Origin of the sequence: Pseudomonas sp. RIT357, from assembly GCF_000632245.1 — a bacterium.
In the GTDB taxonomy this organism is placed as follows: Bacteria; Pseudomonadota; Gammaproteobacteria; order Pseudomonadales; family Pseudomonadaceae; genus Aquipseudomonas; species Aquipseudomonas sivasensis.
In genome coordinates, this window is sequence record NZ_JFYX01000022.1 from 1 (window position 1) to 54,654 (window position 54,654).

47 protein-coding genes and 1 pseudogene are annotated in these 54,654 nt (G+C 58.4%); 27 read left to right on the forward strand and 21 right to left on the reverse strand.

The genetic code is table 11. The annotated features are described in order from the left end of the window. On the reverse strand, positions 1-559 hold a 559-nt coding region (locus tag BW43_RS0127530), incomplete at its 3' end, for a Bcr/CflA family efflux MFS transporter (RefSeq protein ID WP_032887402.1). Positions 560-705: 146 nt separating this feature from the next. On the opposite strand from BW43_RS0127530, the pseudogene BW43_RS29595 reads away from it, so the two are divergent. Further along, positions 706-1,461, forward strand: a pseudogene (locus BW43_RS29595) (MCP four helix bundle domain-containing protein); the annotation flags it as partial. A 132-nt stretch (positions 1,462-1,593) separates the two neighbouring features. Continuing rightward, positions 1,594-2,319, forward strand: coding sequence for a methyl-accepting chemotaxis protein (locus BW43_RS29600; protein ID WP_371260729.1), 726 nt, complete (start codon positions 1,594-1,596; stop codon positions 2,317-2,319). A 70-nt stretch (positions 2,320-2,389) separates the two neighbouring features. Here BW43_RS29600 and BW43_RS12820 read toward each other — a convergent pair whose 3' ends face one another. After that, a complete protein-coding gene (locus tag BW43_RS12820; RefSeq protein ID WP_050442839.1) occupies positions 2,390-3,421 on the reverse strand; it encodes a hypothetical protein in 1,032 nt (343 codons plus the stop codon). Positions 3,422-4,362: 941 nt separating this feature from the next. Between BW43_RS12820 and BW43_RS12815 the strand changes: the two genes are divergently transcribed. The 7 genes from BW43_RS12815 to BW43_RS12790 all read left to right on the forward strand — a co-directional run bounded on the left by BW43_RS12815 (position 4,363) and on the right by BW43_RS12790 (position 9,404). Then, on the forward strand, positions 4,363-5,178 hold the full coding sequence (locus BW43_RS12815) for a DUF1206 domain-containing protein (RefSeq protein ID WP_032887308.1): 816 nt from the start codon (positions 4,363-4,365) through the stop codon (positions 5,176-5,178). A 108-nt stretch (positions 5,179-5,286) separates the two neighbouring features. After that, positions 5,287-5,418 (forward strand): DUF2256 domain-containing protein, encoded by a 132-nt coding sequence (locus tag BW43_RS28375; RefSeq protein WP_081797726.1) that lies wholly within the window; start codon positions 5,287-5,289, stop codon positions 5,416-5,418. A 243-nt stretch (positions 5,419-5,661) separates the two neighbouring features. Continuing rightward, on the forward strand, positions 5,662-6,126 hold the full coding sequence (locus BW43_RS12810; RefSeq protein WP_032887311.1) for a thiol-disulfide oxidoreductase DCC family protein: 465 nt from the start codon (positions 5,662-5,664) through the stop codon (positions 6,124-6,126). 159 nt (positions 6,127-6,285) lie between these two features. Beyond that, the gene (folE, locus tag BW43_RS12805) at positions 6,286-6,846 is read left to right on the forward strand and encodes a GTP cyclohydrolase I FolE (RefSeq protein ID WP_032887313.1); all 561 of its coding nucleotides are present in this window, start codon (positions 6,286-6,288) and stop codon (positions 6,844-6,846) included. A gap of 36 nt (positions 6,847-6,882) precedes the next feature. After that, on the forward strand, positions 6,883-7,593 hold the full coding sequence (locus BW43_RS12800; protein ID WP_032887316.1) for an SDR family oxidoreductase: 711 nt from the start codon (positions 6,883-6,885) through the stop codon (positions 7,591-7,593). A gap of 469 nt (positions 7,594-8,062) precedes the next feature. Continuing rightward, positions 8,063-8,581, forward strand: coding sequence for a cysteine hydrolase family protein (locus BW43_RS12795; RefSeq protein ID WP_032887319.1), 519 nt, complete (start codon positions 8,063-8,065; stop codon positions 8,579-8,581). A gap of 100 nt (positions 8,582-8,681) precedes the next feature. Next, positions 8,682-9,404: a hypothetical protein gene (locus BW43_RS12790; protein WP_032887322.1), complete on the forward strand. Its 723-nt coding sequence runs from the start codon at positions 8,682-8,684 to the stop codon at positions 9,402-9,404. Between the two features lie 100 nt (positions 9,405-9,504). On the opposite strand, the gene BW43_RS12785 is transcribed toward BW43_RS12790, so the two are convergent. Next, complete coding sequence (locus BW43_RS12785; RefSeq protein ID WP_032887324.1) at positions 9,505-10,047, reverse strand: cytochrome b; 543 nt, start codon at positions 10,045-10,047, stop codon at positions 9,505-9,507. 201 nt (positions 10,048-10,248) lie between these two features. Here BW43_RS12785 and BW43_RS12780 point away from each other — a divergent pair, with 201 nt between their 5' ends. Genes BW43_RS12780 through BW43_RS12750 form a run of 7 tightly spaced genes read left to right on the forward strand, consistent with a single transcriptional unit; the run spans position 10,249 to position 16,543 of the window. After that, positions 10,249-10,926: a thermostable hemolysin gene (locus tag BW43_RS12780; protein WP_032887326.1), complete on the forward strand. Its 678-nt coding sequence runs from the start codon at positions 10,249-10,251 to the stop codon at positions 10,924-10,926. After that, positions 10,916-12,397 (forward strand): AMP-binding protein, encoded by a 1,482-nt coding sequence (locus BW43_RS12775; protein WP_032887328.1) that lies wholly within the window; start codon positions 10,916-10,918, stop codon positions 12,395-12,397. The genes BW43_RS12780 and BW43_RS12775 overlap by 11 nt, the downstream gene beginning before the upstream one ends. Next, complete coding sequence (locus BW43_RS12770) at positions 12,394-13,068, forward strand: TenA family transcriptional regulator (RefSeq protein ID WP_032887331.1); 675 nt, start codon at positions 12,394-12,396, stop codon at positions 13,066-13,068. The genes BW43_RS12775 and BW43_RS12770 overlap by 4 nt, the downstream gene beginning before the upstream one ends. Beyond that, a complete protein-coding gene (locus tag BW43_RS12765; RefSeq protein ID WP_032887333.1) occupies positions 13,055-13,864 on the forward strand; it encodes an SDR family oxidoreductase in 810 nt (269 codons plus the stop codon). Before BW43_RS12770 ends, BW43_RS12765 begins: the two co-directional genes overlap by 14 nt. After that, complete coding sequence (locus BW43_RS12760; RefSeq protein WP_032887335.1) at positions 13,861-14,505, forward strand: tetratricopeptide repeat protein; 645 nt, start codon at positions 13,861-13,863, stop codon at positions 14,503-14,505. The genes BW43_RS12765 and BW43_RS12760 overlap by 4 nt, the downstream gene beginning before the upstream one ends. 11 nt (positions 14,506-14,516) lie before the next feature. After that, positions 14,517-15,179, forward strand: coding sequence for a response regulator (locus tag BW43_RS12755; RefSeq protein WP_032887337.1), 663 nt, complete (start codon positions 14,517-14,519; stop codon positions 15,177-15,179). Beyond that, entirely contained in the window at positions 15,176-16,543 is a 1,368-nt protein-coding gene (locus BW43_RS12750) for an ATP-binding protein (RefSeq protein WP_032887339.1), read from the forward strand. Before BW43_RS12755 ends, BW43_RS12750 begins: the two co-directional genes overlap by 4 nt. A 105-nt stretch (positions 16,544-16,648) precedes the next feature. On the opposite strand, the gene BW43_RS12745 is transcribed toward BW43_RS12750, so the two are convergent. The 3 genes from BW43_RS12745 to BW43_RS12735 are packed head-to-tail and all read right to left on the reverse strand — an operon-like array spanning position 16,649 to position 19,657. Next, complete coding sequence (locus tag BW43_RS12745) at positions 16,649-17,287, reverse strand: dTMP kinase (RefSeq protein ID WP_032887341.1); 639 nt, start codon at positions 17,285-17,287, stop codon at positions 16,649-16,651. A 10-nt stretch (positions 17,288-17,297) separates the two neighbouring features. Beyond that, positions 17,298-18,677, reverse strand: coding sequence for an LLM class flavin-dependent oxidoreductase (locus BW43_RS12740; protein ID WP_050442840.1), 1,380 nt, complete (start codon positions 18,675-18,677; stop codon positions 17,298-17,300). Between the two features lie 23 nt (positions 18,678-18,700). Beyond that, the gene (locus BW43_RS12735) at positions 18,701-19,657 is read right to left on the reverse strand and encodes an ABC transporter substrate-binding protein (protein ID WP_032887343.1); all 957 of its coding nucleotides are present in this window, start codon (positions 19,655-19,657) and stop codon (positions 18,701-18,703) included. Positions 19,658-19,956: 299 nt separating this feature from the next. Here BW43_RS12735 and BW43_RS12730 point away from each other — a divergent pair, with 299 nt between their 5' ends. Further along, positions 19,957-20,826 (forward strand): oxaloacetate decarboxylase, encoded by an 870-nt coding sequence (locus BW43_RS12730; RefSeq protein WP_032887345.1) that lies wholly within the window; start codon positions 19,957-19,959, stop codon positions 20,824-20,826. Positions 20,827-20,836: 10 nt separating this feature from the next. Here the strand turns inward: BW43_RS12730 and BW43_RS12725 are convergent, their stop codons facing one another. Together BW43_RS12725 and BW43_RS12720 are read right to left on the reverse strand one after the other, a co-directional pair. Next, complete coding sequence (locus BW43_RS12725) at positions 20,837-21,940, reverse strand: aryl-sulfate sulfotransferase (RefSeq protein WP_032887348.1); 1,104 nt, start codon at positions 21,938-21,940, stop codon at positions 20,837-20,839. A gap of 63 nt (positions 21,941-22,003) precedes the next feature. Beyond that, a complete protein-coding gene (locus BW43_RS12720; RefSeq protein ID WP_032887350.1) occupies positions 22,004-22,978 on the reverse strand; it encodes an ABC transporter substrate-binding protein in 975 nt (324 codons plus the stop codon). A gap of 32 nt (positions 22,979-23,010) precedes the next feature. Here BW43_RS12720 and BW43_RS12715 point away from each other — a divergent pair, with 32 nt between their 5' ends. Then, on the forward strand, positions 23,011-24,120 hold the full coding sequence (locus BW43_RS12715; protein WP_032887353.1) for a GlxA family transcriptional regulator: 1,110 nt from the start codon (positions 23,011-23,013) through the stop codon (positions 24,118-24,120). Positions 24,121-24,303: 183 nt separating this feature from the next. Here BW43_RS12715 and BW43_RS29455 read toward each other — a convergent pair whose 3' ends face one another. Further along, positions 24,304-25,659: a PAS domain-containing methyl-accepting chemotaxis protein gene (locus BW43_RS29455; protein ID WP_032887356.1), complete on the reverse strand. Its 1,356-nt coding sequence runs from the start codon at positions 25,657-25,659 to the stop codon at positions 24,304-24,306. Between the two features lie 180 nt (positions 25,660-25,839). Here BW43_RS29455 and BW43_RS12705 point away from each other — a divergent pair, with 180 nt between their 5' ends. Beyond that, positions 25,840-26,220 (forward strand): RidA family protein, encoded by a 381-nt coding sequence (locus BW43_RS12705; protein ID WP_032887358.1) that lies wholly within the window; start codon positions 25,840-25,842, stop codon positions 26,218-26,220. Positions 26,221-26,290: 70 nt separating this feature from the next. Next, complete coding sequence (locus BW43_RS12700) at positions 26,291-28,270, forward strand: U32 family peptidase (RefSeq protein ID WP_032887361.1); 1,980 nt, start codon at positions 26,291-26,293, stop codon at positions 28,268-28,270. On the opposite strand, the gene BW43_RS12695 is transcribed toward BW43_RS12700, so the two are convergent. Further along, positions 28,248-29,153 carry a DMT family transporter gene (locus tag BW43_RS12695; protein ID WP_032887365.1) on the reverse strand — a complete coding sequence of 302 codons (906 nt, stop codon included), beginning with the start codon at positions 29,151-29,153 and terminating at the stop codon, positions 28,248-28,250. The genes BW43_RS12700 and BW43_RS12695 overlap by 23 nt on opposite strands. A 109-nt stretch (positions 29,154-29,262) precedes the next feature. Here BW43_RS12695 and BW43_RS12690 point away from each other — a divergent pair, with 109 nt between their 5' ends. Further along, a complete protein-coding gene (locus tag BW43_RS12690) occupies positions 29,263-29,697 on the forward strand; it encodes an Lrp/AsnC family transcriptional regulator (RefSeq protein WP_032887368.1) in 435 nt (144 codons plus the stop codon). Here the strand turns inward: BW43_RS12690 and BW43_RS12685 are convergent. From BW43_RS12685 to BW43_RS12660, 6 genes are all read right to left on the reverse strand, one after another. Further along, positions 29,694-34,277: a hypothetical protein gene (locus BW43_RS12685; protein WP_032887369.1), complete on the reverse strand. Its 4,584-nt coding sequence runs from the start codon at positions 34,275-34,277 to the stop codon at positions 29,694-29,696. The genes BW43_RS12690 and BW43_RS12685 overlap by 4 nt on opposite strands. A gap of 147 nt (positions 34,278-34,424) precedes the next feature. Further along, entirely contained in the window at positions 34,425-35,885 is a 1,461-nt protein-coding gene (gene xylB, locus BW43_RS12680; RefSeq protein WP_032887372.1) for a xylulokinase, read from the reverse strand. Positions 35,886-35,901: 16 nt separating this feature from the next. After that, positions 35,902-36,894 carry a LacI family DNA-binding transcriptional regulator gene (locus BW43_RS12675; RefSeq protein ID WP_032887374.1) on the reverse strand — a complete coding sequence of 331 codons (993 nt, stop codon included), beginning with the start codon at positions 36,892-36,894 and terminating at the stop codon, positions 35,902-35,904. A gap of 21 nt (positions 36,895-36,915) precedes the next feature. Then, a complete protein-coding gene (locus tag BW43_RS12670; RefSeq protein WP_032887376.1) occupies positions 36,916-37,848 on the reverse strand; it encodes an ABC transporter substrate-binding protein in 933 nt (310 codons plus the stop codon). 34 nt (positions 37,849-37,882) lie between these two features. Beyond that, the gene (locus tag BW43_RS12665) at positions 37,883-38,860 is read right to left on the reverse strand and encodes a ribose ABC transporter permease (RefSeq protein WP_032887379.1); all 978 of its coding nucleotides are present in this window, start codon (positions 38,858-38,860) and stop codon (positions 37,883-37,885) included. Continuing rightward, positions 38,853-40,385 carry a sugar ABC transporter ATP-binding protein gene (locus tag BW43_RS12660; protein ID WP_032887381.1) on the reverse strand — a complete coding sequence of 511 codons (1,533 nt, stop codon included), beginning with the start codon at positions 40,383-40,385 and terminating at the stop codon, positions 38,853-38,855. Before BW43_RS12660 ends, BW43_RS12665 begins: the two co-directional genes overlap by 8 nt. Positions 40,386-40,633: 248 nt before the next feature. Between BW43_RS12660 and BW43_RS12655 the strand changes: the two genes are divergently transcribed. The 4 genes from BW43_RS12655 to BW43_RS12640 all read left to right on the forward strand — a co-directional run bounded on the left by BW43_RS12655 (position 40,634) and on the right by BW43_RS12640 (position 44,475). Next, a complete protein-coding gene (locus BW43_RS12655) occupies positions 40,634-41,242 on the forward strand; it encodes a hypothetical protein (RefSeq protein WP_256226449.1) in 609 nt (202 codons plus the stop codon). A 249-nt stretch (positions 41,243-41,491) separates the two neighbouring features. Then, positions 41,492-42,850, forward strand: coding sequence for a HAMP domain-containing sensor histidine kinase (locus BW43_RS12650; protein ID WP_032887384.1), 1,359 nt, complete (start codon positions 41,492-41,494; stop codon positions 42,848-42,850). Continuing rightward, on the forward strand, positions 42,835-43,218 hold the full coding sequence (locus BW43_RS12645; RefSeq protein WP_032887385.1) for a response regulator: 384 nt from the start codon (positions 42,835-42,837) through the stop codon (positions 43,216-43,218). Before BW43_RS12650 ends, BW43_RS12645 begins: the two co-directional genes overlap by 16 nt. 9 nt (positions 43,219-43,227) lie before the next feature. Further along, positions 43,228-44,475, forward strand: coding sequence for an EAL domain-containing response regulator (locus tag BW43_RS12640; RefSeq protein WP_032887387.1), 1,248 nt, complete (start codon positions 43,228-43,230; stop codon positions 44,473-44,475). 5 nt (positions 44,476-44,480) lie between these two features. Here the strand turns inward: BW43_RS12640 and BW43_RS29290 are convergent, their stop codons facing one another. The 3 genes from BW43_RS29290 to BW43_RS12630 form a co-directional block, all read right to left on the reverse strand. Beyond that, positions 44,481-44,615, reverse strand: coding sequence for a hypothetical protein (locus BW43_RS29290; protein ID WP_256226451.1), 135 nt, complete (start codon positions 44,613-44,615; stop codon positions 44,481-44,483). An 11-nt stretch (positions 44,616-44,626) separates the two neighbouring features. After that, on the reverse strand, positions 44,627-44,839 hold the full coding sequence (locus tag BW43_RS12635; protein ID WP_032887388.1) for a hypothetical protein: 213 nt from the start codon (positions 44,837-44,839) through the stop codon (positions 44,627-44,629). 68 nt (positions 44,840-44,907) lie between these two features. Beyond that, positions 44,908-45,453 carry a hypothetical protein gene (locus BW43_RS12630; RefSeq protein ID WP_032887390.1) on the reverse strand — a complete coding sequence of 182 codons (546 nt, stop codon included), beginning with the start codon at positions 45,451-45,453 and terminating at the stop codon, positions 44,908-44,910. Between the two features lie 432 nt (positions 45,454-45,885). On the opposite strand from BW43_RS12630, the gene BW43_RS12625 reads away from it, so the two are divergent. Together BW43_RS12625 and BW43_RS12620 are read left to right on the forward strand one after the other, a co-directional pair. Continuing rightward, entirely contained in the window at positions 45,886-47,295 is a 1,410-nt protein-coding gene (locus BW43_RS12625) for a circularly permuted type 2 ATP-grasp protein (protein WP_032887392.1), read from the forward strand. Between the two features lie 3 nt (positions 47,296-47,298). Next, on the forward strand, positions 47,299-48,249 hold the full coding sequence (locus BW43_RS12620) for an alpha-E domain-containing protein (protein ID WP_032887395.1): 951 nt from the start codon (positions 47,299-47,301) through the stop codon (positions 48,247-48,249). A gap of 221 nt (positions 48,250-48,470) precedes the next feature. On the opposite strand, the gene BW43_RS12615 is transcribed toward BW43_RS12620, so the two are convergent. Beyond that, entirely contained in the window at positions 48,471-51,428 is a 2,958-nt protein-coding gene (locus BW43_RS12615; RefSeq protein WP_155989968.1) for a hypothetical protein, read from the reverse strand. Between the two features lie 387 nt (positions 51,429-51,815). Then, positions 51,816-54,654, reverse strand: a 2,839-nt coding sequence (locus tag BW43_RS28970; protein WP_177326441.1) for a hypothetical protein, incomplete at its 5' end; no start/stop codon positions are given.

The window sequence follows — 54,654 nt, forward strand, 5'->3', positions numbered from 1 at the left end:
GGTGGGTTTCGGGCAATTGCACGGCCGTCATCACCAGGCACAACACGGCCACCACCGCCAGCACGGCGAACACTTCGCGCCAACTCCAGAGCGCAATCACCACACTGCCAGCCAGCGGGGCAAGAATTGGCGAGACACTCATCACCAGCATCAGCAATGACATCAGCCGCGCGGCTTCATGGCCGGTGTACAGATCGCGAACGATAGCCCGAGGGATCACCATGCCGGCGCACGCACCAAATGCTTGCAGGGCACGAAATCCAATCAGCACTTCAATGGTCGGCGCCAGGGCGCAGCCGATACTGCCTATGGCAAAAATCAGCAGTCCGGCATAAATCGGCGGTTTGCGTCCGAATACATCGCTGATGGGGCCGTAGAACAGCTGGCATACCCCCACGATCACAAAGAACACGGTCAGGCTCATCTGTACGGCGGCCGGCGAGGCGTGCAGGCTCGCGCCAAGGGTTGGCAGCGCAGGCAGGTAGATGTCGATGGCGAACGGGCCAACGGCCGTGATCAACCCCAGGAGCAGGGCCAAGTGGGCAATACTTCGAGACATGGGCATTTCCGGGCGGAGCAAAGGATGGTCAGCTTAAGGGATCCTCGCAGATCCGCAAACTTAGGCTTCACTAACCAGTGACTGCTGCCGATAACGTTAATAGAGGTTGGGTTCCCAACCCGCGGCCAAGGTATGGGGATACCCGCATGACGATCAAACTACGCTTGATGCTGTTGATAGCGACCGGGTTGCTTACCGCCCTGGTCATGAGCCTGGCCAGTTACCTGGGCAACACGCGGATGGGCGAGGCTGTGCAGGCCAATGAGGTCGCCATGACGGTACTGCGCAACCACATGGAAGCCGACATGATGCACGACGCCCTGCGCGCCGACGTGTTGTCGGCCATGTTGGTGGGCTTGGGGAAAAGCGCCAGTACCAAGGCCGAGGTGACGAGTTCGATCAAGGAACATTCAGAGCACTTCCGGGAGGTGCTGGGGGACAATCTCAAGTTGCCCCTGGATGACAGCCTTAAAGCCAGTCTGGAAAAAATCAAACCCAGCCTCGATACCTATATAAGCGCCGGCGAACGTATCGTCGCGCTGGCGTTGGAAAATCCCGAAGCCGCTCGCGCAGAACTGGAGAGTTTCAACACTGCGTTCAGCCGTCTGGAAGACCAAATGGCGGCGCTGAGTGAGCTGATCGAAACCAATACCCAGCAGACCGGCGCTAGCACTCAGCACGCAATCAGTAATGCGAACTTCACACTGGGCACGGTTTTGATTGCCAGCGTATTGCTGCTGTTGGCTCAGGGCCGCTGGGTCATCCTGAGCATCATGGGGCCGCTGCAGACCGCCAGCCGCATTGCGGCGAGTATCGCCAGGGGCAACTTGAGCGAGCCGATTGTCGAACCTAAGCGCAATGATGAAGCAGGCGCGCTGATTCTTAGCCTTGCCACCATGCAGCGCGACTTGCGCGGCATGATCGAAGTGGTGCGCAGCAACGCTCATGGCGTCAATGGCATGAGCGAGCAACTGAGCCACGGCTGCCATGAAGTCGCCGGCAGCAGCCAGCAGCAAAGCGCGGCCGCCAGCACCATGGCCGCTGCTGCGAGTGAAATGACGGCGAGCATCGAAGAAATCACCCGGCACGCCGGCCGCGCCCTGGACATGGCCAATCAGGCTGAAGCCTTGGCCAAGGACGGCGGTCGCGTCATTCACCAAGTGGTCAAGGACATGGACGGTATTGCCCGTTCAGCCCAGCAATCGGCTCAGGTGATCCGCACGCTGGACAAGGAGTCCGAGGCGATTTTCAGCATTATCCAAGTCATCAAAGGCATCGCCGACCAGACCAACTTATTGGCCCTCAACGCCGCGATTGAGGCTGCCCGCGCGGGAGAACAAGGCAGGGGATTTGCGGTGGTCGCCGATGAAGTGCGCAGCCTGGCGGGTCGCACCAGCGCTTCGACCCAGGAAATTGCCAGCATGGTCGGACGCATCCAGCAAAATACTCGGGAAGCGGTGACCAGCATGGAGGAGGGCGTCACTCAAGTGGATAAAGGCATGGCGGTGACCGCAGAAGTAGAACGGGCAATCCGCGAGATTCTGCAGGCCACGTTGAACACCACGGAGTTGGTGAACGACATTTCGCGCACCATCGGGGAACAAAGCCTGGCCAGCAATGAAATCTCCCATCAGGTGGAGATGATCGCTGGCATGTCGGAAAACAACAGCCGCGTGATCGGGCAAACTGCCTCAACTACGGATGAACTGGCCAATCTAGCAGGCAAACTGTCGCAATCTGTGGACCGTTTTCAGCTCTAACAGGGGTAGCGTTGGAATGATTCATATATAACTCAACTAAATAGATGTTTAGTTGAGTTATTATTTTTGGTTATTTACAGAGGAGGGGATCTGTTTCAGGAGTATATGGAATATTGACCCAAAGACGACCATCATCCATCGGCTCTATCAACAATCCAGCTCGTTCCACCAGCTCATCAACTATGTCTGCAATGAGCGTGAAGCTGTCCTTGTTTTCCCACTGGCCATAGCTCTTCGCAATTTCGATACAGGCATCGTTTAAACGCTCAAAATATGGCAAAAACCAATGATCCTTGAGAATTGACGCCGTTTTTTGCGAGTCCTGCCAGCGAACTCCCAAGCCATCGAGGTTGCCTAGGTGGTAAGCAGCGAATTTTAGGAGGTCGCCGTAGCAGCCGTATATCTCACCTAGAATTCGATCGACTGAGCCATGCTCTTGGTAATTCAAGAGAAGTCTGTTGGAGCGGTCGTCAGCTTGAGCTAAATCATTGATAAACGTATTTTCGTACGACTCAGTCTGGCTTTCTCCAATACCAGCTGAAATTGACGTGACTGCAAATTCGTCCCATACCGCAAGGATCACTTGCCACTGAATCTGTTCCTGTATTGACCCATAGCTAGGCCTTAGGAGAACGTTTGGGAAGCATTGGTCGAAAGCATTTGTGACTTGGACATGCCCGCATTCATGGGCCAAAACATGAATCGCATGATCGCGACCTTCAGCATCGTCAGGATCAAGAAGAGGTGCAATGTGAGCTGCGTTTAGAACGATATGCGACTTTAAACTCCCATCTCTTAAAACGCTGGGAGTCATTGCAACGCCGATCACGTGCGAGTTAGTAGGCTTCAGCTTGTAGTTCGTTTCGTACCCTCGATCTAGGTCCAGCAAAGCCTGATTGTAATCTACAGCCAGCGTTATTCCGTCCAGCCCCCTCAGGTCGAATTTATGAGCTATTGCGCGTATGACCTCGCCAACGATTTTTCCCAGGCGTGTCGCCGTTTCTACGTCGGTAAATCCGCGACTTTGGATACTGAACTGATCAGGCATCCTTGCTTTAGGTTTTTCGGTGCTTTCAGCTGAAGTATCTTGCTTGTCGTCCATGATGATTATTCTCTAGGAATGGTAGAAGCGTTGGCATCGCCGAACCATTATCGTCAAGAGAGCTGCGTAGTGTCGAGGCGATGATCGTTGGTCAAGTAGGCTTCAAATCTAACCACCAGAGCCCCCCAGGCCCGTATATGACGGTTCGCATAATGTATATTATGTTAAACAGGATATTACGTAGAGATGCTCATCGGCCATATATCCCTCAACGTCTACTGTCCCTTTCCCAATTGTTGAATGGCGTCCATCAGGCATCAGTCAATTTCCAAATAATGCTGATGTGATCGCCAAGCTGCAGGCTGTCACCGCTTCCAGCCGTCCATTTGTCAGCGTCTGGTACTGCCAACGATATTTTGCCTGGTTGGCACGTAGCTAGAATCTTGAGCAAAGCTTCTGGGGCTTGCTACGTCAAAACCACACACCTCGGGCGCCTTCTAAACTCACCAGGGTATTCGGCGTTCTGAACTGGGCACACGTACAAGGAACCAGAAAGTCAGGGCTGTCGGCCAACAGTTGATCAAAGCGCCGTAAGTGCTCGGTTTTTTTCATTCTGCAACTGACGCTTGGGCTCTTGTATCAATGGGGCAACGGCCATGCGATTTCGAAGAATCCCGGCCATGCGCAACAAGGTAGCCTGGCCGATGGACGCTGCCGCCAATGGCGTGCAGGAAAACCGATCGAAGCACCCTTCCCATCCCTTGCCCCAGCTTTCGTTGAGGGATGCACATTGCCGGAAGTCAACAGCAAATGCCGGACGTATGTATTCCTTACAGTGAGTGACTCTCAAAACTGTAGGCCCAAAAGACCCGCGTGGGCGAGGCAATCTCGACTGCGGCCGGCGTTGGGGATTTTTAAATCACTTCACCCTTCGACTTGGTAATAGAACCCCACCCAGCGATAGGGGTCTGCTCTTGTATCAGATCTCAGGAATACATCGAATGTCCGCGCAACATAGCCTGGTAATACTCGCTCGGGGAGGCTACGCCGCTCGGGGATTGCTTTATTTGATCATCGGTATCTTCGCACTGCTGGCAGCACAAGATTCGACGAAACCGAAGGACAGCCACAAAAGCCTGGAAGCACTGCTAAGCCAACCCTTTGGCTATTTTCTAGTTGGCCTTGTGGTGGCTGGCCTCCTCGCATTTGCGGCGTGGCGCATCCTGCAAGCTACACGCGATGTCGATCATCATGGCAAGAAATTCAAAGGGTTGGTGATTCGCGCTGGTCTGTTCGCGGGAGGTATGTTCAACGGCGCTCTAGCGTTTTTTGCGTTGGGCCTACTCATTAGCGGTATTAAAAGCTCGGGCGATTCTGGAGGGCAAACCAAAGACTGGTTAGCGCATCTCTTGTCATGGGATCACTCGAATGTGTTGGTATACCTGATCGCACTCGTTCCGCTTGGGGTTGGTATTGCTCACATCATCAAGGGATGGAAAGCGTCATTCGAGAGATATTTTGAGGCCGATGAAGACGTCATGCGATACGTCCGACCGGTATCACGATTCGGACTAATCGCCCGTGGAGTTGTGTTTTTAGAAATTGCGTTGTTACTGGCCATCAGTGGTTCCACTTATCAAGCCATGGATCCACCTGGTATGAAGGAATCGCTGGATGCGCTCCAAAATCTACCTGCTGGTTGGTTGATTTTGATGGTGATGGCCTTGGGGCTGATTGCCTTCTCGGTGTACAGCTTCTCTGAAGCCTTTTGGCGCAAGATCAACATGGATGTGCCGGGAGTACCGAGCAAGGATTGATGAGAAACGGAAGTCTCACGGCCATAGGGAGCCTTACTCGCACCAGGGCCACGATCTTGGCGGGTTATCCACGAGATCTATTGATCGCACCAGCCGGTAGTAATATCCGTGAAAAAGAGTGAGCTTCCCGTAAAAACCTGCGTGATCTGTGGTCTTCCCTTCACTTGGAGGAAGAAATGGGCGCGCTGCTGGGACGAAGTCCGTTATTGCTCGGAGCGCTGCCGGCGCAGCAAACGTTGACCAAAAAAGGGCCGTCACAGGCCCTCTTGTACTCAAGCTACATGAAACAATTTACGCCTGCCCCCTCCTCCCTTCTCCGCAACGACACTTAGCTGTGGCCCTCCCTCTGGAAGCTTGATGCCGAAGGGGCGGACGATCCCTTCACAACACTGGGCGTGCCCATCACGCAGCTACAACACAGTGCCCATTGTCAGCCCGTTTCTTTCAGCCTATCTTGTATAAACCTATACAAGGTCCATTACGATGTACAAGAAAATGAAGTGGCCGTTGACGCTGTATTTTGACGGTGAATGCCCTCTGTGCGCGCGAGAAATCAAGTTCCTGCGAGGACGCGCCGTAACGGATCGACTGCTTTTTGTGGACATCAGCAGCGGTGCATTTGATGCCGAGGCACTTGGGTTGACGTTCGCGCACATGCAGTCCTCGCTGCACGCTCGTTTCGCTGATGGCCGCTGGGTGACCGGCCTGGATGCCACTCTGTGGAGTTGGCGAGCGGCTGGCTTAGGTTTTTGGGCCACGCCACTGACGTGGCGTGCATTGCGCCCGCTGTTTGAATTCGGTTATCGCCTTTTCTGCCGTTTACGTCCCCATTTGGCGTGGTTACCTCATCCAGAGGGTGGCCGCCGCTGTGTCGATCAGCAGTGCGCGGTGCCGGCGTCAAAACCCGCATCAGACAAGCAGGCCATTTTGAAAAAAAAGCAGACCTAGAACGCTTTGCGTTGTCATGGTCCCGACGAAGAAGGTGGGGCATGGCTGATCTGATCTGTCGAACCCCGTGCCATCTGCGTCAGATCTTGCGCAGCAGATACGTTCCTACCGCCATGGATTGCCGACACTTAAACCGCAGCATGGCTGCGAGGAATCAAGATGAGCCCATCATTAGCCGAACACTACCGTGAAATTCTCGTCGGCGTAGGCGAGAACCCTGAGCGTGAAGGACTGCTGGATACCCCCAAGCGCGCAGCCAAAGCAATGCAGTACCTGTGCAATGGCTACACAATGAGCCTGGAAGAAGTGATCAATGGCGCATTGTTCGAATCGCAAAACGATGAAATGGTCATCGTGCGCGACATCGAACTGTATTCATTGTGTGAGCATCACATGCTGCCCTTCATCGGCAAGGCTCATGTGGCATACATCCCTACTGGAAGGGTATTGGGCCTGTCGAAAGTGGCCCGAGTGGTCGATATGTTCGCCCGCCGCTTACAGATCCAGGAAAACCTCACAAAACAAATTGCTGACGCCATTCAGCACATCACCGATGCGGCCGGCGTGGCAGTGGTCATTGAGGCTAAGCACATGTGCATGATGATGCGAGGCGTGGAGAAGCAAAACTCGGTGATGACATCTTCGGTGATGCTGGGAGCCTTTCGCGAGTCGTCCGCGTCGCGTCAGGAGTTTCTACAGCTGATTGGACGAATGGGTTAACACCAACAAAGCGAACCAGACCGCGGGAGCGCCTAGATGAACAGTCCCTTCAAGATGAACTCGCTTGGTGAGGGCTATCGTGCCCTCGTGATAGGTGCCAGTGGAGCGATCGGCTCGGCTTTTTGTGAGTTGCTCAATCAGGATCCAAGTTGCGCGTATGTGCGTGAGCTGGGGCGTAACAGTGTTCCATGCCTCGATCTGGAAGAGGCCGACAGTATTGCCAGCGCGGCCTCCGAATTAGCTCAAGAAGCCCCCTACCAATTAATTTTGCATGCTGCCGGTTTGCTCCATCGCGACGAAATCAAACCTGAAAAGAGCTACTCCGCTATTGAAGCGGATACGCTCCAGACGATATTCCAGGTCAACACCATCGGGCCTGCGCTGGTTTTGCGTCACTTTTTGCCCTTGCTTGACCCACGAGGCGCGATGGCGATGCTCTCTGCCAAGGTGGGTAGCATCGGTGATAACCGTTTGGGTGGCTGGTACGCCTATCGCGCCTCCAAGGCGGCACTGAACATGATGATTAAAACGGCCGCCATCGAGCTGGTACGAACCCGGCCTCAGACGCGCTTGTTAAGTCTTCATCCCGGCACGGTTATTTCAGGCCTGTCACACCCCTTTCGAGGTGCCTCTGAAGCCAGGCCGGCAAACATTGCGGCGCATGAGCTGTTATCTCTGATTGACCGCTTAGGGCCTGCTGACAGCGGTAATTTCTTTGCCTATAACGGAGAACGCCTTCCTTGGTAGACAGGAAGTGAACCTTGAATCTCCAGGGGCCGACCGACAGGGCCGCGCACAGGGCCGTATGCGAATCAGAGCAGCTGCTGCAATTTCGCGTTCCTTTAATGGCAGGTGACTGCCCTCCTCCTTAGCGCCAATTTCCGCCTTGAACTGAACCGATCTTCCTGCACGTGGTTGTCGGCCTGTGAGTAACGACCATGGCACGTCAAGCATCAGATGGCCGCAGACTTGCACTGTCTAGTCGGCCAAACGCACTCAGCCTGGGATCCTGGCTTGTCAGCTCGCCGCGAGATTGTTAGTGTCGATCCATGACTCACTATTGCCTCACCTCGACTACCACCACCACGACCGCTGTATGCGGAGCGTGCGAGGTGTCGTGAGCCAATAGCCTACGAACTTCAAAGGCCCGCCAGCGATGGACAGGGCCTTTTTTTATGCCCTTGTGTCGCTGGTTCATACGCAAGGAGATGCACCCATGTACGCCCTATTGATACTCGATATCCAAGTCGGGCTTGTTCACGGCCCGGAAAAACCATGGCGCGGCGAAGCGTTATTGGAAACAGTGAATAGTCTGATGGACAAAGCCCGCAGCGCTGGCGCTCCGATTTTTCTCGCGCGCCACGTCGGGCCCGCTGGATCGCCCATCGGCCCCGACAGTCCGTTGACGATGCTTGCGCAGGAACTCAACCTGGTGGGTACAGAGGTGGTATTCGAAAAGCGGCGGCCCAACGCCTTTGAAATGACTGAGCTGGCGGACAATTTGCGGTCTCGCGGAGTTACTGGTGTGGTCATCACCGGCATGAAAACTCAATACTGCGTCGACAGCACCTGCCGTGCTGCTCGTGATCTTGGCTTCGATGCGGTACTCGTTGCCGAAGGTCATACCTGTTCAGACACGCCAGTGATGAGCGCTAAGGACATCGTTGCTCATCACAATGCAACCCTTGATGGGCCGTTCTGCCGGCTGGTTCGGGCCGAAGAGTGGCGCTTCTAGCAGAGCCTCAATAACGGGAATGTGCGTGACTTGGGGGAATGGTTTCTTCTTGTCACGCTCTGCTACATTCATCGGAGGCCACAATCAGGGATAGAAACAAGTGACCATTCGCCTAAACGTTCGCCTTCTTTTATTCGTGCGATTCGCGAGCATCGCAATCGCGCTCACTGCAGCGACTGATGCCCACTCTGAGCAATACACAGTGGGCGGCAGATCGATTGAGCTGCCTTCGCCTCAAGGCTACTGCAAGATTGGCGAAACGCCCGGAGAGCAAAAGTTCGTTGAACTGACAGCCAAGGCCACTGGGCCGTCGAGCAGCATTTTGGCGTTGTTTTTGAGGTGCGAAGAGGTGGCAGAGTGGAGAAAAAACGCACCGTCCGAGTTAGTGAGCTCATCCGACTGGGTGGTGTTGGGCGTCATCCTGGACCGTGATGGTCAACTGCGGCCCATGGAGGGCGTGAGCCGTAAGGAGTTTGTCCGCACACTTGGAAGTGCAATGTCTAAAGATCCAACCCTCTTCTCGCGCACGAATGCTGACGCCCAGATTCGACTCAATAGCTTAGTAACCGGAGCGGACTTCAGGATGATGGGCACCCAGGTTCTAAAGGCGGACGACGAAGCCATCTATTTCATTCTGGGAAGTGAAATACTCGCCGACAATGGTGAGCACCGCCGCGTAATCGCTGTATCAGCGATCACCCTACTTAAGGGCGTGCGCATCGTTTATGGCAACTATCGTCAAGTGAACCCATCACAGAATGGCAACGCGCTCTTTGGCAAGACGGACGCGCTGGTTCATGCCGCTGTGCAAGCCAATCCCTGAAACGGACCTCAGCGCCCACGACGGAAATTAAAGACTGACTCAACCCTTTATTGAGTAGTGCGGCAACCGTTAAGTCGATAAGCGCTCAAGCCCCAGAACACTAACGTTTCGGTAGCATCCGCGTCAGGGTGTTGTCCCGCACCCAGTAGTGATGAAACAGCCCTGCAGCCGCATGCAAACCGATCAGCCAATAGCCGCTGCTACCGAGCAGCTCATGCCAATGTTTGAACTGCCTGGCCAAGTCTGGATCGGGCTGGACCAGCGCGGGTAAAAAGAACCCGAAGTAAGGCATCGGTTTACCTGCTGCAGACAACATTAACCAGGCAAGCACGGGCGTAGCGATCATCAGGCCATACAGGGCCAGATGCATCAGGTGCGATATCCCAGTCTGCCACGCCGGTAAGTGTGGCGTTATCGGTGGCCGAGGTGTCAGGCGACCCAGCAGGCGTATCCAGACCAGAGCAAAAATGCTCAATCCGAAGACCCCATGCAACCCAAGGAACATCGCTTTCCACGGATTACCCCGTGGCAAAAGCCCTTTGATTTCGATACAGGCATACACGCCGACAAACAGTCCCAGCATCAACCAGTGCAAGGTGATCGACAGTTTTCCGTAACGATGGTCAGTTGAGTCTGGGGTCATGATGCGCCTCTTGAATAATTAACGCGGGCAAGTCATTCGCCCGGCCACGATCCGACGTGTCACCTAATCGAATGCCAGCACAGTGCCCATCAAGCCTTAAGGTAATCTGAAGGTGCGTTTGCATCGGCTTTTGCCACATTCAGACTTCGTTAAGAAATGCCCTCGATACTCTTCCCAAACCTACCGGGGAGACGTTGTCCAATGGCCGATTTCGACTGGCACATCGCATTACCACTCCACTTCGGCCAAGCCGGCTCTCCACCGCTGAGTATGGCTCGGGCCCTGCCCAGCGATGCGGCAAGGCCTCACTTCGAAACCTTTGTGCAGCAACGCTTTCGTCAGGCACACGGTGCTGACATTCGTCATTTCATGCCGCAACTGTTTGGCATGAGCGATGCGGCCGGAGAATTGTGCGCGGTCGCTGGCGTACGCCTGGCCAGCGAAGAACCCCTCTTTCTCGAACGCTATCTAGACGATTCGATTGATCCACTGATCGCCGCCGCTGCCGGCCGACCGGTTGACCGCGCCTGCATCGTCGAGGTGGGCAACCTGGCTGCCAGTGACAACGGCAGCGCGCGTCTGAGCATCATCACCCTCACTTACATGCTGGCCCTGGGGGGGCTTGAGTGGGTGGCGTTCACGGGGAATATCGGGTTGGTCAACAGCTTCCATCGCCTCGGTTTAAAACCCGTGACGCTGTGCGCCGCCGACCCGGCGCGGCTCGGCGATGACCGCCACAGCTGGGGCAGTTATTACGAAAGCAAGCCCTGGGTGCATGTCGGCAATATCCGCGCGGGCTTTATCCATTTGCGCAACATCGGGTTATTCAATCGCCTGGGCTTGCCCACGTCACTCCTGGAGGCCACTCATGTCGCCTGAAGTCGAGCATTTCAAGAGAACCCTGCGCAGCCATGCTGAGCGCAACACAAACACCATTTCTTTATGGGGCGATGAGCTGAAGCTGGACTACGCCACGTTGTATGCCGAGATCGTGTATCGCCAGGAACGCCTGCGTGACGAGAGCGTCAAGGTGGTCGCGCTGGCTTTGGATAACGGCGTCGAGGCGCTGATATGGGATCTGGCCGCGCTGTTCGAAGGGCTGACGTGCCTAACGCTGCCACCGTTCTTCACGCCCTCCCAGCGCAAGCATTGCCTGGACCAAAGCCAAGCAGAACTGTTAATCGCAGAAGTCGAGTTGGAGTCTGAACTGCAAACAGCGGGTTTCGAGAAAACCGGCGAATTCTGGCGTAAGGCTGTTCACGGCCCATCGCTGATGCCTGAGGGCACCGCGAAACTGACGTTTACGTCGGGCACTACCGGCACCCCCAAAGGCGTGTGCCTCAGCGCCGAGAGCATTGTGTGCGTCGCGCGTGAGTTGTATGAGGCGAGCCGGCCCAACGATCCGCAGCACCACCTTGCTGTTCTGCCCCTTGCGATCCTGTTGGAAAACATCGGCTGTTATGCCGCGCTGTATGCGGGCGCAACCCTTAGCCTGCCCAGTCAGGCAACCTTGGGTATTCAGGGCGCCAGCGGCGTTGATGTACCGCGACTGCTCGGCTGCCTGGCCTCTCGCGCCCCCGACAGCCTGATTCTCGTGCCACAGCTGCTGTTACTGCTGGTGACTGCTGCCGAACAGAACGCCTTCAATCCAAAGACGCTGCATTTTGCAGCCGTGGGCGGCGCGCGCGTTTCACACGAACTTCTGGACCGTGCGCAACGCGTTGGCATGCCGGTTTACGAAGGTTACGGGCTGTCGGAATGCGCATCGGTGGTGTGCCTCAATAGCCCAGGGGCGCGCCGCGCAGGCAGTGTCGGAAAACCGCTGCCGCACGTTGAGGTGCGTCTGGCCGAGGACGGCGAAGTACTGATTAAGGGCGCTACTTTGCTGGGTTATCTGGGCGAGCCGCCTCACGCCCATGAATGGTGGTCCAGTGGCGACATCGGCGAATTTGACGATGAAGGTTTCCTCTACCTGAAGGGGCGCAAGAAACATCAATTCGTGACCAGTTTCGGGCGCAACGTGAACCCTGAATGGGTTGAGGCCGAACTGACACAGCGCCGCCACATCGCCCAAGCCTTCGTGTATGGCGAAGCCATGCCAAGCAACCATGCATTGTTGTGGCCTCATCGACCCGATTGCACCGATGAGGCGTTGGCGGCGGCGGTTGCCGAGGCCAACGAGGCGTTGCCCCATTACGCCCAAGTCCATCACTGGACCCGCCTGCCCCACCCATTCACGCCCGCCAATGGCCTGCTGACCGCCAACGGCAGACCCCGCCGCGACGCCATTGTCGAGCTTTACCAGACACAACTGACTGCTCCCCTACGCACCGAGGAATCTGAATCATGAGTTTTTTTGACACGCTGCAACTGGCCACGCAAAAAGAACGGGCCGAGTTGTTCAACCTTCCGGTCATTCGTGATGCCCTTGAGGGAAGGGTCAGCCTGGAAAGCTATCGGGCCTTTCTGACTCAGGCTTACTACCACGTACGCCACACCGTGCCGTTGATGATGGCCTGTGGTGCACGCCTCCCGTCGCGCCTGGAGTGGCTGCGCAAAGCGGTCTGCGAATACATCGAAGACGAATACGGCCATGAACAATGGGTACTCAACGACATCCATGCCTGCGGCGGAGACAAGGATGCAGTGCGTGACGGGCGTCCGTCCTTGCCCATTGAGCTGATGATCAGCTTCCTCTATGACCTCATCGCCCGGGATAACCCAGTAGGCCTGTTCGGTATGGTCAACGTGCTTGAAGGTACCAGCATCGCCTTGGCGACCCATGCTGCAGGCGCTATTCGCGAACGCCTTGAGTTACCGGAAACGGCGTTCAGCTACCTCAGTTCCCATGGCTCGCTCGATATTGAACATATGCAAACTTATCGCCGATTGATGGACACACTGGACGACCCGAGCGATCAGGCTGCGGTTATACACGCCTCCAAGGTCGTCTACACCCTCTACACCGACATGTTTCGTGGCTTGCCGCGTGACGGGGAGCGTTTGCATGCGCCTGTCTGAGGCCCGTGCGGTATTGACCGGCGCCAGCGGCGGTATCGGTCTGGCGATCGCTCATGCCCTGTGCGCCAGCGGCGCCTCTGTGTTGGTGGTATCGAGGAACCGAGAGTCATTGGTGCCGTTGCTTGATCAGTATCCGAACCAGGTGTTGTGGGTGGGTGCCGACCTCACGTTTCTGGCAGATCGTCGTAAGGTGCTGGCGGCGGCCGAGGCCATGGGCGGGGTCAACTTGCTGATAAACGCAGCCGGGATCAACCACTTCGCCATGCTTGAGCAACTGGCGGACAGCGACATCAATGCAATGCTGGCGGTAAACATAAGCGCGCCGATCTGCCTGACCAAAATCCTGCTGCCGCTGCTCAAGCAAGCCCCAAGCGCGATGGTCGTCAACGTTGGCTCCACGTACGGCTCTATCGGCTATCCCGGTTATGCCAGCTATTGCGCGAGCAAGTTTGCGTTGCGCGGATTTTCCGAAGCCTTGCGCCGAGAACTGGCAGACACGCGTGTTGGCGTTTTATACGTCGCGCCCCGGGCCACCCGCACCCCCATGAATAGTCCGGCTGCGCAGGCGTTGAATGATGCCCTCAAATCCAATGTCGACGACCCGGAAACCGTCGCATCCGCAGTGATCCGCGCAATTGCCGGCGACCACCGCGACTTGTACCTCGGATGGCAAGAGCGATTTTTTGTGCGCCTCAACAGCCTGCTGCCCAACTTGGTGGACCGAGGCTTGCGCAAACAGTTACCTCTGGTCCGTCGCCTCAGTGAAAAAAACGACAGTGAGCACCCTAAACCATGAAAAAAATTCTCTTTGGCCTGTTGCTCGGCGCTATGAGCCATAACGTCTGGGCCCTTGATGCTGCTGACCAGCAGCGCCTCGCTAATATTCAGCAAAGTTGGGCACATATCCAATACGAACTGCCCGCAGACCAGCGTACTGCTGCGTTTGAACAGCTCGCCACGCAGGCCGACGCCTTTACTCAAGAACGCCAGTCAGTCGCCGAGGCATGGATATGGTCCGGCATTGTCACCAGCAGTTGGGCCGGCGCCCAGGGTGGGCTCGGTGCCCTGAGCAAGGTCAAGCTGGCAAAGGCCGATCTTGAAAAAGCCATCGCCCTGGACCCCAAAGCCTTGCAAGGCTCGGCTTATACCAGCCTTGCTGCGTTGTACGATCGCGTGCCGGGTTGGCCCATTGGGTTCGGCGACTCGGACAAAGCAGAGGTGTTACTCAAGCAAGCCTTGCAACTGAACCCGAACGGCATCGATAGTCTGTACTTCTGGGGTGATCACCTCTACCGTCAAAAGCGCTATACCGACGCCCACGCGGCACTGCAAAAAGCACTGCTGGCCGCCCCAAGGCCAGGCCGCGAAACCGCTGACGCTGGACGGCGCAAGGAAATCGAAGCGTTGCTGCAGGATATAACCAAGAAACTCGGCTGACAGGAGTCCGTGTGCGCATATTATTGATCGAGGATGACGTCGCTCTGGGCGAGGGTATTCACCAGGCGCTGGTACGAGAAAGCTATACCGTCGACTGGTTACAGGATGGCAGTAGCGCCTTGCATGCTCTGCTCAGTGAAACGTTTGATCTGGCCGTACTCGACCTTGGCTTGCCGCGCATGGATGGACTCGAAGTGCTGCGTCGCTTGCGTGACAGTGGCTCCAATCTGCCGGTGTTGATCCTGACCGCTCGGGACGCCACAGAGGACCGCATCGCAGGGCTCGACGCCGGTGCCGACGACTATTTGATCAAACCGTTCGACCTGGCAGAACTCAAGGCACGCCTCAGGGCGTTGCTGCGACGCAGTGCGGGCCGCGCCCAGGTGTTGATTGAGCACGCAGGCATCAGCCTGAACCCGGGAACTCAACAAGTCAGCTATCAGGGCGAAGCGGTCGCCCTGACCCCCAAGGAGTATCAGTTACTCCATGAGTTGCTTTCCCCGCCGGGTCGGGTGATGACGCGCGACCAACTGATGCAGTTACTTTACGGCTGGAACGAAGAGGCAGAAAGCAACACGCTGGAGGTGCATATCCATCACTTGCGCAAGAAGTTTTCGAGCCAGCTGATCCGCACGATCCGTGGGGTCGGTTACCTGGTGGAAGAGCGCCCATGACGTCTATTCGGCGACGTACGCTCAGGTTGATTCTGGGTCTGTTGTTCCTCGGGCTGTTGCTCATGACCGTTGTCAATCTCCACGACAGCAATCATGAAATCGACGAGGTATACGACGCTCAGCTGGCACAGAACGCACGTCTGCTGCAGGGCGTCATGCGCATGCCAATGGCGAGCAACGAGCACGCAAAGCTGTATGAGGCGTTCAACCAGGCATTGGGGCTCGCCGCGCCCAGAGTGGATGGCCACCCGTATGAAAGCAAAATCGCTTTTCAGGTGTGGAACGCGGATGGCACGTTGCTGGTGCACACCTCCAGTGCGCCGTCCTTTAGTTCGCCTCCGGTCAAACCGGGTTTCAGTGACATCACGGATATCAACAACCGAACCTGGCGCGCATTTGTCTTGGATGATGCCCAATACAATCAGAAAATTTGGGTGGGAGAGCGTGACGATGTGCGTGCCGACCTGGTGGATCGCATCGTCCGCCATACGGTTTTACCTAACCTGATAGGTAGCCTGCTGCTTGCCGCAGTGATCTGGTTGGCCATTGGCTGGGGCCTCAAACCGTTGAGCAATATGGCTGAAACCTTGCGAGCGAGGCATTCAGGTTCTCTCGAACCCTTGCAGTTGAATCCGCTGCCTACTGAGCTGGAGCCCATGCAGGCCGCCCTGAATCGTGTGCTGGCACAGATCCAGGAGGTGATGGGCCGTGAGCGACGCTTTATCGCGGATGCCGCCCATGAAATGCGCACACCGCTCGCCGTGCTCAAGGTCCACGCAGAAAACCTCGTGGAGGCCGTCAGTGAGGAAGATCGGCGCGAATCCCTCAATTACCTGATCGTAGGTGTGGACCGCACCACGCGCCTGGTCAATCAACTCCTGACCATGGCCCGTATCGAACCGCAACCCCAAACTCATGAGGCGCAGAGCATCGATCTAGTGGCGACGATTCGGGGCGGTCTGGTGCAAATGACACCCTGGCTGCTGAGCAAGGGGCTTGAACTCGTGTTCGAACCCATGGAAGAGGTCTGCCTTGTTAAGGTCGATGCAGCCGTCATACATATTGCCTTGACCAACTTGGTCACCAATGCTGCCAACTTTTCCCCTCCCCAGGGAGTGATTACCGTGCGGTTGATGAAAAACCAGGATCACTACGAATTATGTGTTGAGGACGAGGGGCCAGGCATTGATGAAGCAGAATGTGATCGACTTTTTGAGCGTTTCTACAGTCGTGGAAATGATCAAGGCGCTGGGCTGGGGCTGACCATCGTCCGGTCCATCGCAAGTCGTTTGGGAGGGAGCGTGCGTTTAGAAAACCGTGAATGCGGAGGATTGCGCGCAACATTCGAGATCTTGAGGTTCTAAAAATCCATGGCATTCGAAGTAGCCGGACAGCGCATTTTTTTAAGGCTGTTGCTGGATGCCTGGGGGAAATCGTCACTGTCTGGCTGATATCCGATAGCGCATCCCTTAACCCTGATTGGGTAGAGGCGAAGCATCACGAAGGACTCTCTGGATATGAGCAACCACCTGCATGGTTGCCTCTTCGATCGTTCCTTCATTGCGGCAGAGCACCCAGTCATGATCGGCAGCCGCCTGCTCAAACGCCTCGGTGCTAGCAACATGTTCTTCCAGCGCATGCATGATCGTACTGCTCAACCCGCGCGTTCGTGCTGCCGCTCGCGCCCATGAAATCTCAGGCGCGGTGACAACCCCAACGTGCAGGTCTGGCACTTGCACGTTGCGGTCACGGTTCAGCTGGAGAATCTCTGCAAACGGCACCAGCCGGCGAAACGCCGCTTCTGACGGGTACCAGCGATCCATCAGGATGATGCTGCCCGGCGGCTGTTCCGGCAGCACCTGTTGGGAAATCCACCGGCGGCTATCAGCAAATCGCTCGCACACCGTCAGCTCCAACTCCCTGCTGGGGTTTCTAACGAATTGATTAACCAGGGCCATGGTTTCAGCCCTGTAGGGATCGCTTTTTTTCTCGCTCAGTCGGATCACTGTGTGGGTGTCGACCCTCAGGGCTTTCGTCACGGCCTCCAACAGTGTGGTCTTGCCGACGCCCTTGGGACCATCCAGAGAAACAAACAACGCACGCTTCATTTTTCACATATCAACGGGTAACGGATGACCACTCTAACCCGGTTGCTGGGTCCACCGTAAACGTCGGCCCGCGACGCTCAAACCGGGGGATCTCCAATCCCAGGCTTTCACGCAAAGTTGTCCCTTCATACGCGGTGCGGTAGACACCACGCGCCTGCAACAACGGTATGACTTCCTGGGTGAAACGATGGAATTGCTCGGGGTGCCCGATGTAGATATTGAACCCATCCACGGCTCGCGCCTCGAACCATTCGGCCATTTTCTGCGCGACGGTTTCAGCCGTACCCACGAATGCACCGGGACGCAGTTGTCGGCCGAACTCTACGGCCTGGCGCAGCGTGAAGCCTTTCTCGCGCGCTTGGTCTGCAATGCGTTTGGCAGCGGTAAAGAAGCTGCTGCGCGCAGCCTCCAGGCTTTGCTGGGGAAACGGTGCATCGAGGTCGTACTGGCTGAAATCATGCCAGCCGAAATTGCGCCCGAACTCCTTCAGGGCGAGCTCAAAGCTGTGATCGATCTGATGATAGTGCTGCTCGATTTCCCGAGCGTGCTCGTCAGTGTCGCCAACATAAATTTCAGCGCCCGGCATGACCAGCAATTGCTCCGGGTCGCGCCCCTGTTGCACCGCCCTGCCCTTTATATCCTGATAAAAAGCCTGGCCCTGCTCGATACTGGCGGCATGGGTGAAGATCACATCCGCCGTCGCAGCCCCCAGGTCGCGCCCCTGCTGCGAATCACCAGCCTGGAAGATCACCGGTTGGCCTTGCGCTGAACGTTGGATATTCAACGGGCCGACCACCGAAAAGTGTTCGCCCTGGTGATTCAGGCTATGCAGTTTGCTCGGATCGAGAAACTGGCCGGTCGCCCGGTCGCGCACGAATGCATCGTCCTCGTAGGAGTTCCACAACCCCTGCACCACCTGGACGTGTTCCGCCGCGCGGCCGTAGCGTGTGTCGTAGTCGTAATGTTCGTCGCGGCTGTAATTGCCCGCCGTGCCGGCGTCGCCGCTGGTGACCACATTCCAACCCGCACGGCCTTTGCTGATCAGGTCCAGTGACGCCAGGCGCCGCGCGACGTTATACGGCGAGTTATAAGAGGTAGTGAGCGTGCCCACCAGGCCAATGTGTCGAGTGCTCACGGCGAGCGCCGATAACAGCGTCAGCGGTTCCAGTCGATTCAGGTAATGGGACGGTGAGCCCGGCGTAATGAACTGGCTGTCGACGATAAATATCAAGTCAAACAGCGCCGCCTCGGCTTGGCGCGCGATGTCGATATACCAGTCGACGTTGACGCTCGCATCGACCGGCAATTGAGGGTCGAGCCACAGGTTGTGTCGGCCTGGACCGCCGCTGCCCATGGTCAAGGCACCCAGTTTGAGCTGTCGTTTGGTCATTTGCAGAGGATTCCTTGAGGCGTTCACGGCTGTTTAGTAGCGACGGCGGGCTGCAAAGACGCCGCGAACGAGTCATCAAACAAGCTGGCAGCCGGAAAAGACTTGACCAGTCCCTGGCCGGCAAAAAAGTCCACGGTCTTTTGCGCTTCGACGGGAGATTGGGCCGTTACGGGCTCGACGGTGGTGCGCGCGCGGGCAAACCAGGCACGGGCGATTTCAGCATCCGCGCGGGTGCGTTTGGCCCACGCGTCGGCATAGGCGTCTGTGTTGGCCGGCGCTTGGCGAGCCCAGTCGCGTGCTTTCTTCAGGCGCTGGAGAAAGTCACTGATGGGCGCCCGTTTGGCGTCCACAGCACTGGCGTTGGCGGCAATGAAACTCTGGGCTGGAATCAGCCCTTGCGCCGTGGCCAGCACCCGCGCGCCTTGACGTTCCTGCTGTGTCACATAGGGTTCCCAGGTCGCGATGACGTCAACCGAGCCGCCTTCCAGCGCATGGGAGGCATCCAACGCGCTCAGGTAACGCAACTCCAGCGCGTCGCGCTGCACGCCGGCTTTGTCCAGCGCCGTCAGCAACAACTGCTGACTCCAGGAGCCTTTCCAGATGGCCGCGCGCTTGCCTGCAAGGTCCGCGAGACTCTTGATCGGCGAATCCTTCGCAACCAGAATCGCCACGCCGTCGAGATTTTGCCGACTGACGGCAATCACCTTGATTGGCGCGCCCAATGCGCCCAGGAATAGCACAGGCGCATCCCCCAGCAGGCCGATGTCGAGGCTGCCGACGTTGAGCGCTTCGGCAACTGGCGAGCCGGCGGTGAATTGCTTCCATTCAAGGGTATAGGGAAGATCGTCCAGCACCCCCGCCGCTTCCATGACGGCTTGGGCGTTGTAGCTTTGGTCGCCGACCACCAGCGTTTGCGCGTTCGCGGTCAGGCTCAGCAGTGCGGCGGCTAACCCGGCCGCCAGTTTTGAAAGGTAACGCACGTTCGTCTCCAGATGCCTTGTCAGGCAGATCAAGTCGATCCGCGCGTGCGGTCTCGGTAGTGTTCACAGGAATAATCTGCCTCATACGATGAGGCCCATCCAGCCACCTGTAAAATACTGATAACGCATAACGTAATTCTATAATAATGCCACCTACGCATTTTAACGCCAGCGTGCAACATCTGTTTGGCGCATACCCCATGCTCAAACGTCATAATCCCCGGCCTGCCTGCATGGTAATCTCGCGCGACCACGAATAGACATATGTCGTCACATGACGATCAGAGCCAGGAAAGAACATGCCCAAAAAATCTCACTCGACGCTGCGCCGTGACTTCCGCGAATTGCTTGCCAAGCCGAGCTGCGTTGAAACTGCTTCCGTATTTGACCCCATGTCCGCCCGTATCGCGGCGGACCTGGGGTTTGAGGTGGGTATCCTGGGAGGGTCAGTCGCGTCGTTGCAGGTATTGGCGGCGCCCGATTTTGCGTTGATCACGCTGAGTGAGTTCGTTGAGCAGGCCACGCGCATTGGGCGTGTCGCTCAACTGCCGTTTATCGCCGACGCCGACCACGGTTACGGCAATGCCCTCAACGTGATGCGCACCGTCGAAGAGCTTGAGCGCGCCGGCGTGGCCGCATTAACGATTGAAGACACCCTGCTGCCGGCGCAATTCGGGCGCAAATCCACCGACCTGATTTCCATCGAGGAAGGCATTGGCAAAGTCCGCGCCGCCCTGGAAGCCCGTGTCGATCCTGAACTCTCAATCATCGCTCGGACCAATGCGGGTGTGTTGCCCACCGAAGCGGTGATCGAGCGCACCCTGGCCTATCAAAAAGCCGGTGCGGATGGGATCTGCATGGTGGGCGTGAGTGACTTCGAGCATCTGGAAAAAATCGCAGAAAACCTCACCGTTCCACTGATGCTGGTGACCTACGGCAATCCCAAGCTCAACGACGCCCAGCGCCTCGCGAGCCTGGGCGTGCGCGTGGTGGTTGCCGGGCATGGCGCCTATTTCGCGGCGATCAAAGCCACTTACGACAGCTTGCGTGCCCAGCGCCAATTAACCCATAGCACCTCTAATCTCAGCGCGACCGAACTGACGCACACTTACACGCTCCCGGAAAACTACGTGGCGTGGGCTGAAGAGTTCATGGACGTCAAAGAGTAATCCTCCCCCCTCACAGCCAGGCAATGTCCTCGCGCTGGTAACGGTGCGCACGGAAGATCGCGTTGTTTTCTCCCGGCAGGTAACGCCGGGAGGCTGCATCGGGATAGGCGGCGAAGTGCGGATTGATGTACTCCCACACCACTTCGCCGGCTGGCGTGACTTCGAACAGACGGCCAAAGTTGGCTTCGGTCACCAGCGTGTTGCCATTGTGCAGACGCTGGGCGCCGCCCATGAATGGCGTGAAGAAGGCATAACCCGGCGTGTCCGCGTACTGCCATTCGATACGCTGCGTGTGCGGGTCGATCTCCAGGATGCGCGAGTGCGGCATGCTCACATGTGGGCGTGAAATGCCGTTGTCGAACACCAGCACATTGCAGTTTTCCAGCTCAGTCGGGCAATGCTGTTGCGCGACCAGATCGTGCCCCAGGCGCCACAACACTTCGCCACTGCCACGCTGGATTGCAATCACCGAAGAGACACTGCGCAAACTGAGAATGACCTTACCGTCACTGCCCGGCGAGACCGCGTTGGTCATCGGCCAGTGGTAACGCTCGAATGTGTCGTGCAGCGGGTAATCCTCGGGCCGCAAATGCTCCCAACTGCGCCACTCCCAGACCACCTGCCCTTGGCGGTCAACCTCCTTGACCACGTCCGCATAAATCACGCCACCCGCCGCCTCGCTGCCGGGAATGCCGCCGACCACTCGGCTGGCCAACTCCGCACTCAAGGGTTCCACCGTGGTGTACAGCAGGTGGCCGTTGTCCAGCCATTGAGCGTCGTGATGGTGCAGCAAATCGGTGTATTCCCACACCACCTCGCCTTGGGGGGTGACCTCGCTGAAGGCACCGCCGTGCCACACCGACCAACCGGGAAACAGCTCCGGGGAATCCGGGTGATTGCCGTTGTAGCCCAGGTTGCCGTTGCCCAGGATCACAGCGTCGCGGCCGGGGCGCTGAGGGAGCTTCCAGCGGTGCACGACCTCGCCGTCGATGTCGATCAGGAACACATTGCCCTCGGCGGTTTGCGGTGCGAACAAGGTGTAGCCACCCGCGCTGCGGGCGTGGTCGACAGTGATAAGGCCGGTCTTCTGGCGTTTGAGGGTGGTGCTGTGCATGAGATTTCTCCGGGTGCAGGAATCCCTGCCGAGGCTACGTCGACAAGGTCAGAAATAAGCGAATCAGTGGGGGGTCGGTAAAAGGCTGTTGAAGCGCGGGTCGAAGATTTGCCCGACGTCCAGCGCACGGGGAATCACCCGCTCGGCGGCGAACAGGTCCGCCAGACGCTGTTGCAAGGTGATGACGGCAGGATCAATCGGCACGTACTGCAAGGTTTGATGGGCGAGCATGTCGCGCACCAGAGCGATTGGCAGCCGCGTGGTCTGGGCAAACACCTCGGCCCAGGCATCTGGATGCGCCGTGGCCCAGGCTTGGGCGCGGGCGAGCCTGGCCAGCAAGTCACCGGCCTGCGCCGTACGCTCAGGGTCGGCCAGAGCCTTGAGGCTCGCCACCGTAAAATTCTGCCCGGTTTCCGGCCATTCGCTGCCGTCCAGCAGTACCCGCGCGCCTCGCGAAGTGGCTTGGCCAACAAAGGGATACCACACTGCCCAGGCATCGAGCCGGCCACTGGCAAAGGCGTTTTGTGCATCGACGGGGCTGGCATAGATCATGTTCAGGTCCCGCGTTGTGAGCCCGGCCTGATGCAGCGCTGCCAGGATTAGGTAATGCCCGCTGGTGCCCTTGGCGACGGCGACCCGTTTGCCCTTGAGATCGGCGACTCGCTGGACAGTGGTCCCCTCAGGTAACACCAGCGCGTTATTGTTCTGCGCCCCGCTCGCCACGCCAATGATGCGGACATCAAAACCGCCAGCCTGGGCAAAAACCGGCGGCGCGTTGCCGACCACACCCAGGTCGATGGCTCCGGCGCTGAGGGCTTCCAGCAGCGTGGTACCTGCGGTGAATGGATGCCACACCAGCGTTCCCGACAGCCCCGCATCCTCCCCCGCCGCGTGCAGCATGGCTTGGGTCAAACCGCTTTGGTCACCCACATGCAGCGCAGCCGACACCGGTTGTACGATCAACAACGCAGCCCAGCACACCAGCCCGACCAAGCGTTGTCGTACAGCGTACTTGGCAGCACCCGGTTTTAACGTCATTGTCTTTCCCTCATCTTTGCGTTGAATCCAGTATGTCGAGGCTCGCCGTGCCGCTCCATGCCAAACACCCCTCCTTTACTGCCACGTCGGACATCGCTGAGCGCACGGTGGTGGTGCTAGCGTTCGATGACTTGCTGCTGCTCAACGCCGCCGGACCGCTGGAGGTGTTTGCCGCGATTCCACGCCTGCTGGGCGGCGCGTTTGCCACACAGGCGCCGTACCGGTTGCTGCTTGCCTCACCGTTTGGAGGCCAGGTCAGCTCGGTGTCGGGGATCAGCGCCAGCACCCAGTCACTGGAACAAATTGATCAACAAGCACCCGACATTGATACGCTGATCGTCGCGGGCGGCCCCGGCATGGACGCCCTGGAAGCCAACGAGCATGCCTGCGCCTGGCTGCGCGGCCGCGCCCCGGCGATCCGTCGCCTCTGTTCAATCGGCACCGGCGCCTTCGCATTGGCCGCCGCCGGTTTGCTCGATGGGCGCAACGTAGTGACCCACTGGAAGTTCGCCGAAGCATTGCAGGCACGTTACCCCAAGGTCATCTGCCAGACCGACGCGTTGTACCTGCATGACCGCAACCTGTGGACGTGCGGCGGCGCCACCGCAGGCATCGACTTGGCGTTGGGACTGGTCGAGCAGGATCTGGGGGCCGACGCGGCGCTGTCTTTGGCGCGCTATTTCACCGTGTTCCTGTGGCGCTCGGCCGAGCAACCGCAGTTGAGCGCTTCGCTCAAAGCCCAGTCCACCGCTCTGCGCACTGATCCCGATGTACGCCTGGCGCGCTTGCATGCGTGGATTGCGGGCAACTTGAACGGTGATCTACGCGTGGAGCGCTTGGCCGAGCAATTCGGCATGAGCCCGCGTCACTTTGCGCGAGCCTATGTCGCCGCCACGGGCGATACGCCCGCACAGGCGGTGGAGAGTTTGCGCTTGGAAGCCGCCTGCCGGGTGTTGGCCACCACGAGTGAACCCATCAAGCGGATCGCGCAAACGGTTGGTTTCGGCCGTGAAGAGCGCATGCGGCGTGCCTTCCAAAAACAACTGGGCACCAGCCCGCTGGGTTATCGCAACCAAATGAAGGCAGCAACCCGCCAGACACCGTTTCCGATGGGGATCGCGCTGCAGGGTTTGGCGCATTGAGTTCAGCTAAGCCCAGCGCTCAAGGACGCCCCCACACAAAAATCCGCCGTAAAACGTGAGCGCTGGCTTGCCCGCGATAGCGGCCGTTCGGTGTACCTATCCACTATCTAGGTAACGGCGGCTCACTTTTGGAAAAGAGCCCCAAAAGCAAGCCTGAGACCAAGATCAACAGCGAGCCAGCGATTAGCCAACCCAGCCTATGGCAGTCTTGGGAATCACCTCCGACTCATCCAGCTTCGACGCAAACATACTCACCGCCTGCACCGCATCGCTGGTGCTGGTGCGAATCTGCAAGATCACCGAACCCGCCTGGTCCGCCAACTGGACGCCGCGTTGTGCACCTTCCTGCGTGGCGTTCATGCTGGTCACCGCGTCGCGGGTTTCCGAGAGGATCATGCCGATCATCTCGGCGATTTCCGCTGTGGAGCGACTGGTACGCCCGGCCAGTTGCCTGACCTCATCGGCCACCACCGCAAAGCCACGGCCTTGGTCGCCGGCCCTTGCGGCCTCGATGGCGGCGTTGAGCGCCAGCAGGTTGGTCTGGTCGGCGATGCCACGAATGGTGTTGACGATGGCGGTAATTTGCTCGGAACGATCGCCCAACTGCCCGACCAGGCGCGCGGATGAGCCGATGTTTTCGGCAATCCGGCGCATCTCCGTGGCGGTTTCCTGGATAACCTGGGTGCCGTGCTCGGCAAACCGTTCGGTCTCGGACGAGATGTGGTAAGCACGGGAGGCGCCACGGGAGTCTTCTTCGAACTTCTCTACACGTTCGGTGATGTCGCTGGCGAACTTGACGATCTTGATCAGCTTGCCGTCGCCGTCGTAGACCGGGTTGTAACTCGCTTCGAGCCACACGACCCGGCCATGTTTACCAAGGCGTTTGAATTGCCCGGTGAAGAATTCGCCATTGTTCAAGCGCCGCCAAAAGTCCGCGTACTCATGGCTGCTGATCAGGGCCGGTTCACAAAACAGGCGGTGGTGTTTGCCTTTGAGCTCGGCCAGCGAATACCCCATGACGTTCTGGAAGTTGTCGTTGGCGTCCAGTACCTGCCCGTTCAAATCGAATTCGATAACGGCCATCGCCCGGTCCAACGCCGTCAGTTTGCTGCGCGTAGCGGCTTCCTGTTCAACCTTGGCAGTGACGTCCAACGCGTACTTGACCACTTTCAACACCTGGCCACGCTCATCCAGCACCGGGTTGTAGCTGGCCTCAAGCCAGATAGTCCTGCCTTGGGAGTCCACCCGCTTAAACGTACCCGACACGAACTTTCCGGCCTTGAGGTCAGCCCAGAACTGGCCATAGGCCGAGCTGCTGGTCAGCGCTGGCAAGCAGAAATCACGATGGGATTTACCGAGCAGTTGCTCACGGCTGTAACCCAGCGTCCTCAGGAAGTTGTCGTTAGCGCTCAACACCTTGCCATTGAGGTCAAATTCGACCACGGCCATGGAGCGTTCGAGTGCAGTAAACAGTCCTTTGTATTCGGTGACTTCGGCCGTCCTGGCCGCCAGTTCTGTTTTAACTGCTTTATTGAACATGACGTACCCTCAACCGTGCGAAGAAGCTGTCTGTAACTGGCTATCGGCGGCTGAATACGCGACTTTACGCGGTTTTTAATGTTTATTTTCTGGCGTCAAAAAGCCGCGCATTGCGGTTTGCCCGCGCGGCTGTTTTCGGGGACCATGGGCGCCTTTGCAACCTGCCAACGAGAGGCGCCCATGGCCAACCACGACCTGTCCTACACCCCCGATCCTGATGCTGACTCCATCTCATCCGACGTAATTGGCTTCAACGGTATCCTGGTCTCCACCCAGATCCCGACCCGCGCCGACGGCAGCCTGGAGCTGGGCGATATCTCCCTGCAATGCGAATGCACCCTGCAAGCGCTGAAAGTCGCGCTGGAAAAGGCCGGCAGCTCCATGGATCGGGTAATGCACCTGACCATTTATCTGACGGATATGGCCGATCGTGCGGCCTTTAATGAAGTCTACAAACGCTTCTTTGCCAAGCCCTGGCCCGTGCGTGCGGCGGTTGGCGTTGCTGCATTGGCGGTAGAAGGCATGCGCGTGGAAGTGACCGCGATGGCCGCCCAGGCCTGAGTTGATGCCGGTCAGGCATTTCACAGCTACAATGCGCGCCTCAACCGTGACAAGCCTGACTAAAAAAACTATGTCCATGCCCAAGCATCACCTGGAATTGCTCAGCCCTGCCCGCGATGTCGCCATCGCGCGGGAGGCGATCCTGCATGGCGCCGACGCCATCTACATCGGCGGCCCAAGTTTCGGCGCCCGTCATAACGCGTGTAATGACGTGAGCGATATCGCTCAGTTGGTAGAGTTCGCTCACCGTTACCATGCGCGCGTCTTCACCACGATCAACACGATCTTGCATGACAACGAACTGGAACCCGCGCGCAAGCTGATCCATCAGCTCTACGACGCCGGTGTTGACGCGTTGATCGTGCAAGACCTGGGTGTGATGGAGCTGGATATTCCGCCCATCGAGCTGCACGCCAGCACCCAAACCGATATCCGCACCCTGGCCCGCGCGAAGTTTCTCGACCAGGCCGGTTTCTCGCAGTTGGTCTTGGCCCGTGAGCTGAACCTGCAAGAAATCCGCGCCATCGCCGACGAGACTGATGCCGCCATCGAGTTCTTTATCCACGGCGCCCTGTGCGTGGCGTTCTCCGGGCAGTGCAACATCTCCCACGCGCAAAATGGCCGCAGCGCCAACCGTGGCGATTGCTCCCAGGCTTGCCGCCTGCCGTATACCTTGAAAGACGATCAGGGCCGCGTCGTGGCCTTTGAAAAACACCTGCTGTCGATGAAAGACAACAACCAGAGCGCCAACATCCGCGCCCTCGTCGAAGCCGGTGTGCGTTCGTTCAAGATCGAAGGCCGCTACAAGGACATGGGCTATGTGAAGAACATCACCGCCTATTACCGCCAGCGCCTCGACGACGTGCTTGAAGACCGCACAGACTTGGCCCGCGCTTCCAGCGGCCGCACCGTGCACTTTTTCCTGCCTGACCCGGAAAAAACCTTCCACCGTGGCAGCACCGACTATTTCGTCAGCGACCGCAAGATCGACATCGGCGCCTTCGACACGCCGACCTTCACCGGCCTGCCGGTCGGTACGGTGGAAAAAGCCGGCAAGCGCGATCTGCAAGTGGTCACCCATGAGCCGTTGTCCAACGGTGACGGGCTGAACGTGCTGGTCAAACGCGAAGTGGTGGGTTTTCGCGCCAACATCGCCGAACCCAAGGGCGAGTTCGAGGAAGACGGCCAGAAGCGCTATCGCTACCGCGTCGAGCCGAACGAAATGCCGGCCGGTCTGCACCAGTTGCGCCCGCACCATCCGCTGAACCGCAACCTGGACCATAACTGGCAACAAGCGCTGCTCAAGACCTCGGCGGAGCGCCGTATCGGCCTGTCGTGGGTCGCGCGCCTGCGTGAAGACCAGCTGGAAATTACCGCCACCAGTGAAGAAGGCATCAGCGCCAGCGTCACCCTGCCCGGCCCGTTCGGCGCGGCCAACAAGCCGGAGCAGGCGCTGGATACCCTGCGCGACCTGCTTGGCCAACTCGGGACTACCGAGTATCACGCGACGAATATCGAGCTGGACGCGCCACAGGCGTTCTTCGTCCCCAACTCGCAGCTCAAGGCATTGCGCCGCGAAGTGATCGAAACGCTGACTGCGGCCCGTGTCGCGGCTCACCCCCGTGGTGGACGCAAGGCCGAGACCACGCCGCCGCCGGTTTACCCGGAAGCGCACCTGTCGTTCCTGGCTAACGTCTACAACCAAAAGGCCCGCGACTTCTATCATCGTCACGGCGTCCAGATGATCGACGCTGCCTTTGAAGCCCATGAAGAAACCGGCGAAGTACCGGTGATGATCACCAAGCACTGCCTGCGCTTTTCGTTCAACCTCTGCCCTAAACAGGCCAAGGGTGTGACGGGCGTGAAAACCAAGGTCGCGCCGATGCAATTGATCCATGGCGACGAAGTGCTGACGCTGAAGTTCGACTGCAAGCCGTGCGAGATGCATGTGGTGGGCAAGATCAAGGGGCATATCCTTGGCTTGCCGCAGCCGGGCAGCGTGGTGGAGCATTTCAACCCGGATAAGATCATCTTTCAGGGCACGCACTAACCCTGCGGGAGCGGGGCCACCACCAGCCCCGCTGCAACCCGGCAGCCGCCAGCAGAATAGCCGCCACCCCCAGCCATTGCAGCCAGCCCAGGCGGTGGCCAAAGGCAATCCAATCGACGACGATCGCCGCTATCGGGTAGATAAACGACAGCGCGCCGGTGATGGCCGTCGGCAGTTTCTGGATCGCCCCGTACAGCAACACATACATCAACCCGGTATGCACAACGCCCAGGGCCACCAATGCCGACCAGGCATTACTCGCCTGCGGCAGGCTGTTCCAAGGCACCAGCGGCGCCAGTAGCAGTGCGCCGGTAATCACTTGGATCAACGCCATCAAATGCGGCGGTACGTCCTTCAAGCGCTTGATGATCAATGCCGCTACGGCATACAAAAACGCCGCGCCCAACGCCAGGACGATTCCCGTCAAATAGTCCCCGCCACTGCTCTGCTGCTCGCCATGGGCAGTGACAATCGCCAGCATCCCCATAAACGCCACACTCAGCCAGGCCAGTTTCTGTAAGGTGATTTTTTCACCGAGAAACAGCGCCGCCAGCATGACCAACAGGAACGGCTGAACGTTGTACACCGCCGTACTGATAGCGATGGATGCGCGGGAATAGGATTCAAATAACAGTAACCAATTACCGACGATGGCCACGCCGCTGAGCATCGCCAGCCCGAGCCGGGCCCAAGTGAGCAAGTCCAGGCGCAGATAACCCAGCACCGCGCAGACCAGCAGTAACGTGAGCCCACCGATCACACAGCGCCAGAACACCACCTCAATCACCGACACGCCCGACACCAGCACAAACCAGCCAATGGTGCCCGAGATGAGCATGGCGGCGACCATTTCCCAAGAACCGCGACGGATCGATGTATCCATGATTGGAGCTCCTCAAGTGAGGCTCAATTATGGCAATCTGCGCGTGATCGGCTCCAGTGACTAAAAAAGGCAAACACCGGAAATCACCTTTTCTTATTAGGCGAACACCATGATTGACACCATCGACCAGCAACTTATCGCCGCTTTGATGGACGACTCGCGTTTGTCGCTCAAGGCCCTGGCGGGTATTACCGGGCTGTCCTCGCCCAGCGTTGGCGAACGCTTGCGTCGCCTGGAAGAACGCGGCGTGCTGACCCACTACACCGTGGACATTGACCCCAAGCATTTTGGCTATTTGCTGCAAGCCATCGTGCGCATCCGTCCTCTGCCCGGCCAGTTGCAGGAAGTGGAACGCCAGATCCAGGCGATCCCCGAGTTCACCGAGTGCGACAAGGTGACGGGCGAAGACTGCTTTATCGCCCGTCTGCATGTACGCACCATGGACCATCTCGACAGCCTGCTTGACCGCCTCAACGCCTATGCCGAAACCAACACGGCCATCGTCAAGAAAACCCCGGTAAAGCGGCGTTTACCGCCCCTCTAGGGTGTGCAGGGCGCCAGCCGTCGCCAAGGTTTGGCGCTGCCTGTGATGACCCAGTTCAAATCCGGCCGTTGGTTTTGCGTCCAGTGCGCCACCTCATAGTTGTAGCGGTCATACGAGACTTTCTCGTTGTTGACCGAATAGGCTTTGCTCGCCACCCACGGCGGCGCGCAATCCCCGGCTTGCTCCGGTGGGCTGATAATCACCGAATGACTGGCGCTGGCCGTGCGGTTGGCGGCGTCGGTGACAGTCAGCCCGATGCTTCGCGCGCCCGCAGTGGTGGGCGCGGTGAACGTTGGGCTGACTGTCACCGAAGCGGCCGGGGTAAAGCCCTCTGCCTGCCATGCGTAGCGTAACGAGAGCCCACTTGAGCCGGTCGCCGACAACGCCAGGGGTTTGCCTGCCTCGACCGTGGTGGGCCCACTGATCTGGGCGACGGGCCTGGCGGACGGTACGACGCTCACCGTCTTGCGCAGGTTCAGGCTGGCGTTCTTGCTGTCTGTGACGGTCAATGACACCGTGGCCGGGGTCACCACGCTGACCTGGGCCGCACGCAGTGTCAGCGACGGGCCATCGACCAGCGTACCGTCCAGTGGCGGCGAAATGGACCACGCGTACTTCAGTTCGCCGCCCGGCGGGTTCGAGGCTGCGTCGGTAGTGAACAGGATGGATGCACCGGCTTCTACGTCGTCTGTGCTGATGATTTTACCCACCGGCGGTAGTGGATCAGGCTCAGAGCCGCTGGCCTTGACCAACACCGCGACGGCTTTTTTGACACTGTTGCGGGCCGCGTCAGAAACCGTCACCGCCACGGTGACCACTTGATCGGTGGTCACTTGCGGCGCGGTCCAGGTCTGATCGGCGCTGTTGGGCGTGGCGCCGATCAATGAGCCTTTGACCCACGCGTAATTCAAGGGATTGCCAACGGGCGAGGTAAACGCGGCCTGGTAACGAATGCTTTGGCCACTTACGACTTCCAGAGGGCCGTTCAGTTGACCTTGGGGTGGATTGGCGCCGGACGGTTCTCCAACAACCACGCGTGGCTCGTTGTAAATCACCGTTCGTGGGCCGCCGTCGCTGACCGTGGCCTGAACCACCAACCCACCGTTATTACTCGACTTGACCGCCTTCACTCGGGCTGTGGGCTGCTTGGGGTCGGCATCCAACAATTCGAAGCTGGCGGTGTTCACCCACCAGCGATAGCTCAGATCCCGGTCTTCAGGGTTATCAATGATCACCCGGGGCTCAAAGATGTCCCCCACGTTGACATGGTTAGGCAAGATCATGCGGCCGATCAAAGGAGGATATTCATACGCCTTGATCTGGATGGTTTTGTTCGGCAGCGATGCGAAGCCCACACCATCTCGGACCAACACCCTGACGTAACCATTCTTGTTAGCCATCAACTTAGGCGCCTTGAGGGTGATCTCCCGCTGATCGCTAGGGCCTATTACCGTCAAGGCGCCTTCGGGCGGCGATGTTACGGTCCATACGTAGGTCAGTTCACGATTGTGCGGGTTGCCGATTTCGACGTGCTGGGTGAAGGCCTGATCGCTCGGAACTTGCGTTTCGCCGACGATGGTTCCCCCGACCAACTGGGTATCTTTTTTGACGATTACGTTTTTGTGCAAATTCAGCGTTGCGCCGTTGCTGTCGCGTACGTCCAGGGCCAACTCAAGCGTCGTGTCAGCCGCGACCGGCGGTGCCGTGAGGGTCACGCTCGCGTTATTGCCCACCTGGCCCGTAAACCCAGGTGGGATCCGCCAGTCATACATCAAGGGCAAGTTGCCGGGGGAGTTGACCAAGGCCGTAAAGGTCGCGGTGGTTTTTTCCACCACCTCCGCCGGAGCGTTCAGCTCGCCTTCGGGCCCGCCTTGTCCCTGGCTGCGCACCACGACCACATGCTCTTCACGGGCCTGGAGCTGCCCGTCATCGACCCGAAGGGCCAAGGTGTACGGCGTCGGCGTGGTCACCGTCGGCGCGTTGAATTGCAGCCGCGCACCGTCGGTGTGTGCGCTGAGTTCGGGCGGTGCTTCCCACGTGTAAATCAGCGGGTTGGCGCCTGGGTTGATGGAACTCGAACCCGCGCCGTCCAGTTGCACGCTGTCACCACTGCTGGCCTCGGTGGGCCCGCTGATTACAATCATCGGCGGAATGGGCGGTGCGGTACCGGGCTGCCCTTCGCTGTCCATCACGTGGCCGACCACTTTCAAGGTGTCCGCGCCCGCATGGGCCAGCAGCAAACTGGCGTCCTGGGCAACGTTGCCGAAGCGGGTGTAAGTGACGGAGTTGGTCGGGATTTTTGTTTTGGTGATCAGACTCCCCCCCACGTTGGCCAGGAAATTACCGTAATCCACCGACGGGTTTACGGTGAAGTCGCTTGCAAGGGACAGCCCCACGGCCCCTTGGTAGTCAATGAACGCTTCCTTGAGACGGACCCAGGGCGTGCTGTCGTCGACACAGGCTTGCAACGTCACTGGCTGATCATTGCCGTTGTTGCGCACACACAGCTCCGGGGTATCCATGGCGTGCAGGCGTCCACTGCCATCGAGCAACCAGCGCGCCGCATTGGGCTCATGGCAAGCCTCCTGCGCCACCAACCTGAGGGGGTTGGCCGCGTCCTTGACCACGCAGTTTTTGGATTCGAACTCGATCGGGCGCAGGCGCCCCGCCGCTGCCGGCACGGGCCAGTCCATGCGTAATTGCGCCAACAAATTGTGCAGCTGTTGCTGCAAGCCAACAGTCACCGGCGCGTCGCGGTTGACCCTTGCCCAGTGGTCCACCGCCGCCAGACGCTGCTGCAAAGTCCTTGCGTCGTCACAGGTCTTGAACAGCCGCCAGTTCATCGGCGCGACCAATCCGCTCCAGACGGCCGGTGCACGTCGCGCAGAACTACCGCTCGCAGGCACGATGAGACGGTACAGATTGCCTTGGTAGCTCACCGGCTGGCCGGGCACGGAATACACCTGCGCGGGGTCCCATGGCGCCACGTTTTCGCAAGCGTCCCCGAGGGTGCGCGGATACACGCGTACGCTGGCCACGGTGGTGTCCACGGCCCCCGTGGCATTCCTGACGGTGAGGCGAAAGCGATAGTCGGTGGGCACCTGGACTTCAGGGAAATGTGCAACGGCCATGTCCGACTGGCTGTTGTCGATCACAGCCGCCGGCGCACCTTCAAGCTGTGACCATTCGAATTGCAGCGCGTCCACGCCAGGATTGCGTGACGCCTTGGCATTGAGCGTGGCGCGCTCACCGGAAAACGGCAGGTCTTTTTGCCCCAACTCCACGAAGCCACTGGCGATGGGCGCCCCTGTTGGATCGGGAGGTGGGAAAAAACCGGCGATTACCGAATGCCAGTTGTTGATGGAACGTACATTGTCATTCACGCCCTCTACCCCGGTGGGTAATCCCTGGTACGTCAATTGCGGATTGGAATAGACACCAATACGTACCGAGGACGGTGTGGCACCGCCGCAATACCCCATGAGGGTGTGCCAGTAAGGCAAGACGCTACGCTGGCAATAACCACGGGAATACGGATAGGGCGTCCCGGCATCTTCATGGTGTGCGCCCAATAAATGACCGACTTCATGGGCGTAGGTCTGGGCGCTGTGCATGGTCGCGTAGGCATGGCTTTGTCTCAGCGATGTGGGCCCTGCGGTGGACGCGAGGCCGCCATCGGTATCCAGCATTGCGATGACCACATGGGCCTTTAGTTGGGTGCGAATATCACTGCTTAACGTCCCGACCGGGCTCAGCAACCGATTCATGCAGGGCAAATCGCCCAGGCATTGCTTGGATGGCTGGTTGTAGTCGATGTGCGCCACACCTGCATTTTCAAACACCCCGGTCACCCCACTGAGCTGGGCCACCGTCTTGAAATACTCGAAGTGCTTGATGCCTTGTGCGACGGGATCAACCAACGCATCGCGAACATCGTTGCTATAGACCGTCAGGACACGTATCGGCTGCTGCACCGTGTCGCCGTTGCGCGCAACTGCCTGCACATCGCGTGCGTTCAGGGTGTCGACAAGTGGGGGGTCAGGAAGGTCGGCGTCTTGCCTGCGCGAGACGGCAACCTGGCCATTCTCCATGGGTAAAATTTCATAACTGACCCCGTCCACGATAACGGTGCCGGTGACACGCTCATCATGGGCCACCAGGATCGCCAGGTTCTTGGGGTCTATGGCCAGGTCATGGGACAGGTCAGTACCGGGAGAGATGTAACGACGCCCGGATGCGGAAGGTTGCACCTCACCCACCCACACCGTGGCACCGGACTGCTGGGAAACTCGAAGTTTCTTGACCCTGACCGTCACGCTCCGGTCCAACGGAATGTCCAGCCACTGCTGTGTATCAAGCAACAATTTTGCGTTACCACGGCCCAGGCTGGCGGGCTGGCCCAGCACGGTTTTCGGGGCACCACTGTCAAGGATGATCAGGGAGGGAGCATCGTCAGCCCGGGCGGTGCCGGTCGCAACAGTCACCCACACAAAGGCAATTAGTACCAAGGCAGGTGATGCAAGGCGAAGCGCCCCTTTCTGCCACGTTGCAAGGGTGGAAGGATTTTTTTCGGAGCGCATCGTGCTTCTCCCTGAGTAGTCAATTACCCAGTTGCAGCAGCTGATTCCACTCGCTCCGAGACTGCGCCGGCGAAATGCCCGTGGCACAGTAAACTCGCAACTGACGCCAGATTTAACTGTAGTTCAATATGCGCGACAGGCAGCCCTTCAATCACGCAACGCCTTGGCGGCGGGCAATAACTGCTTGAATTTGGCATAGCGCATTTCCAGTAACCCATGCTGAGCCAAATCAGGCTGATAACGCGCCTTCACCGGCATACCCGCCTGCAACAACTCCGCGCCCTGCCCCATCGCCAGAAACCCCAGCTTCGCCGCCCCAATACACGCACTCAGTTCGCTGCCGTGCAGGGTATGGACTTCCCGCTGGAGGATGTTGGCCAGCAGTTGGGCCCAGTACTCGCTGCGCGCACCACCGCCCACCAGCGCACAGGCGCCGACACTGGCACCAGCGGATTGCACGGCGCGCAACGCATCCAGCAGGCCAAAGCCCACGCCCTCCATCACTGCATAACCGAGCATGGCGGGATTGCAGTCGTGACCGAGGTTCATAAACCCACCCCGCAACAATGGATCGTTATGGGGCGTACGCTCACCGGCCAGGTAAGGCAGAAACAGCGGCGTATCCAACGGTACGGGCTGTCCGATCGGGAATTGCGCCTGCACCTGATTCAACAGCGTTTGCTCATCCGCCGTCCCGGTGAGCCGAGTGACCCAGCGCAGGCAACTGGCGCCGGCGAGCATGGCGCCCATGGTGTACCAGCGGTTGGGCAGCGCATGGCAGAAACTGTGCACAGCGCTGGCCGGGTTACCGGCAGCGTGATCGGTGATCGCGACCAGGGCCGCGCTGGTACCAAGGGTGATAAACGCATCACCGGCATTGATCGCCCCCATACCCACTGCGGCCACCGGGTTATCGCCGCCACCACCGGCGATCACCACGTTTGTCGGCAAGCCCAGGCCACTGAGCGTCACGCACGCACTCGCGGCGCCACCTTCCACCAACCGGGGCATCTGCGCAGGCGTGAGGCCCGTTGCATGCAGCATCGGGGCGAACCACTCACGTTGCGCCACGTCCAGCCACAGCGTACCCGCCGCATCGGACATTTCGCTGATCCGCTCGCCACTGAGCCGCAAACGCAGGTAGTCCTTGGGCGACAGCACACAGTCAATCGCGTTGAATACCTCAGGTTCGTGCTGTTGCAGCCACAGCAACTTGGGTGCAGTCAGCCCGGCCATGGGCAAACTGCCCGTGACCTCGGCAAAGGTCGGTCCCAACTGTTCGGCTTCGGCCACGGCGCGGGAGTCGTCCCACAGGATTGCCGGGTACAGCACGCGGTCGTCATCGCCAAGTAAAACCGCACCGTGCATCTGCCCGGACAGCCCGATACAGGCCACTCGGGCAAACGCTTCATGCTGGCGCAATTGGTCCAAGGCCTGCAGGCACGCCTGCCACCAATCTTCCGGGGCCTGCTCGGACCAGCCGCTGTGGCGCCGTGACACGTTCAAGCGCACGCCGGTATGGGCCAGTACAGCACCGCCGGTATCCATGAGGATGGCTTTGAGTTCCGAAGTGCCGAGGTCGATTCCGAGGGAAACAGGACTGTTCATACGTGCGTTATTCCAATCAATCACAGCCGCAGGAGTTACGTAATTGCAGGGTGGGTGCCAGTCGTACGCTCTGGGGTGGCGCGCCGGGCGCAGCCATGCGCTGCAGCAGCAACTCGACCGCGCGTGCGCCGAGGGCCTTGACCGGTTGCGCGATCAGGCTCAGACGCGGCACAAATAAATCCGCCCAATCGAAATCATCGAACCCCACCAGGGCCATTTGCCCCGGCACCTCGATCTGCGCCTCCCGCAGTGCCTGCATGGCACCGAGGGTCATCAGGTTATTGCCGGCCATGATCGCCGTGGGCGGCGCAGCCAAGCCCAGCAACTGAACGGTGGCCTGGCGTGCCGGCTCAGTGTTGGAGCCGCCGTCGACCAGCAGTTGCGGATCAAACACCAACCCCGCCGCTTGCAAAGCGGCTTTGTACCCCGCCACTCGCTCATCCGTGGTGCTGAATCCGGCACGTCCGGCGATGAAACCGATACGGCGATGCCCATGGGCAATCAGGTGTTCAATCAGGGCCTGGGTCGGTTGGGCATTCTCCACCCCGACTTGATCGAAGTGCTCACTCATCATGCGATCCACCAACACCGCTGGAATCTCGTTGGCCTGCAAATACGCCAGGGCCATCGAGCCGTTGGACGGCGCCAGGACAATCCCGTCGACCCGTCGATGATGCAGCGCCGTGACCACCCGCAATTCCTGCTCCGGGTCATCATGGGTATCGACAAACAGCATCATGTAGCCGTGTTTGGCGCACTCGGTTTCAATCGCGTGCACGGTTTCGCTGAAGTAATGGTTGGACAACGCCGAGATCGCCACGCCAAGGGTGTTGGTACTGGAGCGGGCCAGCGAACGCGCCAGGGTATTAGGGATATACCCCAACGCCTGGATCGCCCGCTGCACCGCCTGCAACGTGGCCGGGCTGACTTTGCGGGTGCCGTTCAACACGTGGGACACGGTCGACGTCGACACCCCCGCCCTGCTTGCCACGTCATCCATGGTGACCACGGCGCCGTTCCTCTCAATAGATCAATGTTTACTGGACCAACCGCTGTACGTACCGACGTTGTCGCGGGTGATCAGTTTGGGGGTCAGCAGGGTAACCGCTTCGGCCGGGGCTTTGTCATTGAGAATGTCATTGCCCACGTTCACGGCAGTCTGGGCCATGGCCCATGGGTCCTGGCTGGCGGACGCCTGGATCTGGGTGTCGGTCTTCAGAGCGTTCTCGATATCCGGCGCGCCGTCCACTGAGGTAATGATGATGCCGCTGCGCTTGAGCTGTTTGGCCGCCAGGTCGCTGCCGATGGCTTGCGGGTCGTTGATTGCGAACAGGCCGTCAATTTTGGCGAAGCGCGTCAGGTAACCCTGCATCACGTTCAAGCCGCCCTCGCGGGAGCCTTTGCCGTCCTGGTCGTCAGAGAGCACCTTGATCTCTGGCGCCCCGGCCAGTGCAGCCTTGCAGCCTTTGACGCGATCGGTCACAGCGGTCACTTGCGGGCCGTTCTGGATAATCACATTGCCTTTGCCCGAAAGCTTGTCCACCAGGTACTGGCAAGCGAGCTTGCCGGCTTCGACGTTGTCGGTCTGCACGGTGGCATTCACGCCTTTGGCGTCCACATCCACCGCGACCACGACGATACCGGCATCGCGGGCTTTCTTGATCGCCGAGGCCATGGCGGACGGGTCGACGGCGTTGATCAGGATGAGGTCGACCTTGGACGAAATGAAGTTATCGATCTGCGAAAACTGCTTGCTCAGGTCATAGTCGGCCGACACCGAGGTGACCTTGACGTTGGGATTCAACTCCTTGGCGCGGGCGGTTGCGCCGTCGGCCAGGGTCACGAAATACGGGTTACCCAACGAGCCCATGCTGATGCCGAGGGCTTTGAGCTCCCGGGCCTCCACGGCTTGCGACATCAGGGCGGCCAAGGCAATGACAGGAAACAGGTGTTTTAGCTTCATGGGAGTCTCTCTTGTGATTGTTGTATGAGTGAAATCAGGTCCGCGCACCGGACTGGCGATAACGATCCAGCGCCACGGCGCCAATGATCACGATGCCCTTGATGATGTACTGCCAGATATCCGACACGCCCAGCAGCACCAGGCCATTGGTGAGCACCGCGATAATCAGCGCACCGATCAGCGTGCCTCCAATGGTGCCCACGCCGCCGGTAAAACTGGTGCCGCCGAGGATCACCGCCGCAATCGCATCCAGCTCATAGGATTGCCCGAGTTGCAGGCCATTGGCGGCAAACAGGCGCGAGGCGCTCATCACCGCGCCAAGCCCGGCCAACGCACCGGACATGGCGTAGACAAACAGCAGCACTTTCCACACCTTGATCCCGGACAGCCGCGCGGCTTCTGGGTTGCCGCCCACCGAGTAGATCTGCACGCCCATCACGGTGCGGCGCAGGATGAACCACGACAACGCCACCACTGCCACGGCGATCACCACTAGCCACGGCACACCAAGAATCGAATCGTTACCGATAAACGCAAAGGGCAGGTCGGGGTTGAACACGGTTTTGTCATCCGCCAGCAACCGTGCGAGGCCGCGCATCGCGGTGAGTGCACCGAGTGTGACGATAAACGGCGGCAGGCGCATAAAGGCGATCAGCCCGCCGTTGACCAGGCCCAGCAACAGGCCAAAGCCAATCCCGGCGGCAATCCCGAACATACCGAACTGCGGCGACATTGACGCCTGCAATGCCACCACGGCGGACGCGGCTAGAATCGCCCCCACCGACAGGTCGATGCCCGCCGTGAGGATCACGAAGGTCATGCCCGCCGCGAGCACCACGTTGACCGAGGCCTGCTGGGTGATGATCGACAGGTTTTGCACCGTCAGGAAGTTCTCGCTGGCCAGGGCGAAGCCCACCAGCAGCAAGATCAGCACCGGCAACATGCCGACCGTGCGCATCAGTTCGCGCACGCGCTCTGCCTTGCCTGTTGTTGCAATCATCGAATCAGCCATGGGCAACCACCTGATCGCCACCGGTGGCGAGGTCAATAATACGTTCCTGGGAAATAGCGTGGCCGGAAGCCCCGCCGACTTCGGCCACCAACTGGCCTTCGCGCATGATCAGCACCCGGTCGCAGGTGCCGATGATTTCCGGCAGTTCGCTGGAAATCACCACAATGCCCACGCCGGCCTGGGCCAGTTGATTGATGATGCGGTAAATCTCGGACTTGGAGCCGATGTCTACGCCCCGCGTCGGTTCGTCGAGAATGAGCACATGGGGCTTGACCTCCAACAGCCGTGCCAGCAACACCTTTTGCTGGTTGCCGCCGGACAACGCGCCGACATTGACCTTGCCCGAAGCGACGCGAATCGACAGGGACTTGATAGCGTCATTCGAGCGCTGCGCCGCATGACCGCGATCCAGCAAGCCGCCGGCATGGGCGTCCGGCACGCAGGCGCAGACGTTGATGTTGTCGGCCACGCTCATATCCAGGAAAAGGCCCTGGGCCTTGCGGTCTTCGGTGAGGTACACCACGCCGGCGCGAATCGCATCCGCCGGGGTGCGCAGTTGGGTGACGGTCTTGCCCACCACTTCCAGGGTGCCGCTGGTACGGGGGTCGGCAGCGAAGATCAGCCGCGCCAGCTCGGTGCGCCCTGCCCCCACCAGTCCGGCGATGCCCAGCACTTCACCGGCGTGTAAATCGAAACTGCAGTTGCGCACGCGTTTGCCATCGGCCATGTCGCGCACGCGCATCACCACGTTGCCGGGGTTGTAGGCGGCGTGTTCTTTCTTATAGAAACCGGACAGGTCACGGCCCACCATCATCTTCACCAGCACCTCGGCCGACAGCGCATCGCGGGTGAGTTCGCCGATGTACTGGCCATCGCGCAACACCGAGACGCGGTCCGACAATTCATAGATTTCGGCCATACGGTGGCTGATATAGATGATCGCCAACCCTTGGCTGCGCAGTTGCTTGATCAGCGCGAACAGCCGGTCGGTCTCGCGGGACGAGAGTGGCGTAGTGGGTTCGTCCATCACCAGGATTTTGGCGTGGGCGTTCAAGGCGCGGGCGATTTCCACCAGTTGGCGCTCGGCAATCGACAGGCTGCTGACCTGAGTTGCCGGCGTGAACTCAGCTCCCAGGCGTTGCAGCACTTCGACGCAGCCGGCCTGCATGCCCTTGCGGTCGATGGTCCAGCCTCGGCGCAGTTCACGGCCCAGGTAGATGTTCTCGGCCACGCTCAGGTTCGGGCACAGGCTCAGCTCTTGATAGATCACGGCGATGCCGAGGGCTTTGGCAGTGGCGGGGGTGTAAGTGGCGATGGTTTGGCCGCTGATGCGAATTTTGCCGCCGGGGGCGGCCTGGTAGGCGCCGGGGAGGATTTTCATCAGCGTCGATTTGCCGGCGCCGTTCTCCCCCATCAAGGCGTGGATTTCGCCGGGGTAGACCTTCAGGCCGACACTTTTGAGCACGCGCAAACCGCTGAAGGTTTTACTGATGCCCTGCATCTCAAGCAAGGGTTCAAGGCTCATGGCTGAGCTCCTGGTTTTATTATTTTTGTGGTTAAGCGAGGCCGACTCTAATCCAGATACATTTTCGTACGCAAGCGCTTGCTTAGGCATTTTTGTCATTGAAGAAACGTTTCACCAAGCTGTTTGGTGAAATTTTGCGGGCAGCAGGATGGATTTGGTTACAACCCTATGCCCGTAGGGTAAGGGGCAAAGACAGATGACCTGACTAGAATGCGCGCCCCTCATTCACGCGGAAAAAATCGAAGACCATGCCCCTTTCCAGCGCCGTCGTTTATATCTGGTTTCCCGTATTTGCTAAGCAAGAGACAAACGTCGGCCACGCCGCCCTGTACATCGGCGACCCACATATCGGAAAAAATATAGAGCGCAATTACTACGCGTATGCAAATAGAGAGGCACGGCATGCCGACAGGGGGGCGATCGAGCATATCAATACCAACTACGTGAGTTGGTGGCCGGAAAGTGACGCGCAGTGGTTAGGCAAGCAGCCGCAAGGACGCAACCTGTTCCTGGAGTCGGACATAAGCGCCGAAGGCAGCCCTCCCCATCTGGTCTATACAGTCTCCGGGCTGGACGTGGCGAACATGCGGGCGGAATGGTTCAAAATCAGGAACAAAACCAACGCCCATTACGATCTGTTCCGCAAAAACTGCTCCACCATCGTTTTGCGAATACTCACGGCGGGCGGAGCCCTGAAAAACTTACCCACTGCCAAGCACCTGTGGTTTTCCAACAACCTTTACGTCACGCCGAAAAACATCGCGCAGATTTGCAACGAACTGCGCAATCTCAACATGGCCGTTAAGGCCAGAAGCAGCAATTGCCCACAAAGAGAATTCATGTTCGGTCTGCGCTGAGGTAAACCAGCGCTGGCGCAGGTCGTTTATCCATGAGTGAAACGATTCATTAACGACAAGCCTCGAAGGCACTCATATGAGTGCCTTCCAATCCGAAGAGATAGACCAAGACATCAAATCGCCATAATGTCTGCTATTGTCCAAGGACCTCATCTCCTCCTCGTCGCTTCATCGCGATCTTCTGTGAGCATGCTCTGCGCCCTCGCCCACTGACGATGGCGGGCCTTACGTTCACGGAACCCCACCACGATGGATAAAAGCTCAACCGACCACCCCAGCGAACCGCAGTCACGCGCTGAAAAAATCGTCGAATTCAAACGCCAGAAAACCCTACTCAAGACCGGCGCCCTGCAAGACGCCATCTTCAATAGCGCTTATTTCTCCAGCATCGCTACCGATGAAAAAGGCGTGATCCAGATCTTCAATGTCGGCGCCGAACGCATGCTCGGTTATGCCGCTGTCGATGTGGTCAACCGCATCACCCCCGCTGACATTTCCGACCCTGCCGAGCTGATCACCCGCGCGGCGGCCCTCAGCGAGGAACTGGATACGCCGATCACCCCCGGGTTCGAAGCGCTGGTGTTCAAGGCCTCGCGCGGCATCGAGGACATCTACGAGCTGACCTATATCCGCAAGGACGGCAGTCGGCTATCGGCGATGGTCTCAGTGACGGCGTTGCGCAATCGCAATGACACGATCATCGGCTACCTGCTGATCGGTACCGACAACACTGCGCGCAAACAGGAAGAAGCCGAGCGCAAAGGCTTTGAGCGCGCCCTGGAAGAAAAGAACCTGGAGCTGGAACACGCCAACCACATGAAGTCCGAGTTCCTCGCGACTATGTCCCACGAATTGCGTACGCCGCTGAACGCGGTGATCGGCTTTTCCGAGGCGCTGAAGGACGGGCTGGTGGGCGACATGACTGATGTCCAGCGCGAGTACATCGGCGATATTTTCACCAGCGGGCAGCACTTGCTCTCGCTGATCAACGACATCCTTGACCTGTCCAAGGTCGAGGCCGGGATGATGGACCTGGAACTGGAGCCGGTGGAGCTGGCCGGTTTATTGGCCAACAGCCTGTTGATCGTGCGCGAAAAAGCCGCCCTGCAGCGTATCCAACTCAAACTCGACAGCCAGGACGACCTGGGCACGCTGATCCTGGACCTGCGCAAGACCAAGCAAATCGTCTACAACCTGCTGGCCAATGCGGTGAAGTTCAGCGCCCACGGCAGCGACGTGACCCTGGCGGTGCGTGAGGTCAGCCGCGATGAGGTGGGGCTGGTCGCCGGCGATTGGCCGGTGCATGGCTTTGCCCTGCAACCCAGCGCGCACCGCCGCTTTCTTGAGTTGAGCGTCAGCGACAGCGGTATCGGGATTGCCCCGGATGACATGGGCAAGTTGTTCAAGGCGTTCAGCCAGATCGACAGCAGCCTGGCACGCAAATTCGAAGGCACCGGCCTGGGCCTGGCGATGGTCAAGCAGCTCACCGATCTGCAGGGCGGCAGCGTTGCCGTGGCCAGCCGCGAAGGCCTGGGCGCACGCTTTGTGGTGTGGCTGCCGCTGCATCGCGCCGCCGCTACTGTGGAGGCCACATGGCCAACATCCTGATTGTCGAAGACAACGAAGCCAACATGCGTCTTGCGCGCTTACTGCTGGTCAACGCCGGCCACATTGTGCTGTGGGCCGCCGACGCCGAGAGCGGCCTGACCATGGCCCGCGAACACCAGCCGGCTCTGATTTTGATGGACATTCAATTGCCAGGCATGGATGGCCTGGCAGCCACTCGCCTGCTCAAGCAAGACCCTCACACGGCTCACATCCCGGTGATCGCCCTCACCGCCATGGCGATGAAGGAAGACCGGGAAAAAGCCCGCCTCGCCGGATGCGACGCCTACGTGAGCAAACCCCTGCGCTACAAGGAGCTGTACCAGGAGATCGACACCCTGCTGAACCCAACCCTCACACCTCCTGAATGAGTCCTCTCCATGGCCAGCTCACCCGCAACGCTGTTGATCGTTGACGACGAACCCCAGGTTCGCAAGCTATTGGAAACCCTGCTGCAACACGAGGGCTACCTGACCCTGAGCGCCTGCAGCGGTGAAGAAGCGTTGCAGTTGGTGGCGCAGCAACCACCGGATCTGATCCTGTTGGACATCATGATGCCGGGCATGGACGGCTATGAAGTGGCCACCCAGCTCAAGGGCAACCCGGCCACGGCGAACATCCCGATCATCATGCTTTCGGCCTTGAGCGACATCAGCGCTCGGGTCAGCGGTCTGGAAACAGGCGCCGAAGAGTTCCTCAGTAAGCCAGTGGAGCACTTGGAACTCTGGCTGCGGGTGCGCAACCTGCTGCGGCTCAAGGCCCATGGTGACCAGTTCAAACAACGCAGCGAGCAGTTGGAGCAACGGTTGCACCAGCACACCGTGCATACCACCCAGGGCAATGTGCATGATCTGGTCCGCGTAGACATGGAGAAGGCCCTGCGTGAGGCCATTGAGCGGGGCGAATTCGCCCTGCACTACCAGCCCAAGGTCGAGTTGGCCAACGGCAATATCTGCGCACTGGAAGCCTTGCTTCGCTGGGACCGGCCCGATTATGGCGCGGTGTCCCCGGCGGTCTTCGTGCCGATCCTGGAAAGCCTGGGCCTGATCGTACCGGTGGGGCGTTGGGTGATCGAGCAGGTGTGCCAGCAGATTGCCGAGTGGCAACGCAGTGACATCGGCGCGGTAGAAGTGTCGGTCAACGTGTCCGGCCATCAGTTAATCGAGGGCGACCTGATTGCCGATATCGCCCATAGCCTGGAGAGCACCGGGGTTGAAGCGCACTGGCTGGAAGTGGAACTGACCGAAGGATCGCTGATGGAAAACACCCAGCACACCATCGCCAGCCTGCAACGCTTGCGCGCCATGGGCGTGAAGATCTCCATTGATGACTTCGGCACCGGCTATTCAAGCCTGGCGTACCTGCGCAGGTTTCCCATCGATACGCTGAAAATCGACATCGCGTTCATCCGCGAGGTCACTACCAACCCGCAGGATGCGGCGATCACCCGCACCATCATTGAACTGGCGCACAGTCTGAAATTGCGCGTAGTGGCCGAGGGCGTGGAAACCCAGGCGCAACTGGCGTTTTTGAAGGAGGCCGGCTGTGATCAGATTCAAGGGTATCTGTTCAGCCGGCCGTTGCCGGTGGTAACGCTGGAGCGGCTATTGCTGGAGCGCCTTAAGTAACGGGCTCATTCCTGATCTTCGGTGTTGCCCAGATCGGCTGCTTCATCCAGATCATTAAGCGGGACTTCGGCATCATCCATCAGTGACCCGGGATCTTCATTGCCTGGGTCGTTAAGTTCTTCGTCGAGTTCTTTAGACATGACCTTCTCCTCTAACCGCCTTGGGTGTCGATATCTGCATCCGTTTCAGGCTTGGGCTCGCGCTCGGGCTTGAAATCAGGGCTGTAGTCGTTGTCCTTCGCCTTGGGATCGCTCTTGGCCTTGGGGTCCTTTGGGGCGTCAGCGCTGGTGCCGGGGGCCGGTTCGCCGCGGTCAATCGCCGGATCGTTACGGTTACTGACTTGTGGATCGTTGGATGTGCTCATGGGTCACCTCTCACTGGGATCTGTAAGGTTAAGGCGCCACGCTGCGCGTTGAAGTTCCGTCCAATTGCCTAGCGGATCGGATTGTCGACCTGGATATAAAACGCATAGATGCCCAGCAGCAACCAGAACACCATGAACAGCCACGGAGCGCGCATGGAGAACAGCAGCGACTTGCGGTAGCCCTTATGGGAAGACTCCATCTCGGAAAACAGCGGTGATTCGTCATAGGCCATGCCCATTATCGGTTCGCTGCGCAGCAACTCACTCTGCTTGAAGTGCCAGTGATCGATGATGTCATACGCAGCGCGGATGCCCGGCCAGGCGTTCAAGGAACTGAGAATCCCGAGCGCAGCGAGGAAAACCGGCACCACCAGGGTAAACAACTTGCCCCACTCGGGGTTGAGGTTGCCCATGCCGGAGACAAAGGCAATCACCAGAAACGACTGCGCGGTGAGATAGGCGTCGGTACGGTTGGCCAGGATTGAGGTTTCGTACTGAATTTCTCGACGGTAAAAGTCCAGGCGGTCCTTGGGCGAGCCGAAAATCTTGGCGGTGTGCTCGCTGTGATCGTCCAGGCTCGATTCGGGTGTGTCGGGTGAAATGATTCTGGGCACGGGCGTGCTCCACAAGGATTCGAGTTTCGTTAGAAGAACCGGGCGCGAATGAAGTTCAAGTTTGTTCATGCACCACACCAGGGCGCGCATTGCCTCTTTATGGTGAATGGGTTGCGCCAGGAAGGGCTCGCTGCTGGGAGGGGATGACTCGGCCAGCAGGCTTTATGGCGTTTGGGCGCGCTGTGGCGAGCAGGTTTGCCCGCTCGCCACAGCAAACCCAGTCACCTCAAGGGCATTCCGGCACACGCATTGCTTAACCCATTCATCTGCCCGGATACAGGAGCAATCGTTACCGCCCGACCCAGAGCCGACCCCATAAGAAAGTAAGGACCAGGCCTGCTGGCACTCTGCGCCACAGGCTCATAAAAACATGCGTTTTTTGAAGCGGCAGTGCCACCCCCACGCAACCCTGGGCACTGACAAGGTACTGGAATGGCTCTATCTTTCTTTGACGAAATGAATGACGCAAATGGCGTATGCCGTGCGCACTATCAGGATTTCTCCCGCTGGCTGGCCAACACGCCGCCGGAACTGCTGGCCCAGCGTCGCCGCGAAGCCGACCTGCTGTTTCACCGCGCCGGGATCACCTTTACCCTCTATGGTGACGAGCAGGACACCGAGCGCCTGATTCCCTTCGACATCATCCCCCGCAGCATCCCCGCCAGTGAGTGGAGCGTGATCGAACGCGGCTGTATCCAGCGGGTCAATGCGCTGAACATGTTCCTCGCTGATATCTACCACGACCAACGCATCATCAAGGCCGGGATCATTCCCGCCGACCAGGTGCTGGGCAACGAGGGTTATCAGAAGGCCATGGTTGGGCTGGACCTGCACCGCGATATTTACTCGCATATTTCCGGCGTCGACCTGGTGCGCGACGGCGACGGCACTTACTACGTGCTCGAAGACAACCTGCGTACCCCCAGCGGCGTGAGCTACATGCTCGAAGACCGCAAGATGATGATGCGCCTGTTCCCCGAGGTGTTCGCCAAGCAGCGAATCGCACCGGTGGACCACTACCCCAACCTGTTGCTCAAAACCCTCAAAAGCTCAAGCCGCCTGGACAACCCCAATGTGGTGGTGCTGACCCCCGGCCGCTTCAACAGCGCATTCTTCGAACATGCCTTCCTCGCCCGGGAAATGGGCGTGGAACTGGTGGAAGGCGCCGACCTGTTCGTGCACGACCTCAAGGTCTTCATGCGCACCACCGACGGCCCGAAAGCCGTGGACGTGATCTACCGGCGCATTGACGACGCCTTCCTCGATCCACAGGCCTTCAATCCGGACTCGATGCTCGGCGTGCCCGGCCTGGTGGCCGCCTATTGCGCCGGCAACGTGGTGCTGGCCAACGCCATCGGCACCGGCGTGGCGGACGATAAGTCGATCTACCCGTACGTGCCGGAAATGATCCGTTTCTACCTGGACGAGGAACCGATCCTGCAGAACGTACCGACCTTCCAGTGCCGCAAACCCGATGAGTTGTCCCACGTGCTGGCCCACCTGCCGGAACTGGTGGTCAAGGAAACCCAAGGCTCCGGCGGCTACGGCATGCTGGTCGGCCCCGCCTCTACCGCCGCCGAGATCGAGGATTTCCGTCAACGCATCAAAGCGCGGCCTCACGCCTACATCGCCCAACCGACCCTGAGCCTGTCCACCTGCCCGACCTTTGTCGAAAACGGCATTGCGCCCCGGCATATCGATCTGCGGCCGTTCGTGCTCTCGGGTAAGGAAACCCGCCTGGTGCCCGGTGGCCTCACGCGGGTGGCACTGCGTGAAGGCTCGTTGATCGTCAACTCGTCGCAAGGCGGCGGAACCAAGGACACCTGGGTGGTGGAGGGCTGAATCATGTTGAGTAGAACCGCCGCAGATCTGTACTGGATGTCCCGCTACCTGGAGCGCGCCGAGAACCTGGCGCGCATGCTGGAAGTGAGTTATTCGCTGTCGTTGATGCCCCAGGCCGGACGCAGCGATGGCCTAGACGAACTGGCCATGTCGCTGCTCAGCAGCGGCACGCTGGAGAGTTATCTGGAGCGCCATAAGCAACTGGACGCCGAGCGCATGCTGCACTTCTTCGCCCTCGACGAAGAAAACCCCGCCAGTATCTACAACTGCCTGCGCGCCGCACGGGGCAACGCCCACGCCGTGCGCGGACGCATCACCGCCGACATGTGGGAAAACCTCAACGCCACCTGGCTGGAAATGCGCAGCATCGCCGCCGGCGGCCTGGCGCGGCACGGCATCAGCCACTTCTGTGACTGGGTCAAGCAGCGTTCCCACCTGTTCCGCGGCGCGACCTCCGGCACCATCATGCGCAACGACGCCTATCGGTTCATCCGACTCGGCACCTTCATCGAACGTGCGGACAACACCCTGCGCCTGCTGGATGCGCGCTACGAAATGTTCGGCGAAGAGTCCGAAGAAGTCAGCGACCTCTCGGCACGCGGCTATTACCAGTGGAGCGCCCTGCTCCGCGCGTTGTCGTCATTCGAGGCGTACACCGAGCTGTACCCGAATGCGCTGAATGCTCGGTCGGTGTCGGAGTTACTGCTGTTGCGCAGTGATGTACCGCGTTCACTGCATGCGTGTATCGAGGAGTTGAGTCATATCCTCGCAGACTTGCCCGGTAGTTATGGGCGTACGGCGCAACGCCTGGCCGCAGAGTTTGAAGCGCGGCTGAGGTATACGGGGATTGATGAGATTCTGGAGGATGGGCTGCATAGTCGGTTGACGGAGTTTATTGAGACGGTGAGGGAGTTGGCGGGGGCGGTTCATAGTTCTTATTTGGAGGTGGTGTGAAACGCCCGATTATTTTGTATTTACAGACTTGCCCACGAAGGCGGTATGCCGGACCGAAAAAAACTGGATAGATCCTTTGTACGCCCCGTTTTCCCTTGCGAGAATTTATACGTTAAAAACATTGCTTAACAACACAGAACTTAAAATAGGATCGTGAATATATTTCAGGGCGGGGCGTATTTTTTACACCCACCCTTTTTTTCACGATCTACCCTTCAAAATTAAAATATCTCAATATCATCAATATAGTACGTCGTACCAAATAAATCCGCATACACCTCAATAACAATGCGAGCCGAACCTGAGCCTGAGGATAATGATTGAAAGCTCAATGTAAAAGTAGACCAGGTGGTAAGAATAGAACCGGAGCTGGATCGCCGCGCTCCATTTTCATGGTAAACACTGAGCACAACGGTTTTTGAAAAAGCTACGTCGCTTTTTAGTTTTACTCTAAGAGAGTAGTTCCGTCCTGGAACAAAAGAATTGACTGGATAAGATTTCTCCAACCAGGCTGAACGACCAGGCCTGCACGCGAGGGTTTTAGAATAACCCCCGCCATAGCCCTCTCCAAAACCATGACTTCCTAATGTGCTCCCCAAGGCTACCCATCCATTGTCAAGACGATCGTCGAAGTGGGTGTGTTCAGGAATCATAGACGCTTTTCTTATGGTGTACTCCACCTGCGGAAAGATAATGGCGTCAGCCTCCGCTATGCCAGGACCTAAAGCGGCTTTGAAGTGCAGCGTCAATTTGGTGTTGTGTCCTAACTCTTTCAAGTACGACGCATAGGTTATTCCACTTTGCCACCACCCCTGGCTGAACCAGGTAGCATTGACATATGAAGCACCACCATTCCAGTGTTTGCGGTTGTGCGCTTCCCCTCCATTCTTGAAACCTCTGAACTCAATCCAAACAGGAGAATTAGTCGCAATGAACGGCCAGTTGCCGACCCGGAGTGTCCTATTAGCCGTACCGCTCGATAGATCCAATTCCTTGGTAGTTTGGTTCGCCTCAATCATTTGGATCACGGTTTTTGCCAACTCGGCTTGTGGGATCGGCGTCACCGTGACCGTCAACACCTGCGAGGAGTGCACCGCGCCCTCGCGCGTTACGTCGTATTTAAGCGTGAGCGTCCTGTTGGCATTGCCAATATTCGCGGCTATTGCAGTCTTGGGAATACTGAATGACACGCTCCCTGTCGCCGCATTGCCGGGTTTGGCCGCAATATCCGGTGAACCCGCGCCCGCAGTTCCGACCATGATGACCTTGATACTGTCGCCATCGAGCATGCCGTTGTAGCTCACCACCAACTCGCCACCGTCCTGGGCATTCAGCGGGGCCAGCGTGGCAGTTACAGGCCCGGTTATGCTCGCTTGGCGTAAATCCGGTACAAACAATTCTCCAATCCCACGACCGATCAGCAGGTCGGTGACTTGGGAGTAGCGCTTGGATTGCCCGCTGCGCTCCAGGGTGTAGAACGTCGAGACCCACTCATTCAGGTTGGGCTCGATGTACCCATACAACACCTGGAAGTCCACCACCTGCCCGTTCACTCCCACTTGCATGCGTAGCGGTGGCGCAGACACCAGGCTGTACCAATAGAGCGTCACCCAATCGCCTGCCTTGGTCTCTGCAAACGGCGCCTTGACGTCAGCGCCATCGACAACATCATCTGGATTCAGTTGGCCACCCTGGGCCTTTGTCACCTGGGGCGCGGGCATATCGCGCGTGAGCTCTCCCACTTGATATACCTCGCGCTGGGATTCCCTTGGCCATTCGTTTCCTCGGCTGACGCTGTAGAAAATTTCGATCAACCTCCCGTCAAATCGGTTGAGCTCGGCGCCAGCCACGTCAAAAGTCATCTGTCCATCAGGTGGAATCTGCCCCACTAACCGACCTGCGATGTAGTCGACAGTGCCGTCGGCATCGCCAGCCAGGATTGTCACTTGCAGCCTGTCGGTACTGCCCCAGCTGAGCTGGGCCGGAAAGCGGATGGTCACCACCGGCAAACTCGGGTCCAAATAACCTTTTACGGCCTGATCCACGGTAGGCGCCGGCCACCTGATTACCTCGCCGATGATCGTGAGGTAACGGTTGTGCGAGCGTTTGTCGGGTAAGCCAGCACCTATCAACACGTAATACACGACAGCACTGCCCTTGGCGGTGGCACGGACCACGTCGTTATCAATGGTGAAATAATAAGCCTTGGCGCCTGACAGAAGCCGGTCTTCAAAATGGGAGACAGGCTCTCCCTGGTCATTTTTGGCGTCCCAATACAGGAAGATATGGGTATAGACCCTGGCATCAGCGGCCCTGACTGTCAGACCTATTTCTACGTCGCGGCCGCTCAGTGCTTCGAGATCGATTTCTCGTTCTGTCTCAGGGAAATGAACCCAGGGTGCATCCAGGCGGTCGTTTTCCAGGTACACCGGAACAAGACTTGTTGCTGACCACAGCGCCCAGGGGTCCGGGGTATTACCGGTCGGCCCACGGACCTGAAACGCAACAGGCAGCAGCTCGCTGTCCCCCGCATCGTTGATGGCGTCATGATCTATGAGGCAGGTGATATCCCGCCCCACTTCGTCAGGCTGGATCAGGCGCTCGATCACTACCGAACCCCAGACCAGGATCAGTACGTCATAAGGCGCCATGTTCAGCCAATGTCTAACGATTACCTCAACGCCCTGTTTGGCTCGCTCTGCGCTGACGCCGCCGAGTCTTACGTCTTCCGGCAATTCATACACCAGGTTCTGATTACCCTCCTCCGGGTTCAGGTCCTCCCCGCCTGGGTGCTGCAGATTGACCCGTAAACGCAAAGGGCTGGTTTGCGAATGCTGGCCATTCCCGCGGACAACCTGAACGTACACCGGGTCGGCCCAGGACTCTTGAATGGCATCGTGGGGCACGATGAAGGGAATGCGGGTCAGATGTTCGTCGCCCTCGCGAATCATGTTGTAGGCCGCCGGACTACCAAGGCCCCAAAACAATTCGAAAGAGGTGCCCTCGGGCGTATTGGCGGGTCGGTCAAGGTGTACAACCAGAGGGCGCATCTTATGGGAGACGCCTATGCCTCCGTCGGCCTTCTCCACGTCCCCATGAATCGGCGGTTGCATCAGCGGGATATCAATCGCAGGCAGGTCTGAACGCGTTTTGGGCCGGCGATAAAGATGCTTGCTCACGATGATCTCCTCCAGTTTCGTCATGCGCCTTACAGGACCTACCAATCAGGTCGCTGTAAACGTAATCGAACTTCTAAGTTCCACGCCAAGAAAATAAAGCCTATTGCTTCCGGCGACCCGCTGCATGATGAGTCCGGCCGATAGAGTGCCGGAAGTAACAGGTCCAATTTTCAAAAACTCCACATGGAGCCTGCGACGAACAGGATTCCCCCCCGTGGGATGCCTCTCAACTAACATCGGGACTTAAACCACCACCATTAAAGTAGTCTGCAGATACATTATCTACGGTATGTCGAACAAATCGCATACCAATTCCTCTTGCGATACATTTAGAAGATAGGATGGTTTTATACCCACGACCAAATACAGCGCATCACAAATCCCAGACTACACGTTAATGATTTTTATTGAGGCAATTTGAACAAGGTTAGTACTAAAAGACAATATAATTTCATAATTGAAATTTCCATGTATTACAGGCAGTTCGTATACAGTCCAACTACTTCTCTTCTGAAGATAAAAATGCTCAACGTTGCCCCCAACTACAAGCAAGCTTATACCATTATTTTCAATTGGACACCGATATTTAATCGTCACCCTAACCCCGCCAGCCTTCAAATGGTTAACCATCTTGGTGATCGCAAAGGCAGGACCATAAGACGTTAAGTAGTACTCGCCATTTTCGAGAAGAACTCTTAAATTGGTACCAGTCCGCCAGTTAGTCCAACGATCCACACTATAGCCATCGAACTCATCGGTATCTTCCCGCTTTGCCTTAACCGTATAAACCGTCCTCGGAAAACTCACCGCATCTGCTTCATCCGCATCCGGATCATATGCCACCTTAAAATCAACCCATATTTGATTTCCATTCGGGCAACTTTTGAGCCAGCTTAACAATACAAAGTGATCGATACCTGAACCAGATGGGTGTGCATATCCCAGCCATACATTATAGGGGTTGGGATTTGCCCCCCCACAGTGGAAAGTCAGCCAAACCTTCTTGCCAGCGACCTGCAATGGCCAAGGTGTAATCGTGAGAGAAGCATTTGCTGTCATCGCGGCGATATCCAGCGTCCCGTTATGGGCGACACCATTGATCAAAGGTCTGGGCAAGTTAGCGTCGGGTATCGGCGTCACCGTCACCGTCAACACCTGCGACGGGTGAATAACCCCCGCGCGCGTCACGTCGTATTTAAGCGTGAACGTCCTGTTGGCATTGCCAATATTCGCGGCAATCGCAGTATTGGGAATACTGAATGACACACTCCCTGTCGCCGAATTGCCGGGTTTGGCCGCGATATCCGGTGAACCCGCGCCCGCAGTTCCGACCATGATGACCTTGATACTGTCGCCATCGAGCATGCCGTTGTAGCTCACCACCAACTCGCCACCGTCCTGGGCATTCAGCGGGGCCAGCGTGGCAGTTGCAGGCCCGGTGATGCTCGCCTCACGTAAATCCGGTACAAACAACTCACCCACCCCACGACCGATCAGCAGGTCGGTGACTTGGGAGTAGCGCTTGGATTGCCCGCTTCGCTCCAAGGTGTAAAACGTCGAGACCCACTCATTCAGGTTGGGCTCGATGTACCCATACAACACCTGGAAGTCCACCACCTGCCCGTCCACTCCCACTTGCATGCGTAGCGGTGGCGCAGACACCAGGCTGTACCAATAGAGCGTTACCCAGTCGCCTGCTTTGGTCTCTGCAAACGGCGCCTTGACGTCAGCGCCATCGACAACATCGTCTGGATTCAGTTGGCCACCCTGGGCCTTTGTCACCTGGGGCGCGGGCATATCGCGCGTGAGCTCTCCCACTTGATATACCTCGCGCTGGGATTCCCTTGGCCATTCGTTTCCTCGGCTGACGCTGTAGAAAATTTCGATCAACCTCCCGTCAAATCGGTTGAGCTCGGCGCCAGCCACGTCAAAAGTCATCTGTCCATCAGGTGGAATCTGCCCCACTAACCGACCTGCGATGTAGTCGACAGTGCCGTCGGCATCGCCAGCCAGGATTGTCACTTGCAGCCTGTCGGTACTGCCCCAGCTGAGCTGGGCCGGAAAGCGGATGGTCACCACCGGCAAACTCGGGTCCAAATAACCTTTCACGGCCTGATCCACGGTAGGCGCCGGCCACCTGATTACCTCGCCGATGATCGTGAGGTAACGGTTGTGCGAGCGTTTGTCGGGTAAGCCAGCACCTATCAACACGTAATACACGACAGCACTGCCCTTGGCGGTGGCACGGACCACGTCGTTATCAATGGTGAAATAATAAGCCTTGGCGCCTGACAGAAGCCGGTCTTCAAAATGGGAGACAGGCTCTCCCTGGTCATTTTTGGCGTCCCAATACAGGAAGATATGGGTATAGAACCTGGCATCAGCGGCCCTGACTGTCAGACCTATTTCTACGTCGCGGCCGCTCAGTGCTTCGAGATCGATTTCTCGTTCAGTCTCAGGGAACTGAACCCAGGGTGCATCCAGTCGGTCGTTTTCCAGGTACACCGGAACCAGACTTGTTGCTGACCACAGCGCCCAGGGGTCCGGGGTATTACCGGTCGGCCCACGGACCTGAAACGCAACAGGCAGCAGCTCGCTGTCCCCCGCATCGTTGATGGCGTCATGATCTATGAGGCAGGTGATATCCCGCCCCACTTCGTCAGGCTGGATCAGGCGCTCGATCACTACCGAACCCCAGACCAGGATCAGTACGTCATAAGGCGCCATGTTCAGCCAATGTCTAACGATTACCTCAACGCCCTGTTTGGCTCGCTCTGCGCTGACGCCGCCGAGTCTTACGTCTTCCGGCAATTCATACACCAGGTTCTGATTACCCTCCTCCGGGTTCAGGTCCTCCCCGCCTGGGTGCTGCAGATTGACCCGTAAACGCAAAGGGCTGGTTTGCGAATGCTGGCCATTCCCGCGGACAACCTGAACGTACACCGGGTCGGCCCAGGACTCTTGAATGGCGTCGTGGGGCACGATGAAGGGAATGCGGGTCAGATGTTCGTCGCCCTCGCGAATCATGTTGTAGGCCGCCGGACTACCAAGGCCCCAAAACAATTCGAAAGAGGTGCCCTCGGGCGTATTGGCGGGTCGGTCAAGGTGTACAACCAGAGGGCGCATCTTATGGGAGACGCCTATGCCTCCGTCGGCCTTCTCCACGTCCCCATGAATCGGCGGTTGCATCAGCGGGATATCAATCGCAGGCAGGTCTGAACGCGTT

Excerpts from the sequence above, each read along its gene's own strand:
- BW43_RS12620 (WP_032887395.1), top strand. The coding sequence starts at position 47,299 with ATGTTGAGTAGAACCGCCGCAGATCTGTACTGGATGTCCCGCTACCTG.
- BW43_RS12635 (WP_032887388.1), bottom strand. The coding sequence starts at position 44,839 with ATGAGCACATCCAACGATCCACAAGTCAGTAACCGTAACGATCCGGCG.
- BW43_RS12780 (WP_032887326.1), top strand. The coding sequence starts at position 10,249 with ATGGCCGATTTCGACTGGCACATCGCATTACCACTCCACTTCGGCCAA.
- BW43_RS12670 (WP_032887376.1), bottom strand. The coding sequence starts at position 37,848 with ATGAAGCTAAAACACCTGTTTCCTGTCATTGCCTTGGCCGCCCTGATG.
- BW43_RS12650 (WP_032887384.1), top strand. The coding sequence starts at position 41,492 with ATGGATAAAAGCTCAACCGACCACCCCAGCGAACCGCAGTCACGCGCT.
- BW43_RS12815 (WP_032887308.1), top strand. The coding sequence starts at position 4,363 with ATGTCCGCGCAACATAGCCTGGTAATACTCGCTCGGGGAGGCTACGCC.
- BW43_RS29290 (WP_256226451.1), bottom strand. The coding sequence starts at position 44,615 with ATGTCTAAAGAACTCGACGAAGAACTTAACGACCCAGGCAATGAAGAT.
- BW43_RS12660 (WP_032887381.1), bottom strand. The coding sequence starts at position 40,385 with ATGAGCCTTGAACCCTTGCTTGAGATGCAGGGCATCAGTAAAACCTTC.
- BW43_RS12645 (WP_032887385.1), top strand. The coding sequence starts at position 42,835 with ATGGCCAACATCCTGATTGTCGAAGACAACGAAGCCAACATGCGTCTT.
- BW43_RS12770 (WP_032887331.1), top strand. The coding sequence starts at position 12,394 with ATGAGTTTTTTTGACACGCTGCAACTGGCCACGCAAAAAGAACGGGCC.
- BW43_RS12690 (WP_032887368.1), top strand. The coding sequence starts at position 29,263 with ATGATTGACACCATCGACCAGCAACTTATCGCCGCTTTGATGGACGAC.
- BW43_RS29455 (WP_032887356.1), bottom strand. The coding sequence starts at position 25,659 with ATGTTCAATAAAGCAGTTAAAACAGAACTGGCGGCCAGGACGGCCGAA.
- BW43_RS12775 (WP_032887328.1), top strand. The coding sequence starts at position 10,916 with ATGTCGCCTGAAGTCGAGCATTTCAAGAGAACCCTGCGCAGCCATGCT.
- BW43_RS12725 (WP_032887348.1), bottom strand. The coding sequence starts at position 21,940 with ATGCACAGCACCACCCTCAAACGCCAGAAGACCGGCCTTATCACTGTC.
- BW43_RS12740 (WP_050442840.1), bottom strand. The coding sequence starts at position 18,677 with ATGACCAAACGACAGCTCAAACTGGGTGCCTTGACCATGGGCAGCGGC.
- BW43_RS12750 (WP_032887339.1), top strand. The coding sequence starts at position 15,176 with ATGACGTCTATTCGGCGACGTACGCTCAGGTTGATTCTGGGTCTGTTG.
- BW43_RS12685 (WP_032887369.1), bottom strand. The coding sequence starts at position 34,277 with ATGCGCTCCGAAAAAAATCCTTCCACCCTTGCAACGTGGCAGAAAGGG.
- BW43_RS12800 (WP_032887316.1), top strand. The coding sequence starts at position 6,883 with ATGAACAGTCCCTTCAAGATGAACTCGCTTGGTGAGGGCTATCGTGCC.
- BW43_RS12810 (WP_032887311.1), top strand. The coding sequence starts at position 5,662 with ATGTACAAGAAAATGAAGTGGCCGTTGACGCTGTATTTTGACGGTGAA.
- BW43_RS12785 (WP_032887324.1), bottom strand. The coding sequence starts at position 10,047 with ATGACCCCAGACTCAACTGACCATCGTTACGGAAAACTGTCGATCACC.
- BW43_RS12700 (WP_032887361.1), top strand. The coding sequence starts at position 26,291 with ATGTCCATGCCCAAGCATCACCTGGAATTGCTCAGCCCTGCCCGCGAT.
- xylB (WP_032887372.1), bottom strand. The coding sequence starts at position 35,885 with ATGAACAGTCCTGTTTCCCTCGGAATCGACCTCGGCACTTCGGAACTC.
- BW43_RS12745 (WP_032887341.1), bottom strand. The coding sequence starts at position 17,287 with ATGAAGCGTGCGTTGTTTGTTTCTCTGGATGGTCCCAAGGGCGTCGGC.
- BW43_RS12765 (WP_032887333.1), top strand. The coding sequence starts at position 13,055 with ATGCGCCTGTCTGAGGCCCGTGCGGTATTGACCGGCGCCAGCGGCGGT.
- folE (WP_032887313.1), top strand. The coding sequence starts at position 6,286 with ATGAGCCCATCATTAGCCGAACACTACCGTGAAATTCTCGTCGGCGTA.
- BW43_RS12730 (WP_032887345.1), top strand. The coding sequence starts at position 19,957 with ATGCCCAAAAAATCTCACTCGACGCTGCGCCGTGACTTCCGCGAATTG.
- BW43_RS12715 (WP_032887353.1), top strand. The coding sequence starts at position 23,011 with ATGTCGAGGCTCGCCGTGCCGCTCCATGCCAAACACCCCTCCTTTACT.
- BW43_RS12795 (WP_032887319.1), top strand. The coding sequence starts at position 8,063 with ATGTACGCCCTATTGATACTCGATATCCAAGTCGGGCTTGTTCACGGC.
- BW43_RS12760 (WP_032887335.1), top strand. The coding sequence starts at position 13,861 with ATGAAAAAAATTCTCTTTGGCCTGTTGCTCGGCGCTATGAGCCATAAC.
- BW43_RS12625 (WP_032887392.1), top strand. The coding sequence starts at position 45,886 with ATGGCTCTATCTTTCTTTGACGAAATGAATGACGCAAATGGCGTATGC.
- BW43_RS12655 (WP_256226449.1), top strand. The coding sequence starts at position 40,634 with ATGCCCCTTTCCAGCGCCGTCGTTTATATCTGGTTTCCCGTATTTGCT.
- BW43_RS12640 (WP_032887387.1), top strand. The coding sequence starts at position 43,228 with ATGGCCAGCTCACCCGCAACGCTGTTGATCGTTGACGACGAACCCCAG.
- BW43_RS12720 (WP_032887350.1), bottom strand. The coding sequence starts at position 22,978 with ATGACGTTAAAACCGGGTGCTGCCAAGTACGCTGTACGACAACGCTTG.
- BW43_RS29600 (WP_371260729.1), top strand. The coding sequence starts at position 1,594 with ATGGCCGCTGCTGCGAGTGAAATGACGGCGAGCATCGAAGAAATCACC.
- BW43_RS12705 (WP_032887358.1), top strand. The coding sequence starts at position 25,840 with ATGGCCAACCACGACCTGTCCTACACCCCCGATCCTGATGCTGACTCC.
- BW43_RS12820 (WP_050442839.1), bottom strand. The coding sequence starts at position 3,421 with ATGGACGACAAGCAAGATACTTCAGCTGAAAGCACCGAAAAACCTAAA.
- BW43_RS12665 (WP_032887379.1), bottom strand. The coding sequence starts at position 38,860 with ATGGCTGATTCGATGATTGCAACAACAGGCAAGGCAGAGCGCGTGCGC.
- BW43_RS12695 (WP_032887365.1), bottom strand. The coding sequence starts at position 29,153 with ATGGATACATCGATCCGTCGCGGTTCTTGGGAAATGGTCGCCGCCATG.